50 protein-coding genes (1 of these 50 only partly in view) are annotated in these 57276 nt (G+C 71.7%); 19 read left to right on the top strand and 31 right to left on the bottom strand.

The genetic code is table 11. The features are described from left to right. From KUF83_RS30920 to KUF83_RS30910, 3 genes are all read right to left on the bottom strand, one after another. On the bottom strand, positions 1–279 hold the beginning of the coding sequence (locus tag KUF83_RS30920; protein ID WP_217458310.1) for an acyltransferase. 909 nt of this gene lie to the left of the window's left edge; only the first 279 of its 1188 coding nucleotides appear in the window; it begins with the start codon at positions 277–279; the stop codon falls past the left edge of the window. A 4-nt stretch (positions 280–283) separates the two neighbouring features. Continuing rightward, complete coding sequence (locus KUF83_RS30915) at positions 284–1237, bottom strand: alpha/beta hydrolase (protein ID WP_217458297.1); 954 nt, start codon at positions 1235–1237, stop codon at positions 284–286. Between the two features lie 492 nt (positions 1238–1729). Then, on the bottom strand, positions 1730–2596 hold the full coding sequence (locus KUF83_RS30910) for an alpha/beta hydrolase (RefSeq protein WP_217458296.1): 867 nt from the start codon (positions 2594–2596) through the stop codon (positions 1730–1732). A gap of 340 nt (positions 2597–2936) precedes the next feature. On the opposite strand from KUF83_RS30910, the gene KUF83_RS30905 reads away from it, so the two are divergent. Further along, entirely contained in the window at positions 2937–3563 is a 627-nt protein-coding gene (locus tag KUF83_RS30905; protein ID WP_217458295.1) for a TetR/AcrR family transcriptional regulator, read from the top strand. A 172-nt stretch (positions 3564–3735) separates the two neighbouring features. Here KUF83_RS30905 and kynU read toward each other — a convergent pair whose 3' ends face one another. From kynU to KUF83_RS30855, 10 genes are all read right to left on the bottom strand, one after another. Continuing rightward, positions 3736–5031 (bottom strand): kynureninase, encoded by a 1296-nt coding sequence (gene kynU / locus KUF83_RS30900; RefSeq protein ID WP_217458294.1) that lies wholly within the window; start codon positions 5029–5031, stop codon positions 3736–3738. Continuing rightward, positions 5024–5869 (bottom strand): tryptophan 2,3-dioxygenase family protein, encoded by an 846-nt coding sequence (locus tag KUF83_RS30895; protein WP_217458293.1) that lies wholly within the window; start codon positions 5867–5869, stop codon positions 5024–5026. The genes kynU and KUF83_RS30895 overlap by 8 nt, the downstream gene beginning before the upstream one ends. A gap of 199 nt (positions 5870–6068) precedes the next feature. Further along, positions 6069–6482 carry a DUF3151 domain-containing protein gene (locus KUF83_RS30890; RefSeq protein ID WP_189773089.1) on the bottom strand — a complete coding sequence of 138 codons (414 nt, stop codon included), beginning with the start codon at positions 6480–6482 and terminating at the stop codon, positions 6069–6071. Between the two features lie 75 nt (positions 6483–6557). Continuing rightward, a complete protein-coding gene (locus KUF83_RS30885) occupies positions 6558–8051 on the bottom strand; it encodes an MFS transporter (RefSeq protein WP_217458292.1) in 1494 nt (497 codons plus the stop codon). 291 nt (positions 8052–8342) lie between these two features. After that, a complete protein-coding gene (gene fbaA / locus KUF83_RS30880; protein WP_217458291.1) occupies positions 8343–9365 on the bottom strand; it encodes a class II fructose-bisphosphate aldolase in 1023 nt (340 codons plus the stop codon). Between the two features lie 225 nt (positions 9366–9590). Then, positions 9591–10163: an orotate phosphoribosyltransferase gene (gene pyrE, locus KUF83_RS30875; protein WP_217458290.1), complete on the bottom strand. Its 573-nt coding sequence runs from the start codon at positions 10161–10163 to the stop codon at positions 9591–9593. A 20-nt stretch (positions 10164–10183) separates the two neighbouring features. Further along, complete coding sequence (locus tag KUF83_RS30870) at positions 10184–10981, bottom strand: aldose 1-epimerase (RefSeq protein ID WP_217458289.1); 798 nt, start codon at positions 10979–10981, stop codon at positions 10184–10186. A 480-nt stretch (positions 10982–11461) separates the two neighbouring features. Further along, on the bottom strand, positions 11462–12493 hold the full coding sequence (locus KUF83_RS30865; RefSeq protein ID WP_217458288.1) for an SRPBCC family protein: 1032 nt from the start codon (positions 12491–12493) through the stop codon (positions 11462–11464). A gap of 78 nt (positions 12494–12571) precedes the next feature. Beyond that, positions 12572–14185: a polyamine aminopropyltransferase gene (locus KUF83_RS30860; protein WP_217458287.1), complete on the bottom strand. Its 1614-nt coding sequence runs from the start codon at positions 14183–14185 to the stop codon at positions 12572–12574. 314 nt (positions 14186–14499) lie between these two features. Continuing rightward, positions 14500–15018, bottom strand: a complete 519-nt coding sequence (locus KUF83_RS30855; protein WP_217458286.1) for a DUF2617 family protein — start codon at positions 15016–15018, stop codon at positions 14500–14502. 876 nt (positions 15019–15894) lie between these two features. On the opposite strand from KUF83_RS30855, the gene KUF83_RS30850 reads away from it, so the two are divergent. Next, positions 15895–17112 carry a pyridoxal phosphate-dependent aminotransferase gene (locus tag KUF83_RS30850; RefSeq protein WP_217458285.1) on the top strand — a complete coding sequence of 406 codons (1218 nt, stop codon included), beginning with the start codon at positions 15895–15897 and terminating at the stop codon, positions 17110–17112. A 147-nt stretch (positions 17113–17259) separates the two neighbouring features. Then, positions 17260–18453, top strand: coding sequence for a hypothetical protein (locus tag KUF83_RS30845; protein WP_374106206.1), 1194 nt, complete (start codon positions 17260–17262; stop codon positions 18451–18453). A gap of 3 nt (positions 18454–18456) precedes the next feature. Here KUF83_RS30845 and KUF83_RS30840 read toward each other — a convergent pair whose 3' ends face one another. Together KUF83_RS30840 and clpB are read right to left on the bottom strand one after the other, a co-directional pair. Beyond that, entirely contained in the window at positions 18457–18984 is a 528-nt protein-coding gene (locus KUF83_RS30840) for a YbjN domain-containing protein (RefSeq protein ID WP_217458284.1), read from the bottom strand. Positions 18985–19074: 90 nt separating this feature from the next. Further along, complete coding sequence (clpB, locus tag KUF83_RS30835; RefSeq protein ID WP_217458283.1) at positions 19075–21720, bottom strand: ATP-dependent chaperone ClpB; 2646 nt, start codon at positions 21718–21720, stop codon at positions 19075–19077. A gap of 195 nt (positions 21721–21915) precedes the next feature. Between clpB and KUF83_RS30830 the strand changes: the two genes are divergently transcribed. Beyond that, complete coding sequence (locus tag KUF83_RS30830) at positions 21916–22329, top strand: pyridoxamine 5'-phosphate oxidase family protein (RefSeq protein WP_217458282.1); 414 nt, start codon at positions 21916–21918, stop codon at positions 22327–22329. A gap of 190 nt (positions 22330–22519) precedes the next feature. On the opposite strand, the gene KUF83_RS30825 is transcribed toward KUF83_RS30830, so the two are convergent. Further along, positions 22520–22855 carry a hypothetical protein gene (locus tag KUF83_RS30825; RefSeq protein ID WP_217458281.1) on the bottom strand — a complete coding sequence of 112 codons (336 nt, stop codon included), beginning with the start codon at positions 22853–22855 and terminating at the stop codon, positions 22520–22522. A 1-nt stretch (position 22856) separates the two neighbouring features. After that, positions 22857–23168 carry a hypothetical protein gene (locus KUF83_RS30820; protein ID WP_308403210.1) on the bottom strand — a complete coding sequence of 104 codons (312 nt, stop codon included), beginning with the start codon at positions 23166–23168 and terminating at the stop codon, positions 22857–22859. Between the two features lie 113 nt (positions 23169–23281). Between KUF83_RS30820 and KUF83_RS30815 the strand changes: the two genes are divergently transcribed. After that, positions 23282–24271, top strand: coding sequence for a helix-turn-helix transcriptional regulator (locus tag KUF83_RS30815; protein ID WP_217458280.1), 990 nt, complete (start codon positions 23282–23284; stop codon positions 24269–24271). After that, entirely contained in the window at positions 24268–25254 is a 987-nt protein-coding gene (locus tag KUF83_RS30810; protein ID WP_217458279.1) for a LuxR C-terminal-related transcriptional regulator, read from the top strand. The genes KUF83_RS30815 and KUF83_RS30810 overlap by 4 nt, the downstream gene beginning before the upstream one ends. On the opposite strand, the gene KUF83_RS30805 is transcribed toward KUF83_RS30810, so the two are convergent. Both KUF83_RS30805 and KUF83_RS30800 read right to left on the bottom strand, forming a co-directional pair. Next, entirely contained in the window at positions 25217–26251 is a 1035-nt protein-coding gene (locus KUF83_RS30805) for a LuxR C-terminal-related transcriptional regulator (protein WP_217458278.1), read from the bottom strand. The two genes, KUF83_RS30810 and KUF83_RS30805, sit on opposite strands and share 38 nt — an antisense overlap. Positions 26252–26931: 680 nt before the next feature. Then, complete coding sequence (locus KUF83_RS30800; protein WP_217458277.1) at positions 26932–27987, bottom strand: sugar ABC transporter substrate-binding protein; 1056 nt, start codon at positions 27985–27987, stop codon at positions 26932–26934. A gap of 348 nt (positions 27988–28335) precedes the next feature. Between KUF83_RS30800 and KUF83_RS30795 the strand changes: the two genes are divergently transcribed. Then, positions 28336–28875 carry a hypothetical protein gene (locus KUF83_RS30795; protein ID WP_217458276.1) on the top strand — a complete coding sequence of 180 codons (540 nt, stop codon included), beginning with the start codon at positions 28336–28338 and terminating at the stop codon, positions 28873–28875. Positions 28876–28926: 51 nt separating this feature from the next. Here the strand turns inward: KUF83_RS30795 and KUF83_RS30790 are convergent, their stop codons facing one another. Together KUF83_RS30790 and KUF83_RS30785 are read right to left on the bottom strand one after the other, a co-directional pair. Further along, a complete protein-coding gene (locus KUF83_RS30790) occupies positions 28927–29235 on the bottom strand; it encodes a hypothetical protein (RefSeq protein WP_217458275.1) in 309 nt (102 codons plus the stop codon). Positions 29236–29258: 23 nt separating this feature from the next. After that, positions 29259–29708 carry a helix-turn-helix transcriptional regulator gene (locus tag KUF83_RS30785; RefSeq protein WP_217458274.1) on the bottom strand — a complete coding sequence of 150 codons (450 nt, stop codon included), beginning with the start codon at positions 29706–29708 and terminating at the stop codon, positions 29259–29261. Between the two features lie 259 nt (positions 29709–29967). On the opposite strand from KUF83_RS30785, the gene KUF83_RS30780 reads away from it, so the two are divergent. Continuing rightward, positions 29968–30222: a hypothetical protein gene (locus KUF83_RS30780; RefSeq protein ID WP_217458273.1), complete on the top strand. Its 255-nt coding sequence runs from the start codon at positions 29968–29970 to the stop codon at positions 30220–30222. Between the two features lie 114 nt (positions 30223–30336). Here the strand turns inward: KUF83_RS30780 and KUF83_RS30775 are convergent, their stop codons facing one another. After that, positions 30337–30951: an ABATE domain-containing protein gene (locus KUF83_RS30775; protein ID WP_217458272.1), complete on the bottom strand. Its 615-nt coding sequence runs from the start codon at positions 30949–30951 to the stop codon at positions 30337–30339. Between the two features lie 114 nt (positions 30952–31065). Between KUF83_RS30775 and KUF83_RS30770 the strand changes: the two genes are divergently transcribed. Together KUF83_RS30770 and KUF83_RS30765 are read left to right on the top strand one after the other, a co-directional pair. Next, a complete protein-coding gene (locus tag KUF83_RS30770; RefSeq protein WP_217458271.1) occupies positions 31066–31845 on the top strand; it encodes an MBL fold metallo-hydrolase in 780 nt (259 codons plus the stop codon). Between the two features lie 84 nt (positions 31846–31929). Further along, complete coding sequence (locus KUF83_RS30765; protein WP_217458270.1) at positions 31930–33348, top strand: PA14 domain-containing protein; 1419 nt, start codon at positions 31930–31932, stop codon at positions 33346–33348. 115 nt (positions 33349–33463) lie between these two features. On the opposite strand, the gene KUF83_RS30760 is transcribed toward KUF83_RS30765, so the two are convergent. The 4 genes from KUF83_RS30760 to dnaK form a co-directional block, all read right to left on the bottom strand. After that, entirely contained in the window at positions 33464–33937 is a 474-nt protein-coding gene (locus KUF83_RS30760; RefSeq protein WP_254644625.1) for a heat shock protein transcriptional repressor HspR, read from the bottom strand. Positions 33938–33944: 7 nt separating this feature from the next. Then, positions 33945–35135, bottom strand: a complete 1191-nt coding sequence (gene dnaJ / locus KUF83_RS30755) for a molecular chaperone DnaJ (RefSeq protein WP_217458269.1) — start codon at positions 35133–35135, stop codon at positions 33945–33947. An 87-nt stretch (positions 35136–35222) separates the two neighbouring features. Next, entirely contained in the window at positions 35223–35906 is a 684-nt protein-coding gene (gene grpE, locus KUF83_RS30750) for a nucleotide exchange factor GrpE (protein ID WP_217458268.1), read from the bottom strand. Then, positions 35903–37771 carry a molecular chaperone DnaK gene (gene dnaK, locus KUF83_RS30745; protein ID WP_217458267.1) on the bottom strand — a complete coding sequence of 623 codons (1869 nt, stop codon included), beginning with the start codon at positions 37769–37771 and terminating at the stop codon, positions 35903–35905. Before dnaK ends, grpE begins: the two co-directional genes overlap by 4 nt. Positions 37772–38118: 347 nt before the next feature. Between dnaK and KUF83_RS30740 the strand changes: the two genes are divergently transcribed. Continuing rightward, positions 38119–40410 carry a (Fe-S)-binding protein gene (locus KUF83_RS30740; RefSeq protein ID WP_217458266.1) on the top strand — a complete coding sequence of 764 codons (2292 nt, stop codon included), beginning with the start codon at positions 38119–38121 and terminating at the stop codon, positions 40408–40410. A gap of 91 nt (positions 40411–40501) precedes the next feature. Here KUF83_RS30740 and KUF83_RS30735 read toward each other — a convergent pair whose 3' ends face one another. After that, on the bottom strand, positions 40502–40792 hold the full coding sequence (locus KUF83_RS30735) for a hypothetical protein (RefSeq protein WP_217458265.1): 291 nt from the start codon (positions 40790–40792) through the stop codon (positions 40502–40504). Continuing rightward, positions 40792–41100 (bottom strand): hypothetical protein, encoded by a 309-nt coding sequence (locus KUF83_RS30730; protein WP_217458264.1) that lies wholly within the window; start codon positions 41098–41100, stop codon positions 40792–40794. The genes KUF83_RS30735 and KUF83_RS30730 overlap by 1 nt, the downstream gene beginning before the upstream one ends. 161 nt (positions 41101–41261) lie before the next feature. Between KUF83_RS30730 and KUF83_RS30725 the strand changes: the two genes are divergently transcribed. From KUF83_RS30725 to KUF83_RS30705, 5 genes are all read left to right on the top strand, one after another. Continuing rightward, the gene (locus tag KUF83_RS30725; RefSeq protein ID WP_217458263.1) at positions 41262–41519 is read left to right on the top strand and encodes a GntR family transcriptional regulator; all 258 of its coding nucleotides are present in this window, start codon (positions 41262–41264) and stop codon (positions 41517–41519) included. Positions 41520–41697: 178 nt separating this feature from the next. After that, the gene (locus KUF83_RS30720; RefSeq protein ID WP_217458262.1) at positions 41698–42111 is read left to right on the top strand and encodes a GntR family transcriptional regulator; all 414 of its coding nucleotides are present in this window, start codon (positions 41698–41700) and stop codon (positions 42109–42111) included. Next, positions 42111–43052: an ABC transporter ATP-binding protein gene (locus tag KUF83_RS30715; RefSeq protein ID WP_374106207.1), complete on the top strand. Its 942-nt coding sequence runs from the start codon at positions 42111–42113 to the stop codon at positions 43050–43052. The genes KUF83_RS30720 and KUF83_RS30715 overlap by 1 nt, the downstream gene beginning before the upstream one ends. Beyond that, positions 43049–44074, top strand: a complete 1026-nt coding sequence (locus KUF83_RS30710) for an ABC transporter (protein ID WP_217458260.1) — start codon at positions 43049–43051, stop codon at positions 44072–44074. Before KUF83_RS30715 ends, KUF83_RS30710 begins: the two co-directional genes overlap by 4 nt. A 210-nt stretch (positions 44075–44284) precedes the next feature. Then, positions 44285–47614, top strand: coding sequence for a S8 family peptidase (locus tag KUF83_RS30705; RefSeq protein ID WP_217458259.1), 3330 nt, complete (start codon positions 44285–44287; stop codon positions 47612–47614). Between the two features lie 63 nt (positions 47615–47677). On the opposite strand, the gene KUF83_RS30700 is transcribed toward KUF83_RS30705, so the two are convergent. Both KUF83_RS30700 and KUF83_RS30695 read right to left on the bottom strand, forming a co-directional pair. Further along, positions 47678–48193, bottom strand: coding sequence for a GNAT family N-acetyltransferase (locus KUF83_RS30700; protein WP_217458258.1), 516 nt, complete (start codon positions 48191–48193; stop codon positions 47678–47680). A gap of 114 nt (positions 48194–48307) precedes the next feature. Continuing rightward, positions 48308–51523: an AAA family ATPase gene (locus KUF83_RS30695; protein WP_217458257.1), complete on the bottom strand. Its 3216-nt coding sequence runs from the start codon at positions 51521–51523 to the stop codon at positions 48308–48310. A gap of 230 nt (positions 51524–51753) precedes the next feature. On the opposite strand from KUF83_RS30695, the gene KUF83_RS30690 reads away from it, so the two are divergent. The 3 genes from KUF83_RS30690 (at position 51754) to KUF83_RS30680 (ending at position 55480) form a co-directional block, all read left to right on the top strand. After that, the gene (locus KUF83_RS30690) at positions 51754–52422 is read left to right on the top strand and encodes a response regulator transcription factor (RefSeq protein ID WP_217458256.1); all 669 of its coding nucleotides are present in this window, start codon (positions 51754–51756) and stop codon (positions 52420–52422) included. A gap of 224 nt (positions 52423–52646) precedes the next feature. Next, a complete protein-coding gene (locus KUF83_RS30685) occupies positions 52647–53366 on the top strand; it encodes a DUF4255 domain-containing protein (protein WP_217458255.1) in 720 nt (239 codons plus the stop codon). Further along, positions 53363–55480, top strand: coding sequence for an ATP-binding protein (locus KUF83_RS30680; RefSeq protein ID WP_217458254.1), 2118 nt, complete (start codon positions 53363–53365; stop codon positions 55478–55480). Before KUF83_RS30685 ends, KUF83_RS30680 begins: the two co-directional genes overlap by 4 nt. A gap of 410 nt (positions 55481–55890) precedes the next feature. Here the strand turns inward: KUF83_RS30680 and KUF83_RS30675 are convergent. Next, positions 55891–57276 (bottom strand): hydrolase (locus KUF83_RS30675; protein ID WP_254644624.1); only part of this gene is annotated, 1386 nt, incomplete at its 5' end.

The following is a 57276-nucleotide window of genomic DNA, read 5'->3' as shown; positions in this document are numbered from 1 at the left end:
GGCCCGTGCCGACTCGTATCCCTTGGTCGCGACGTGTCCGCCCACCAGGAAGAACACGGCCAGTGTCTGGAACACCCAGGAGGCGGGTGCCAGCCACGGCATGTGCGCCAGCGGGCTCGACGTGCGCAGGGTGCCGCCGTCGGCGACCAGGGCGGTGACGAGCCAGTGGCCCAGCACGACGCCGAGTATCGCGAAGGCGCGCAGGGCGTCGACGCTGCGGTCCCGGTCCGCGGGTGTCGCCGCGTCGATCCGCTTCGCCGCGGCGCCCAGGCGCCGCATCACCTCACGCACGGGTCACCGCCGATGTCTCGCCGAGGACGATCCGGGCGAGGTTGTCCAGGGAGACCGATCCCGGCCTGAGGTAGTCGCTGTGGCCGCCGCCGCCCGCCGCGAACACCCGGGCGCCGAAGGCCGGGGACACGGGGTCGGTGCCGAAGCCGATCGTCGTGCCGAAGAGGTCGGCCTCGGTGTGCGGGACGTCGGCGATCCAGTCGTCGGCGCCGCGGCCCGCCCAGACCCGGGCCTTCGTGCGGAGGCCGGCCGCGGAGTCTTCGCCGGTGCCGGGGCTGCCGAAGAACACGAGGTCGGAGATGCCGGGGCCGCTCGCCGCACGGGCGCACACGACCGTCCCGTACGAGTGGCAGAGCAGGGAGATCCCGGCGCGGCCGTTCACCGTCCTCAACTCGTCCGTGAACTCGCGCAGTTCGGGTGCCGCCTGCTCGGCCCGGCCCGGGGTGAGCACCGCGGGGCTGATCGTGCCGGGCGTCTCGTAGCCGAGCCAGGCGACCACCGCGGCATGTGCCCCGAGTCTCCGGTGCAGGGCGAGGGCGCCTTCACGGAAGCGGTCGTACGTGTCCAGGGTCGTGTCGGAGCCGGGCACGAGGACCGCCACGTGGTCGGCCTCCGCAAGGTCGCCGAAGACCTCTGTGGCGCGGCCGGAACCGCGGGCGTCGAAGGACAGGAAGTACCGGGACGGGCTCGCCATGGCGCGGACCGCGGCCGCCCGGCCCCGGTCTCCGTGGTCCGCGGCCATCCGGGAGGCCTCGTCGGCGTTCGCCCGGTTCGCCGCGTACGCCCTGTCCAGGGTCGACGCGGTGACCGGGCCGACGCGGGCCGGGGCGGGAGCCGGTATCTCCGGATGCGCCGCCGCGGCGGAGACCGGGGCGACCACGGCGGCCGTGATCAGCGCGGCGAGCAGTCCGCGCCGCAGCCTGCCCCAGCCGGCCGGCCGCCGCATCCGCCTCACCGGCGGCTCCGACGTCAGCTCCGGCCACGGCTCCGGTGACAAGTCCAGTGCCGGCTCCGGTGACGAATTCGATGCCGACTCCGGTGACGGTGACGATTCCGGTGCCGGCTCCGTTGCCGTTGCCGGTTCCGGTGACGAATCCAGTGCTGGCGGGCCCGGTGCCGTCCGAGTCGCGTCCGCGGGCGCCCGCGTCGCGGTCTCCCCCGCTCTCCCCCACAGCCCCATGACCCGCCCCCGTCCAGTCCGCCCGCCCATCGGGCCTCACTGGAAAGGAAGTTACGAATTCGGGCTCGTGGTCGGCGTCCCGCCAGGGAGCTCACCTGGGAGGTAGCTCTCAGGTACTACGGGTATCACCGTGACCGGCGAAGGGGCGGCAGGCGAAGCCGCCGTGAGGGAGGTGAAGCCGCATAAAGGGGGCGGTGAAGCCGCACGAAGGCGGCAGGTGAAGCCGCAAGGCCCGCGGGACCCGCGCGCCCCGCCCTCCTACCAGGCCAGCTGGGCGATCTCCTCCGCCACCACCGCGCACGCGTCCGCCGCCGGGTCGATCAGCGGGAAGTGGCCCACGTCCTCCAGGAGCGTCAGCCCCACCACCTCGCCGGCCTTCGCCGCTGCGTCCGCGTACGCCTCGGCGACCGCCTGCGGCACGACCGTGTCCGTCCTGCCCTGCACCAGCGTCGTGGCGATGCCCGTCGGGAGGAGCAGGGCCGGATCGGCGTACGGCTGCCGCTCCTCGAACTTCGCCTCGCCGCCCAGGAGTTGGAGAGAGGCTCCGGAACACACGTCCAGTTTCTCCGCGACCGCGAAGTCGGCGATCGGGGCGAGTGCCACCACACCGCGCAGCGGGGCGGGCCGGCCCAGGTACCAGGGCGCGTCGGCCGGCAGCAGGTGGCGGGCGGCGGCCCAGAGGGCCAGCTGGCCGCCCGCCGAGTGACCGGTGACCACCGTGCGGCGCGCGTCGGCCCCCGGCAGGGCCTCCCGCACGAGCCCCGGCATCGCGTCGAGTGCCGCCGCGACGTCGTCGAAGGTGTCGGGCCAGCGCCCCGCGACGGGACCCGTTCCGCCCTGCGCCGGGATCGTGTTGCCGCGCCGGTACTCGACGTTGGCGACGGCGAAGCCCCGCCTGGCCAGGAAGTCCGCGAACGGGGTGATGTGCCGCCGGTCGTACGGGGCCCGCCAGGCGCCGCCGTGCAGGACGACGACGAGCGGGGCCGACTCCTCGCCGCCGCGCGGGGCGTAGAAGTCGACGACCTGGTCGGGGTGGTCGCCGTACGCGGCGGTGGCGTCGGGGTCGACGGGCGGGTGCGAGAAGGCCGACTCCTCCTCCGCGGCGTCGCGGGCGTCGTCCGGCATGCTCGAACCTCTCAGCGGTGCGGTGTGCGTTCCCCGGGCACGTGAGCTCCGGGAGCTCCCGATCAACACATGCCGGGGCGCGGGTCGTTGGCGGGACGGTATCAGGCCGGTGACGTGCGTCAACACGAGGCCGTAACGCTCGGTGAAGGGCAAACGGTCCTGCTGTTCCGTTACGCTGGTCGAGTACCGCGCAACCCGCCACGAAACGCCGCGCCCCACCCACGGGCCATCGTCTACCGCCCACGGACCACCGTTCTACCGCCCACGGGACACCGTTCCCCGTCCATGAGACGCCGTCCCGGCCCGCGCAACACCCTCGACGCCCGCGCAAGGAGCCCGCATGACCGGACCGGCCGACCCCGAGCCCGAGCCCGGCACCGTCCGTCCCGGTGGCCGTACCGCCCGGGTCCGTACGGCCGTGCTGCGGGCCGCCGGGGACGTACTGGCCGAGCAGGGGTTCGCCCATCTCGACCTGGCCGACGTGGCCCGGCGCGCCGAGGTGGGCAAGACGACCGTGTACCGGCGCTGGGGTTCGGTCACCGGCCTCGTCGCCGACCTGCTCGGCGACATGGCCGAGCAGTCGCTGCCCCGGACCGACACGGGCACCGTGCTCGGCGATCTGCGCGCCAACGCCGCGCTGGTGCGTCGTACGCTCGCCGATCCCCGCCAGGGGGCGCTGTTCCGGGCGGTGATCGCCGCCGCGACGTGCGACCGGCGCACCGCGGACGCTCTGCGGCACTTCTACGACGTACGGGTCGCGGAGTGGGCTCCGTGCGTCGAACAGGCCGTCACCCGAGGCGAGTTGCCCCCGGGGACGGACCCGTCCGCGGTCGTGCGGGCGGTGTCCGCACCGCTGTACTACGCGCTGCTCACCACCGGGGTGGCGCCGGGGACGGCCGACGCCGAGCGCGCCGCGGAGGCGGCGGTCGCCGCGGCGGCGGCCGGGGTGTTCGTCGCCGGACCTTGAACGGGCGAGGGCGCCCGGCAAGTCCTCGCCGTCCCCGGCACCCTCACCTTTCCCACCTGACCCGCCCGTCCTGAACGCCCCGCCCCGAACGGCCTGTCCCGAACGGCCCGTCCCGAACGGCTCCGTCGTGAACGGCCCGTCCCGAACGGCTCCGTCGTGAACTGCCCTTTCCTCAGCCGCCGGACGGGCTGAGGTGCTCGGGCCGGAAGATCTCCCCCAGCACCCGTGCCGCCCGCTCCACGTCCCCGAATCCCACGTACAGCGGTGTGAACCCGAAGCGCAGGATGTCCGGTTCGCGGAAGTCACCAACCACTCCGCGCCCGATCAGGCGGCGCATCACCTCGCCCGCGTCGGCGCAGCGCAGCGCGACCTGGCTGCCCCGCTCGGCGTGGGCGGAGGGGGTCACCGGCTCCACGGCCCCCTCGGGCACGTACGCCGCGACGCACTCCAGGAAGAAGTCCGTCAGGGCGAGGGACTTGGCGCGGACCGCCTCGATCGAGACGTCGTCCCAGACCTCCAGGGCCGCCTCCAGGGCGAGCATGGAGAGGATGTCCGGGGTGCCGACGCGGCCGCGGACGGCACCGGGGGCCGGGGTGTAGTCCGGGGCCATGCCGAACGGCTCGGCGTGCGAGTTCCAGCCCGGCAGCGGTGAGTCGAAGCGTGCCTGGTGGTCCCGGCGGACGTAGAGGTACGCCGGTGAACCGGGGCCGCCGTTCAGGTACTTGTAGGTGCAGCCGACCGCCAGGTCCACGCCGTGTTCGTCGAGACCGACCGGCAGGGCACCGGCGCTGTGGCAGAGGTCCCAGACGGCGACGGCTCCCACGGCGTGGATCGCCGCCGTCAGGGACGGCAGGTCGTGCAGCCGGCCCGTGCGGTAGTCGACGTGGTTCAGCAGCACCGCCGCCGTACGGTCGCTCAGGGCGCCCCGCACCTCGCCGGGCGCCACCGGGCGCAGCGTGCAGCCCGTGAGCCGCGCGGCCGACGCGGCGATGTAGCCGTCGGTGGGGAACGTCGTCGCGTCGACCAGGACCTCGTCGCGAGGACCCGGGCCGTGCCCGCCGTCCTCCTGCCCGGCCGCGAGCCGGACCGCGCCCACAACCGCCTTGAACACGTTGACACTTGTCGAGTCGCCGACGACGATCTGCCCTGCCGCCGCGCCCACCAGCGGCGCGATCCGGTCGCCGATCCGCTCCGGCGCGGTCCACCAGCCGCTCTCGTCCCACGACCGGATCCGCAGCGAACCCCACTGCCGGCGCACGACGTCCTCGACGCGCCCGGGCACCGAGCGCGGCAGCGCGCCGAGCGAGTTCCCGTCCAGGTACACCGTGTCGTCCAGCACGAACTGCGCGCGCAGCTTGCCCAGTTCGTCCACGGCGTCCAGCGCGGCCGCCCTCGCGGCGTACGACCCGTCCGACCCCGGCGATCCCTGGGACCCGTGCGCCCCCTGCGACCCGTACGGCTCAGACATGGGACCGTGCCGTCCACAGCTCGGGGAACACGTTCTTGCGGGCCCGCTTCTCCAGCCAGGCCACACCGGCCGAGCCGCCCGTGCCCGTCTTCGAGCCCATCGCCCGCCGGGTGGCGACGAGATGGTCGTTGCGCCAGCGCCACACGAGCTCGGCGACGTCGGTCAACGCCTCGCCGAGCCGGGCGAGTTCGGCGCTCTCGTCCCCGGCGTACAGGTCCGTCCACACGGCCTCGACCTCGGGCGACGGCTCGTAGCGCTGGGACACGTCACGTTCGACGACCGAGCCGGGGATCGCGTGCCCGCGCCGCGCGAGCAGCCGCAGCACCTCGTCGTACAGGCTCGGCTCGTGCAGGGCCTTCTCCAGCTCGGCGTGGACGCGGGGCGCGCCCCGGTGCGGCACCAGCATGGACGCCGACTTGTCGCCGAGCAGGAACTCCATCCGCCGGTACATCGCGGACTGGAAACCGGAGCCCTCACCGAGAGCGCTGCGGTACGAGTTGAACTGGGCCGGAGTGAGCTGGCCGAGCGGCTTCCAGGAGGCGGTCAGCGCCTCCAGCTCCCGTACCGAGCGCTTCAGAGCCGCCACCGCGACCGGCACCCGGTCCTCGCGCAGCGCCTTCGCCGCGGTCTCCCACTCGTGGACGATGACGGTGAACCACAGCTCCATGACCTGGGTCGTCACCAGGAAGACCATCTCTCCGGGGTCGTCGGAGAGGGTGTGCTGGAGGTGGGTGAGGACGTCAGCCTGGACGTAGTCCTCGTACGGGGTCGTGCCCTGGAAGTCGAGATGCGGGGTCTCGGGCTCCGAAGCCTCTTGCGGCTGAGCCTGTTGGGACATCGCTGTCTCCTGCTGTACTCCGGGTAGCGGTCCGCCCCTGCCGAATTCCGACACGGGGGCCCCGGTCCCCAACGGCATACTCCACAATCCTGCCCCGAAACCGCAAGGTCCGCCTGGTCACACCAGGCGGACCTGCACAGACACGGCCCTTCGGCGGCAGGCGGGGCCGGACCCGCCCGCTCCTCGGTGGCCCGTGGGGCTAGCCCAGGGTCTGGGCCGCCGCCGGGGAGGAGTCCTTCAGGAACTGCGAGCAGCGCTCGTACTCCTCCTGCTCGCCGATCGCCTGGGCGGCGCGGGCGAGGCCGTGGAGGGCGCGCAGGAAGCCGCGGTTCGGCTCGTGCTCCCACGGCACCGGGCCGTGGCCCTTCCAGCCACCCCGGCGCAGGGAGTCGAGGCCGCGGTGGTAGCCGGTACGGGCGTACGCGTACGACTCGACGACACTGCCGCGCTCGTACGCCTCGTCGGCCAGCTGGGCCCAGGCGAGCGAGGAGGTCGGGTACTTCGCGGCGACGTCGGCCGGTGCGGTGCCGTTCGCCAGGAGCTCGCGCGGCTCCGGGTCGTCGGGCAGGTGGGTCGGGGGCGGTCCCCCGAGGAGGTTCTCGTGAATGGACATGGGTTCCAGTCTGCCTGGCCCGGACCCCGGCGCGCGCCGCGCGGGCCGCATTACTCGAACCGCGAACGGGAACGGCTACTCCAGACGCCCGCGCGACCGGTTCGGCTCCAGCGGTGGGGCCGTCACCCCGCCGTGCGTGAGGCATTCCGGACGCAGGCAGCCCGGCGGCGGCTTCCGTACCGTCGCGAAGGCGATCACCGCGCCCACGAGCAGGAGCCCCGCGCACAGGGGCATGGCCCGGCGGAAGGCCTCGTCGAAGGCGTCCGCCGAGCGGTACGCCTCCTCGCCCATGCCGACCAGCAGCGGCAGCGCGGCCACCGCGACCAGACCCGCGGCACGGGCCGCCGCGTTGTTGACCCCGCTGGCCAGGCCCGCCCGGCCCATGTCCACGGAGGCGAGCACGGTCGCGGTGAGGGGCGCGACCAGGGTCACCATGCCGAGGCCGAGCACCAGGACGGCGGGCAGCACGTCACGCACGTACGACGCGTCCTCGCCCACCCGCAGCATCAGCAGCATCCCGGCCGCGCACAGCAGCGGGCCCACGGTGAGCGGGATGCGGGGGCCCACGCGCTGGGCGAGCTCGCCGGAGCGGGCCGACAGGAACAGCATCAGGACCGTCGTCGGCAGCAGGGCCGTACCGGCGCCGAGGGCCGTGTATCCGGCCACGACCTGCAACTGGAGCACGGACAGGAAGAAGAACCCGCCGAAGGCCGCGTACACGCACAGCGTGACGAGGTTGACCGCCGTGAACTGGCGGGACGCGAAGATGTCGAGCGGCATCATCGGGTCGGGCCGCCGTCGCTCCACGGCCACGAAGGCGACGCCCGCCGCGACACCGGCGGCCGCCGTCACCGCCACGACGGGCACCGAGCCGCCCGGCGCCTCGATGAGGGCGTACGTCACCAGGGCCAGCGCCAGCGCACCAAGGGCGGCGCCGAGGACGTCGAAGCCACGCCCGTGGACCCGGTCGTCCTTCGACTCCGGTACGTGACGCAGGGCGATCGGCACGCACAGCAGCGCGAGCGGGACGTTGAGGAGGAACACCCAGCGCCAGCCGGGGCCGTCCACCAGCCAGCCGCCCAGGAAGGGGCCGACCGCCGCGCCGATGCCGCCGAACCCCGACCACAGGCCGACGGCCCTCGCCCGGTCGTCCGGGTGGAACGAGGCCTGGATCAGCGCGAGCGAACCGGGCGTGAGCAGCGCGCCGCCGATGCCCTGCAAGGCGCGGGCCGCGATGAGCACGCCCTCGTCGGGCGCGAGCCCGCACAGCAGCGAGGCCACCGCGAACCAGACCACGCCGACGACGAACACCTTCCGCCGTCCGAAGCGGTCCCCGAGGGCCCCGCCCAGGAGGATCAGGCCCGCGAGGGTCAGCATGTAGGCGTTGGCGGTCCACTGGAGACCGGCCAGGTCCGCGTCGAGGTCGCGGCCGATCGTGGGCAGCGCGACGTTCACCACGGTCGAGTCCAGCAGCGCCATGCTCGACCCGAGCACCGTGGTCAGCAGGATCCACTTCCCGGCGGGACTGGACATCCTGACGGCCGGATTCGCCTGCGGAGGGGCAGCCATGCCCCGGATCATACGGACACCGGAGCAATCGGACACCGGGGCGGACGGACACGGGGGCGGACGGACACGGGGGCGGACGCAGACCGCAGTGGCCGGAGACGGGAGCGACCGCAGACGGGAGCGGACGGAGACCGGAGCGGACGGAGACCGGAGCGGACGTCCGCCGGAACAAGAGGCGCCGGAACGAGAGGCGCCGGAGCACGAAGGCGTACGGACGCACGGCGGGGCCCGGCTCCCCGAAGGGAACCGGGCCCCGCCGCCGGAGCCCGGGCGCGTACCCGGGCCGGATGCCTACTTGATCTTCGTGCCGGTGGAGCGGAGGTTGCCGCAGGCCTCGGTGACCCGCGCGGCCATCGAGGCCTCGGCGAGCTTGCCCCAGGTGCGGGGGTCGTACGTCTTCTTGTTGCCGACCTCGCCGTCGACCTTCAGGACGCCGTCGTAGTTGCGGAACATGTGGTCCGCGACCGGGCGCGTGAACGCGTACTGCGTGTCGGTGTCCAGGTTCATCTTCACCACGCCGTTCTCCAGCGCGGTGGCGATCTCCTCGGCCGTGGAGCCGGAGCCGCCGTGGAAGACGAAGTCGAACGGGGACGGCTTGCCGTACTTGGCGCCGACGCCCTCGTTCAGCTCCTTGAGGAGCTCGGGACGGAGCACCACGTTGCCCGGCTTGTAGACGCCGTGCACGTTGCCGAAGGACGCGGCCAGGAGGTAGCGGCCCTTCTCGCCGAGACCGAGGGCCTCCGCGGTACGGATCGCGTCGTCGACCGTCGTGTAGAGGGAGTCGTTGATCTCGTGCGAGACACCGTCCTCCTCGCCACCGGTCGGGGTGATCTCGACCTCGAGGATGATCTTCGCGGCGACGGCGCGGGCCAGCAGCTCCTGGCCGATGGCGAGGTTGTCCGCGAGGGTCTCCGCCGAGCCGTCCCACATGTGGGACTGGAACAGCGGGTTCTCGCCGCGGGCCACGCGCTCCTCGGAGACCGCGATCAGCGGACGCACGTACCCGTCGAGCTTGTCCTTCGGGCAGTGGTCCGTGTGCAGGGCGACCGTGATGTCGTACTTCTTGGCGACGATGTGCGCGAACTCGGCCAGGGCGACCGAGCCGGTCACCATGTCCTTGTTGTGCTGGCCGCCCAGGAACTCCGCACCGCCGGTGGAGATCTGGATGATGCCGTCGCTCTCGGCCTCCGCGAACCCGCGCAGCGCAGCGTGCAGGGTCTGGGACGAGGTCACGTTGATGGCCGGGTAGGCGAACTTGCCTGCCTTCGCCCGGTCGAGCATCTCGTTGTAGACCTCGGGGGTTGCGATCGGCATCTGTCCGCTCCTTGTGTATGTGCGGGTGGCGTTCTGCTGCTTACGGCCCTGACCTAGGGAGTGACGTCATCGTCGTCCCCATCTTTCCAGACTTGACCGGATGCTCCGGCCTCGGTGTTCGACCCTGTGGACAACTGATCATCTGTGGACAGCCACCCGGGGCCGGGGCCCGGCCGCTCGGGGCCGGGCCGGTTCAGCCGGGGGCCGGTTCAACCGGGGGCCGGTTCAGTCGAGGCCCAGCTCGTCCTTGGAGTACGCGAAGAGGTACGGGACGCCGGCGCCTTCCTGGATCTTCTCCGCGGCGCCGGTGGCGCGGTCGACGATGGTCGCCACGCCGACGACCTCCGCACCGGCCTCCCGCACGGCCTCAACGGCGGTGAGCGGGGAGCCACCGGTGGTCGAGGTGTCCTCGACCACCAGGACGCGGCGGCCGCGGATCTCGGGGCCCTCCACGCGCCGCTGCAGGCCGTGCGCCTTCGCCGCCTTGCGGACCACGAAGGCGTCGAGGCGCCGGCCGCGCGTCGCGGCGGCGTGCAGCATGGACGCGGCCACCGGGTCGGCGCCCATGGTGAGGCCGCCGACCGCGTCGAAGTCCAGGTCCGCCGTCAGGTCGAGCAGCACCTGGCCGACCAGCGGCGCGGCCTCGCCGTCCAGCGTGATCCGCCGCAGGTCGACGTAGTAGTCGGCCTCCAGACCCGAGGAGAGGGTCACCCGGCCGTGCACCACGGCCTTGTCCTTGATCTGCCGCAGCAGCTCGCCGCGGGTGCCTGCCGGTCCTACTTCGTTGACGTCGCTCATGCGTGTCAGCTTAGAGGCGCTCAGAGGTGCCGCCAGGTCCAGGTGGTGGCGGCTTCGAGGGGCTCGATCGGGGTGACCAGACGGGGCAGGGTGTTGAGCCCGTTGGGCGGGCCGGTCTGCGGTTCCACGCAGACCGCGGCCTCCTGCTCGTCGTACACGACGACCCACTGCTCGCGGCTGGTCACGTTCAGCTCCAGCTGTCCGGGCCAGGTGAGCGTGACGTCGACGCCGTCGGGCATCCCGAAGCAGTCGTCCCACGGGCTCGGCCGCGGGTCGATACGGCGGCCGGTCGGCAGGTGGTCGTCGCCCCGCTCCTCCTGCCAGGCGGCGGTGAAGTCGACGCGCGCGTCCTGGGCGCCCTCGCCGCCGAGGTTGCGGTTGAACCAGGGGTGCCAGCCGATCTGCGCCGGGAAGGAGTCGCCGTACGTCTCCACCGACATGGTCAGCGTCAGGGCGTCCTCGGTCAGCGCGACGACCTGGGTGACGCGGCCGGTGTACGGCCACGGTTCGACGAGGTCGTACGTGATGACGGCCTCGCTCCCGCTCCTGCGGGCCGTGCGCCAGGAACCGTCGCGGGCGGTGCCGTGGATGGCGTGCGGTGGGGAGTTGAGGGGGAGTTGGTGGGGGACGGCGCCGTTCAGGAAGTGGCCGTCCCTGGTGCGGCCGCACCACGGGACCATGGGGAAGCAGCCGAACTTCGCGCCCTGGCGCAGCAGTTCGACGCCGCCGATCCTCAGTCCGCCGATCCGTCCGCCGTTGCCCGGCTGCACGGTCGCCTCCGCGTTGCCGGCGGTCAGCGTGATGTCTTCGTTACTCACGCGCAAGACCCTACGGGGTTGCGGGTGAGGTGGGGGCCGGAGGGGCCGATCCTGCGATGCCGGTTCGGGGTGGGTGACTTGGGGCGTGCCCCCAGCCCGGGGCGGGCGGCTTGGCGGCTTGGGACGTGCCTCGGCCGCGGGTGCGCGTGGGCTGGTCGCGCAGTTCCCCGCGCCCCTAGGGGGGAGGGGTTGCGCTCACCTGTGCCGTGCGGGTGAGCCGTGGTTGAGCGCGCCGTTCCCCGCGCCCCTGGGGGGGAGGGGTTGCGCTCACCTGTGCCGTGCGGGTGAGCCGTGGTTGAGCGCGCCGTTCCCCGCGCCCCTAGGGGGAGGGGTTGCGCTCATCCGTCCTGTGCGGGTGGGCGGGGGCGCAGCCCCGTTTTTCAGGGGCGCGGGGAACTGCGCGGCCCGCCCCCACCGGCCCGCAGCCGAGGCACCTTCCCTTCCCTCCCCACTCCACCCCGCCCCACCAAAGCGGAGCGTCTAGCGGCGCTTGCGGAGGACTCTGCCCACGACGATGGCCGAGGCCACGACGAAGGCCGCCGCGGGGGCCGCCCAGCGAAGGGCCACCCCGGTTCCCGAGGACTCGGGCGCCGGCACCGGGGCGTACCGGCCACGCGGAGGCGCGTGGTCGACCTCCTCCGCGCTGCGGCCGATCATCGTGCGCCGCGCATGCGCCGCTTCGGCCGGGGCACCGGGCGGCAGAGTGGCGTCGTCGTCCTCGAAACCGCCCTCGAAGTCGCCCTCCGCGAACGGCACGGGTGCCGAGGGCGGCAACTCGGTCTCGTCCCCGGGCTCGGCCGCCGACTTGCGCTCGTCCCCGGACACCGGCTCGTCCGCAGACACGGGCTCCTCCCCGGACTCCGGCTCCGCCGGGGCCGAGGCTGCCGAACCCGACGCCGAGGGCTCCCCCGCACCAGGCGCCTCTTCCGGAGCATGTGACTTCTCCGCCGCCGCAGGCTCTTCCGAGTCGTGAACCTTGCCCTCCGCCGGAGGCCTCTTCGAAGGTGAGGGCGTCTCGGGCTGCCGGGGCTTCGTGTCGGCGGGCCCGGACCCCGGCGCCGTCTTGCCCGGTGTCGACGCTGACGTCGACGTCGGAGTCGTAGCCAGGTGTTCCGCGAAACGGGTCAGCAGGCGGGTCGCCGCCGAGGTGACTTCGTCCGTCGGGAGTTCGGTGACGCGGCCGTCCGCCGAGACCGTACCGGTGAAGGTGAGGGTCGAGCCGCCCTCCGCCGGGCGGAGGGCCAGCGTGAGGGCGAGCTTCACCGAACCGGAGCCGCGGGCCTCCGTGGCGTCGGCCTCGACGGCGTACGAACCGTCGTCGCGCGGAGAGACGCCGAGCGTCCCGCGGTACGTGATGCTGTGGCTGCCGATGCGCACCTTCAGACGGCCCGAGACGGGCGTCGTCCCCGCGTCCTGGTGGAGACCGGGCAGCGCCCGCGCCACCCGCGCGGGATCGGCGAGAGCCTCGCGCAGACGCTCGACGGAAACCGGAACGAACACCTCATGCTCCATGTCGGCCGAGCCTACCCAGCCCCACCCGTACCGCACCCGGACATGAAGGGATTCCCCCGGATCCGCGCGCAGACGGACTCAGTCGGCGTACCGCGGATGTACGAGCGTGGAGGGCGGGAGGCCCGTGAGCCGGGTGCGCTCCACCGCCCGGACGCCCGCCTGGAGGGACGGCACGCCCGGCGCGCCCTGCGCCGTCCGCAGGTGCGGCCGCGTGCGCGACGCGAGCACGTACCCCCAGTCGTGCGGAATGCGCGACCCGCCCGCCGTGCCGGTGTCACGGCCGCCGACGGAGTACGGCACGGTCCGCAGCCCGGCCGCCCGCACCGTCGTGTCGACGGTCCAGAAGGCCCGCGGCCGTGCCGCCACGGGACCGGCGTGCACGACGAGCCGCCCGCCGTCCGCGAGGACCCCGCGGGCCAGCCCGTAGAACTCCTGCGAGTACAGCTTCGTGCTGGACGTGTTGCCGGGGTCCGGCAGGTCGGAGACCACCACGTCGTACGCGTCCCGCGGGGCCTGCCGCAGCCAGCCGAAGGCGTCCTCGGTGACGACGCGCACCCGCGGGTCCCGGTACGCGTGCCCGTTCAGCGCGGACAGCGCGGGATCGGTGCGGGCCAGCCTCACGAACTCCGCGTCGAGTTCCACGACGTCGACGTGCCGTACGCCCCGGTGCCGCAGCACCTCGCGCAGGGCGAGTCCGTCGCCGCCGCCGAGGACGAGCACGCGCGCGTGCTGGCCGTTCATCGCGGGGCGGACGAGGGCTTCGTGGTAGCGGCGCTCGTCGCCGCCGCTGACCCGGAGGTGTCCGTCGAGGAAGAGGTCGAGCCGGCGGCCGTGCTCGTCGCCGGTGAGGACGACCTCCTGGACGTCGGTGTGCGTCGCCACGCGTACGTCCCTGCCGTAGACCGCGTGCCGCGCGGCCCGCTCGAAGTCGTCGACGAGGACGGCGGCCGACGCGAGCACCGCGAGCACGAGGAGGTTGGCGACGATCAGCAGGCGGCGGTCGCGCCGCGTCAGGTCCTGCCGGAACAGGCCGAGGACGAGTGCGCCGCCCGCGATCGCGTTGACCATGCCGGTGATCAGCGTCGCGGTCAACTGCCCGAGCAGGGGCAGCAGAAGGAAGGGGAACGCGAGTCCGCCGGCCAGGGCGCCCACGTAGTCCGCGGCGAACAGGTCGGCCACCGCGCCACCCGCGTCCTGTCTGCGGACGCGCTGGATCAGCTCCATCAGCAGGGGGACTTCGGCGCCGATGAGCAGGCCGATGGCGAGGGAGAAGGCGACGAGGACGTAACTGGAGCCGCCCGCCCAGGCGCCGCCCCAGTCCCCGGTCCAGGCGAAAACCGCGTACAGAGCCATCGCGCTGCAGCCGCCGACCAGGGCGAGCAGTGCCTCGACGGCGCCGAAACCGGCCGCGGCGCGACAGCGCAGGCGTTTGGCGAGGAGCGAGCCGATGCCCATCGCGAAGACCATGACGGACAGGACGACGGAGGCCTGGGTGACGGAGTCGCCGATCAAGTACGAGGCGAGGGCGACCAGTTCGAGTTCGTAGACGAGTCCGCAGGCCGCGCAGACGAAGACGCCGGCGAGGACGAGGAACCGGCCGGTGGCCGGCCTGACCGGCAGGCGCGCCGGGCCCGGACCACCCCGGGGCGGCGGGGCCGTGTCGGGCGGGGCGGGGGCGTGCGGCTCGATCACCCAGGGAACGCTACGTCACCGCTCCGCTGCGTCCTGTCACCCACACGTGTGGAAAGTGCGGCCGCTACGCATACTTTGGCCAGGCCCCGCACGCGCCGTGAGCGGCGCTTCGGGGCGCCCCCGGGGCGGAGGGGGCCGGCCCCGACTCCCGTGTCCGTGCGGGTACGTGAGGGTTGAGCGCGCAGTTCCCCGCGCCCCTTCAGGGCGCAGAGGCCGGCCCCAACTCCCTTGCCCGTGCGGGTACGTGGGGGCTGAGCGCGCAGTTCCCCGCGCCCCTTCAGGGCGCTGGTGTGGGGCTGGGCCGGGTCGTTGGGTCAGAGGGGGGCCGGGATTCGTACTCCCACTCTTGTGCGGGTGGCGACCAGTTGGCCGTCCTGGGGGTAGGCGTGCCAGGTGCGCCAGTGCACCTGGCCCTCGTGCTGTTGCGCGAGCATCGCGGTGAAGGCGTGGGGGCTGCCGGGGAAAACCCCCGCCAGGCCGTTCGGATGGTCGGAGACCAGGGCGAGCAACTCCTGGGCCCGGCCCGCGAAGGAGCCGCGCGACAGCGTCTCCACGCGGGCCGCGAACTCGTACTCCCAGTCGCCCACCCGCTTGGCGACACCGAGCGGCAGCGCCGTGCTGCTTCCGGCGATGCAGGCGACGGTCTCCGAGCAGATGCCCCTCTCCTCCTCCAGGAGCACCTGGTGGGACGCTCCGAGCAGGCGCAACTGGAGCTTCGTGTCCGCGAGTTCGAGGTCGAGTGTGGCGAGCGCGGGCAGCGGTTCGCGTCCGAGGGCCCAGGCGAGGTCGGCCGCGCGCGTGTCGGTGTAGGCGGTGTTGAGGGTCGTGAGCATGGGTCGGCTCCGCTGCACGCAAGGGTGGGGGTCGATCCGTCGCACCCCGGTCGGCGCCGGGCGGGGGCTTGGCCCGGTCGGCCAGGTCAGAGTGATGTTCCGGGGTCTGCGTCGGCGATAACGAGGGAATCATGAACGGCGCGTCCGCCACAGCGTTTTTACCCAACTTCGGAGGGTTTCCATCCCCCCGAGGGCTCCACAGCTCAACTGTTCAACCAGAAGGTGCGCCCTTAGCTCACACGTGCGCCTTCACGCCCCCGTCACCGCCGACGCCCATCGCCCCCGCACGCCTGCGCACGCCCCCCGGACCGCGCGCAGGGCTCGCCGAAACCCTTCACCGAAGCCCTCCAACGGACCCGCCGCACCCACCGGGCCCACCCACGGCGAAGCGCCCGCCGGGGTCAGCCCCGGCGGGCGCTCGTGGTGCCGGACGGTCCGGACACGGTTCCTCCGTCCGGAGCTCAGCTGCCCCGTGTCAGCTGCCTCCGCCGCATCCGCCCCCACCGCCCCCGCAGGACGACCCGCCGCCGCACGAGGAGGAGCTCCCCGACGAACAGCCGACGCCGCCGCCCCCGCCCGAGCCACCTGCCCACCAGCTGTGCGCGGGCCGCCGCGAGCGCCTCCTGCTGCCACTCCTGCCGGCGGACACGAGGCCCACGACGACCACCACAACGAACACCGCCAGGATGATGCCTACGATCATGGCGCCACCCTCCTTCCGTTCCCCCGAAGCGGCCCCCCGTGGGCTCTGCTTCTCGCCTGTTTTCTCCTGTGTTTCCTGCCGTACTCCCGTGTGTACTTCCTGCGTGACAGGGGGATGCCCCGGCGGCTCACCGGCCAAAGCAGAGTTGAGCAACTCCAGAGGTTGAGCGCAGGATGGCCGTCATGACCTCCAGCGCACGCCGCCCTCTCCTGAACCGCCACCTCGCCGAGTTCGGCACGACGATCTTCGCCGAGATGTCGGCACTCGCCCTGAGCACCGGCTCCATCAACCTCGGTCAGGGCTTCCCCGACACCGACGGCCCCGAGGAGATCCGGGAGGCCGCCGTACGGGCGCTGCGCGACGGCCGTGGCAACCAGTACCCGCCCGGCCCCGGCGTCCCCGAGCTGCGTACGGCGATCGCCGCGCACCAGGAGCGCCGGTACGGCCTGACGTACGACCCCGGCACGGAGGTCCTGGTCACGGCGGGCGCGACCGAGGCCATCGCGGCCACCCTGCTCGCCCTGGTCGAGCCCGGCGACGAGGTGATCGCCCTGGAGCCGTACTACGACTCGTACGCGGCCTGCATCGCGATGGCGGGCGGCACCCGCGTGCCGGTCACCCTGCGGCCGCACGAGGAGACCCGCGACGGGGCCGTGCGCCGGAGCTTCCGCCTGGACCTGGACGAGCTGCGCGACGCGGTCACGGACAACACCCGGCTGCTGCTGATCAACACCCCGCACAATCCGACCGGCACGGTCCTGACCCGCGAGGAGCTCGCGGCGATCGCCGAGCTGGCCGTCGAGCGGGACCTGCTGGTGGTCACCGACGAGGTCTACGAGCACCTGGTCTTCGACACGGCCGAGCACATCCCGCTCGCGACACTGCCCGGCATGCGCGGCCGTACGGTCACCATCGGGAGCGCGGGCAAGACCTTCTCGTTCACCGGCTGGAAGGTCGGCTGGGTGACGGCCGCGCCGGACCTGGTGACGGCGGTGCGCTCGGCGAAGCAGTACCTGACGTACGTGGCCTCCGGGCCCTTCCAGTACGCGGTCGCCGAGGCGCTGGCGCTGCCCGACACGTACTTCGAGGCGTTCCGCGCGGACATGCACGCCAAGCGGAACCTGCTGAGCACGGGCCTCGCCGAGGCGGGCTTCGCGGTGTTCGAGCCGGCCGGGACCTACTTCGTCACCACCGACGTCCGGCCGCTCGGCGAGAGCGACGGCTTCGCGTTCTGCCGGGCCCTGCCGGAGCGCGCCGGGGTCGTCGCGATCCCGAACGCGGTCTTCTACGACCACCGGGAGGCCGGCGCCCCCTTCGTCCGCTTCGCCTTCTGCAAGCAGACAGGCGTGCTGGAGGAGGCCGTATCCCGGCTCAAGACACTCGCCGGGTGAGGTGAGCCCCGGTGGGCCGGCCGGGGAAGCCTGTGGGGCGTGCCGCTGTCACGGCGACGCGCCGCGGCGGCGGAGAACCGGTGGAATCCGGACCCAGTCGGCCGCGCGTTACTCGCAAATGGCACACATTGCCCGCAATCTTCGGGTGTGACCCTCGCACGTACCCTCACAGCCCCCACCGTCACGCAGCCCGCCTCCGGGGGCCGCGCCCGTCCTCGCCCGCCGCTGGCCGCGACGATGGGCACGGCCCTCGGGCTCTTCATGGCCGCCCGGCTGCTGGGCGTCACGGCCGTGGCCATGACCGCCTGGGCGACCGGCGGGCATCCGGTCCTCCTGCTCGGGCGCTCCTGGGACTCCATCTGGTACCTGCGGATCGCCGGCGACGGTTACGGGCGCACCTTCCACTACCACCCCACCGTCGTCCACAGCGACCTGGCGTTCTTCCCGCTCTACCCGGGGCTGCTCCGGTCCGTCACCGAACTGACCCCGCTCAGCGGCCCCGGCGCGGGCCTGCTGGTCTCCTGGACGGCCGCGGGGGTCGCCGCCTGCGGGATCTACGCGATCGGGGCCCGGCTGCACGACCGGGCCGTCGCCACCGCCCTGGTGCTCCTGTGGGGCCTGATGCCGCACTCCGTCGTGCTGTCGATGGCGTACACGGAACCGGTGCTGACCGCCTTCGCCGCCTGGTCCCTGTACGCCGTGCTCACCGGCCGCTGGGTATGGGCGGGCGCCCTCGCGGCGGCCGCGGGACTGGCCCGGCCGAACGGGTTCGCGGTGGCGGCCGCGGTGCTCGTGGCAGCGGCGTACGAGCTGTTCCGGCGGCGCGGAAAAGTTACCCACAGGCTGTGGACGGGCGCGGCGCTCGCACCGCTCGGCTGGACGGCGTACGTGCTGTGGGTGGGGCGGCGCCAGGGCGACCTGCTCGGCGGGTACTTCGAGGTGCAGCGGCTGTGGGGCTCACGCTTCGACTTCGGCCTGGGCGCGCTGCGCTTCGTCAAGCACCTGCTCCTCGACGGCGACCGGCTCGTCTTCCCCATGTCGATGGTGGTCGTGGCAGCGGCGCTGCTGCTGTACGGGCTGCTGATCGCGGACCGCCCGCCGCTGCCGCTGCTGGTCTACGCGGGTGTGCTGCTGCTCGTCGCGGTCGGCGGCGCCGGGTTCTTCGAGTGCAAGCCGCGGTTCCTGCTGCCGGCGTTCCCGCTGCTGCTGCCCCTGGCGTGCGCGCTGGTACGGACGGCGAGAGCCCGGCCGTGGCACGCGACCCTGGTGGTCGGCGCCCTGGCCGGGCTCTCGTTCGCGTACGGGGCGTATCTGGTCGTACTCGCCCACAAGCCGCTGTGAGGACTACTCGTCCTCTTCGGGCTTCTCGGCCTCGTCGATCTCCTGCTCCAGGCCGAGCTGCTCGACGAGCCACTTGTCGAACTCGATGGCGGCCCGCACCCAGCTGACCGTCGACGACACGAAGTGCTCCAGGCTGACGCCCGTGCCGATCAGCATCTGCGCCTCGCCGATCAGGCGGACCGTGCCGTCGTCGTGCGTGTGGCTGTAGACCTTGGGCCACAGCGTGCGGCGGTTCCAGTCGTCGATCGACTCGAGAAGCTGGGGCTTCTCCTCGATCTGGTGCGGCCGGTCGTAGAACGTCCGCACCGAGAAGACCTGCTGGTCGTCCTCGCCGCGGAACATGAAGTACGTACGGAACTGCTCCCACGGCGCCGCGAGGTCGCCCTCGTCGTCGAGGACGTACTTCAGCTCCATCTGGTCCAGGAGCTGCTTCACAAGGTCCTGATCCGGGACGACGGGGCCCGCCGGTCCGCCGGGGTTCGGCTCTGGCTGGCCCCCGAAGTTCGGAATCGAGGACGGGTCGATGCTCACCGTGATTTTCCCTTCGTACGGATTACGCCATCCTCTCCCATCCGGGGCGGGGGCTCGCAACCCCCGCCGCGGTCGGTGACGCAATTCCGCTCAGAGCGTTTTGCCCAGCGCCGGACCTGTCGCCGGACCCTCCGGCCGCTCTGCCTCGGGGCCCGTCGCCGGCCCCACGATCAGTCCCTCGCCGAAGGCGTCCACTCGGACCGTGTCGCCGTCCTTGACCTCGCCCGCGAGGATCTCCTTGGCGAGGCGGTCGCCGATGGCGGTCTGGATGAGGCGGCGCAGGGGCCGGGCTCCGTACGCCGGGTCGTTGCCCTCGTCCGCGAGCCAGGCCAGCGCCTCGTCCGTGACCTCCAGGGTGAGCCGGCGCTCGGCGAGCCGCTTCGCGAGCCGGCCGATCTGGAGCTTGGCGATGCGCTCCAGCTCCTGCTTGTTCAGCGCCGAGAAGACCACCAGGTCGTCGAGCCGGTTGAGGAACTCCGGCTTGAACGAGGCCCTCACCACCTCCAGAACCTGTTCTTTCTTCTCGTGCTCGCTCGTCAGCGGCTCCACCAGGAACTGGCTGCCCAGGTTCGAGGTGAGGACCAGGATGGTGTTGCGGAAGTCGACCGTGCGGCCCTGACCGTCCGTCAGGCGGCCGTCGTCCAGGACCTGGAGGAGGACGTCGAAGACCTCCGGGTGCGCCTTCTCCACCTCGTCGAGAAGCACGACGCTGTACGGGCGGCGGCGGACCGCCTCCGTCAGCTGGCCGCCCTCCTCGTAGCCGATGTAGCCGGGAGGCGCGCCCACCAGCCGGGCCACGCTGTGCTTCTCGCCGTACTCCGACATGTCGATGCGGATCATGGCCCGCTCGTCGTCGAAGAGGAAGTCCGCGAGGGCCTTGGCCAGTTCGGTCTTGCCGACGCCGGTCGGGCCGAGGAAGAGGAACGAGCCGGTCGGTCGGTCGGGGTCGGCGATGCCCGCGCGGGTGCGGCGCACGGCGTCCGACACGGCCTGTACGGCTTCGTGCTGGCCGATCAGGCGGCGGCCCAACTCCTCCTCCATGCGCAGGAGTTTCTGTGTCTCGCCCTCCAGGAGGCGGCCGGCGGGGATGCCGGTCCAGGCGGCGACCACGTCGGCGATGTCGTCGGGCCCGACCTCCTCCTTGACCATCGTGCCCTTGGCGGCCTCCACCTCGGCCTCGGAGGCTGCCTCCAAGTCCCTTTCCAGGGTGGGGATCTCGCCGTAGAGGAGCTTGGAGGCGGTGTCGAAGTCGCCGTCGCGCTGGGCCCGTTCGGCCTGTCCGCGCAGTTCGTCGACCTTCTCCTTCAGTTCACCGACGCGGTTGAGGGACTGCTTCTCCTTCTCCCAGCGGGCGGTGAGGCCGCGCAGTTCCTCCTCCTTGTCGGCGAGGTCGCGGCGCAGCTTCTCCAGCCGCTGCTTGGAGGCGGGGTCGGTCTCCTTGTCGAGGGCCAGCTCCTCCATGCGCAGCCGGTCGACGACCCGCTGGAGCTCGTCGATCTCGACGGGGGACGAGTCGATCTCCATCCGCAGCCGGGACGCGGACTCGTCGACGAGGTCGATGGCCTTGTCGGGCAGGAAGCGGGAGGTGATGTAGCGGTCGGAGAGGGTCGCGGCGGCGACGAGGGCGCTGTCCGCGATGACGACCTTGTGGTGCGCCTCGTAGCGTCCCTTGAGTCCGCGCAGGATGGCGATGGTGTCCTCGACGGTCGGCTCGGCGACGAGCACCTGCTGGAAGCGGCGCTCCAGCGCGGGGTCCTTCTCGATGCGCTCGCGGTACTCGTCGAGGGTGGTGGCGCCGACCATGCGCAGTTCGCCGCGGGCGAGCATGGGCTTCAGCATGTTGCCGGCGTCCATGGAGGAGTCGCCGCCGGCGCCCGCGCCCACGACGGTGTGCAGCTCGTCGATGAAGGTGATGATCTGCCCGTCGGAGTCCTTGATCTCCGCGAGGACGGTCTTGAGGCGTTCCTCGAACTCGCCGCGGTACTTGGCGCCCGCGACCATCGCGCCGAGGTCGAGGGAGACGAGCCGCTTGTTCTTGAGGGACTCGGGCACGTCGCCCTTGACGATGCGCTGGGCGAGCCCTTCCACCACGGCGGTCTTGCCGACGCCCGGCTCCCCGATGAGGACGGGGTTGTTCTTGGTGCGCCGGGACAGGACCTGGACGACGCGGCGGATCTCCTGGTCGCGGCCGATGACGGGGTCGAGCTTGCCCTCCCGTGCCGCGGCGGTGAAGTCGGTACCGAACTTTTCGAGAGCCTTGTACTGGCCCTCGGGATCCGGGGTGGTCACCCGGCGCCCTCCCCTGCTCTTCTGGAACGCGTCCAGCAGCTTCTTCGCACTGGCCCCCTGCTGGGAGAGTACGTCTCCGGCGGCGCCCCCCTTGGCTGCGATGCCGATGAGCATGTGCTCGGTGGACAGGTACTCGTCCCCGAGCTCCTTGGCCCGCTCGGCCGCGTCGGCGATGACCGCGAGCAGCTCGCGGTTGGGCTGCGGCGGGGCGACGGTGGATCCGGCCACGCTGGGCAGCGCGCCGAGGACGCGCTCGGCGCCGGTCCGTACGGCGGCCTGGTCGGCGTCGACCGCGGCCAGCAGGTCGGTGATGTTCTCGTTCTCCTGCCCGGCCAGCAGCGCGAGCAGCAGGTGCGCGGGGGTCAGGTCCGGGTGGCCCTCGGACACGGCCGTGTTGCTGGCCGCGTTGATCGCGTCCCGGCTCCTGTTGGTCAGCTCGGCGTCCACGTTCGCGTTCTCCTCCTCGTGCGTGCTCGTACTCGTGCTGGTGTTCCGGCGCGCTTCGGGCTCCGGTGTTGGCTGACCCAACCAACGTACACAAAGTTGAGTCTATTCCACTCAAGGGGCTCGGCGGGAGACGTACGGCCGAGTACCGGAGGGGCGGGGACGCCGGCCACCGAGGCGGGGGCTAGGTTCCCGACCATGCCCTCGTACCCCGTAAACCCGCGCGATCCCGGCGACCCGTATCTCGGCTTCTGGCGGGAACGTCATCTGTGCACCCTGACCACCCTCCGCCCCGACGGCACCCCGCATGTCGTGCCGGTCGGGGTTACATACGATCCGGAGGCCGGTCTGGCTCGGGTGATCACCAACAAGTCCAGCACGAAGGTACGGAACGTGCTGGCCGCCGGGCCCGACGGGATGCGGGTCGCCGTCTGCCAGGTGGACGGGCGGCGGTGGGCGACCCTGGAGGGGCGGGCCACGGTGTCCACGGATCCCGTGCGGGTCGAGGAGGCGGTGCGCCGCTACGCCGAGCGGTACAGCAGGATGCCCTCGCCGAACCCGTCCCGGGTGGTCATCGAGATCGAACTGACGTCGGCGATGGGGCACGGCTGACACCGGCGGCGGGCGGGGCCGCGCGAGATCCCCGCGGGGGCCCGGCACGAGACTGATTTCAGCCCTTGTGAGAACCGGCGGATAGCCTGAAATATCCCCGAAAACTGCAGCGGCGTCACCGTGTTCAGGTCACGGTGACGCCGCTGCGGGGGGAAGCGCCTGAGCGATTTACAACGACGGGGGAATCGCGTCAGGCACTGCGGGGGGTGGCTGCGATGGTTCGTACGTCCGGGGCTTCCGGCTCGTCCAGCCGATGGTCGCGCTGGTCGAGGTTCACAAAGATCATTCCGTACCTGATGGCGCACCGGACCGGCTGCGGCGCCCCCCGAGGCCGCCGCAGACACCGATACGCACGTACGTCGTCGTCATCGTCCCGGGTCACCACGACCGGCTCCCCGAAGACGGTCACCATCAACGAGTCACCGCTGTGGGGGATGGCGGTGGCCAGGTCGATGAAGTGCCAGCCCGAGCGGTAGGCCGTGGCCATCTCTCGGCGGAAGGAGCGGTCGTCGGGAGGAGTCGTCATGTCAGGCCCAAACGCTGTCGTCCGGACCGGCCGGCGCCACCGGCCAGTAGCTGTCGCCCGGAGCCGCAACGGTCGCCACCCTCGGCCAGAAGCTGTCGGCAGGAGCCGCGACCGACGCGGTGGTCACCTTCGGCCAAAAGCTGTCACCCGGAGCCTCGGCAGCCACCGGCACGGCCGGCCAGTAGCTGTCCGCCTGTGCGTCACCCTTCACGTCGGAGACACCGCTCAGCGCTCCGAATGCCACAACGGCGGAGAAGGCGGCGACAAGCACCGAGCGAAGCATTTTGTTACGCATAATCGGCTTCGTCCTCACTTGAAGGTCCCCTCTTCCCCCGTCGACTACGACGATGGCTCATTCGGGCACGTCATGGCCACATAATCGATGCATCATGTTCCTGCACGTTCAGGACCCTGGGGGGTGGAGATTTGGCAACGAATCAGACTAAAGCGGCACATCCCCATTCGGTGACCGAACTGTGTGCCGAGGGTGGACGCCTCTACGCGAACGCTCTGCGCACGGGACGTATCGCCCGAGAGGACGTGAAGCCCGCACCCTGTCTGATGGAGTTCGCCCTCCTTCACCCCGATCCGGACGACCCCGACTGGCTGCGCCCCGTACCACCTTCGGTGGCCCTCGCGCAGCGTCTCAACCCCCTCGAACGTGAGATCGCCGAGCGCAGGCGGCTCACGATCGAGATGGCGGACACCTTCGAGCCCTTCATGACCCTGAGTGCCCAGAGCACGACGAGCACCCACTCCATCACGGTGCTGGAGGGCAGCGACCGGATAAACGCCGCGCTCGACCTGGCCACGGCCCAGTGCCGGACCCAGATGCTCACGGTCCAGCCGAGCGGGCGGCGCCCCGAGCAGCGGATCATCCAGGGGCTGGAGCGCGACCGGCCACTGCTCGAACGTGGTGTGAGCATCCGGACGCTGTATCAACACACGGCCCGCTACAGCCCGGAGAAGCTGGCGTACGTGGACCAGGTGGCCGGCAAGGTCGAGATACGCACCATCGACGAGCTGGTGGAACGTCTCATCATCTGCGACGAGACCGTCGCCTTCATCCCCACCCGCGACGACCAGAAGGTCGCCCTGGAGCTGCGCCACCCGGGCCTCGTCCGCTACCTGGCCAAGGTCTTCGAGTTCATGTGGGGCCGCGCGGTTCCGCTGAGCACCAGCGCCCCCTACGAGACCGCTTCGGGCGGCATCACCGACATCCAGCACTCCATCGCCAAGCTCCTCGTGGAAGGCCACGTCGACGAGGCCATAGCGCGCCGGCTCGGCATGAACGTACGGACGTGCCGCGCCCACATAGCGAAGCTGGCCACCGCCCTGGGCAGCGGCAGCCGGGCACAGCTCGGCTTTCTGATCGCCGAGTCGGGGATCCTGAAACAGGACGAGACCCCGGAGTGAAGGTTCCACACGCGGCGCACGACGTGGAGGACCTGTGCGCGGCCGGAGTCGCGCTGTACGAGCGGGCCCTGCGCGAGGGGCGCGTCCCCACGGACGACGCCGGGGAGGCTCCCTGCCTCGTCGACTCCGGGCTGCTGAACCCGGCCGTCGAGGACCTGAGCGTGCTGGAACCGGTCGCCCCGGTGGTGGCCCTCCACCGGCTGCTGCAGCTCTCCGGGAAGCGCATCGCCGACGAACGGCGACGCGAGGTCCGGCTGACCACGGTGTTCGAACCCCTGATGCGGGTCGCCGGCCGGCGGACTGCGGCGACGGACATGCCTGCGATCACCGTCCTCAGCGGTACCGGACGGATCAACCAGGCCATCACCGAGGCCATGAGCGACGCGACGCGCGAGATCCTCTCCATCCAGACCAGCGCCGGACGCGGGGGCGGTCGCCAGGAGGCGTCGGATGTCGTCGCTCTCCCCCGCGACCAGGCCTTCCTGGACCGCGGCGGCCGCATCCGCGCCCTCTACCAGCACACACTGCGCCACTCGCCCAGCGTCCTGTCACGCTACGAACAACTGCGGGGCGACGTCGAGGCCCGCTCCCTCGACGAGCTCACCGACCGTCTCATCGCCATCGACGGCGAGGTCGCCTTCCTCCCCGCCAACAAGGACGGCACCCTCGCCCTGGAGGCCCGCCACCCGGCGCTGGTCGGCTACTTCGTCACGACCTTCGACCGATTCTGGCGGCTCGCCACGCCCATGTACCCGCAAGCCGTCCGACGCCCGTCCCTGAACGGCGTCACTCCCCGCCAGAAAGCCATCGCGAGCCTCCTCGTCGAAGGCCACACCGACGCGGTCATCGCCGAGCGCCTCGGTCTGAACGTCCGCACCGCCCGCGTCCACATAGCCAAGCTCGCCGCGACCCTCGGCAGCGAGAGCCGGGCCCAGCTCGGCTATCTCATCGGTCGGTCGGGGATTCTGGAGCAGGAACGCTGAGCGGCTGGAGCTGCGGGGAGCGCGGCGGGCCGTCCAGGCCGGCCTGGGCGATCCGTACCCCCAGCTGCGTACGGCTGGCGGCGCCCAGCGTCTCCGACAGGCGGGCTATGTGGGCGCGACAGGTACGCACGCTGATGCCGAGCCGCTCGGCGACCACCGCGTCCTGGTGACCCTCGGCGAGCAGTGCCGCGATGGAGCGTTCGCGGTGGGTGATGCCCTCGATGCCGGTGTCCGGGAGCGGGGCGGTGAGCGGGATCGCCAGGCGCCAGAGCCGTTCGAACACGGTGACCAGGTAGTCCACGAGTGCCGGGTGCCGCAGCTCCAGCGCGATCGTGCGGTCGGGGCTCGCGGGGATGAACGCGACCGTGCGGTCGAAGACGATGAGCCGCTCGGTGACCTCGTCGAGGGTCCGGGCCTCCGCCGAGTCGCCCATCAGTTCCATGTAGTTCAGCAGGCCCTGCCCGTGCCGGGCCACGTGCGTGTACAGGTCGCGCATGCGCACCCCGCGGCGGCGCAGCGCGAGCGCCCTGGGCAGACCCTCGGAGAGTTCGTCCTCGCGGCGGATGCCGCCGGGCTGGACGGCCAGCACCTCGGACGTGCACGCCTCGGTCGCCTCGTCCATGGCGGCCCGGATGCGGGGCAGCCCGTCGAGCACCCGGATCGCCACACCCTCGGAGGGTGAGCGCGCGTCGCCGCCGAGGGCCGCGTACCACTCGAAGGCGGACACCGCCTTGCCCATGCGGGACTGGGTCGCGACGACGTGGTCGTGCATCTCCCGCAGCAGGCGTGTCATGACCTCCTGGGGCGAGGTCGGCACCAGCCAGCCCATGTCGTCGGGGTCGGGGTGCAGCAGCGCCAACTCGACCAGGCAGGGCACCGACTCGGCGTCCTCGCGGGACACCCGGCCGCGTCGTACCGCCCGGGAGTAGACCCGGTCCCCGGCATCGCACAGGCGGTCAGCACCGTGTGGATGCGCTTCCGTCCTGTGCCCGGCCATCTCCCCAACCCCCGGTTCCAGCCTCTTCGGAGCGCAACTATGCGCGGCCGACCCCGCGTCCGCAACACGGCTCCCCCGCAACCACGCCCCTTATCGCACCACTTGATCCGTGTTTGCGCATACCTCCGTATGACTCGTTGCAGCAAGCTGACGGTGGTGGCGGCGCGCGTCCGTGGCGGAGGGCCCACAGCCCGTGTGAGCTGCCCGAAGGCGTGGGGCGGGCGTCGTGCCGCGTGCCGCGTCCGGCGTCGGTCCGTGACGGGCGAACGTGACGGATACATGTCGACCGACGCGTGGCACGGGATGTCCGAGCGGCCTGGTGGGGCCCGGGTTGCCGATGAGCCGGCGCCGGCGGCTCCCCGACGGACGGAACCGGCCGAACTTCGGCCCGGCGCACGGCGGTCGCATGCGCGAACGGCGATGGCAAATCCGTGGTGGACGGCGGGTTGCCGCCCGGCCGGAGAGAGCGGGGCGGTCGGCAACGCCCAGCGACCGGCGCCACCGGCCTGAACTGCCCGGACCTCACTGTGGTGCGGAGGCGGAGCTCGCAGGTGGGGCCGACGGGTGGCGGCCACGGTCGGGCCGCGCACGGACAGGGGGAACAGGGGGTCGCATACGCGAAGAGACGGCCCTCGGGCTTCTGGACGGATCCCGCACCATGGCCCGACCGCGGAATGCGGCTACTTGATACCGAGCGACTCGCACGCCGCCTTGTACTTGGCCGTGCAGATCTCCTGGGCGGAGTAGATGCCGTCGCGGATGACCGTCGACTCGATGGTGCTCTGGGTGAGGGACGAGACCTGGACGAGGTGGGCCGGGATGTTCTTGTCGGTGGGGCTGGAGACCTTGTCGGGGGTGAGCGAGTCGAACTCGATGCCGTAGCCCCGGACGCGGGCCACGGCCATCTCGGCGGCGGTCTCGGCCTCGTCGGGGTACGGCTTGTAGACGCTCATGAACTGGTCGCCGGCGACGATGCGCTGCACCGCGTCCAGCTCCGCGTCCTGGCCGGTGACCGGCGGCAGGTTGGTGACGCCCGCGGCCTTCAGCGCGGAGATGATGCCGCCCGCCATGCCGTCGTTGGCGGAGTACACCCCGGCGATGTTGTCGGCGCCGATGGAGGAGATGGCCGCCATCATGTTGGCCCGGGCGTTCGCCGGCTTCCAGTCCTTGGTGTCGTACGACTTGGCGATGGTCACCTTGCCGGTGAGCTCGCCGAGGGCGCCCGTCTTGAACTGGGCGGCGTTCGGGTCCGTCACCGCGCCGTTCATCATGACGATCTTCTGGGACTTGCCGCCGTCCAGCTGGTCGGCGAGGGCCCGGCCCTGCACCTGTCCGACCGCCTCGTTGTCGAACGAGATGTACGCGTCGATCGGCCCCTCGGCCAGCCTGTCGTACGCGATGACCGGAATGCCCGCGGCCTTGGCCTTCTCCACTCCGGTGGCGATGGCGTGCGAGTCCACGGCGTCCACCAGCAGCACGTCGACCTTGTCGTCGATCATCTGCGCGAGCTGTCGGTTCTGCTCGGCGGCGTCCTGCTCGGCGTTGGCGTAGACGACCTCGCCCTTGCCGTTCGTGAGGGAGGCGACCTTCTTCTTGATGATGGGGTAGTCGAACTTCTCGTAGCGGGAGTTCGCCTTCTCCGGCAGCAGCAGACCCACCGTGATGTCGTCGCCCTTGGTCGGGCTGGCTTCAGCGCCGTCGTCACCGGTGCCGCACGCGGCCAGAGTCAGGGTCATGGAGGAAGCGGTGATGGCTAGAACGGTACGACGTATGGCGCGGTTCACTTCGGGTGCCTTCCGGACGAGGGCGACATTGCGAGCCCAGTGACAAAAAGCCAACGCGGGGGCTCCCGGGACGTCAAGGAGTAGCTGCTAACGAGATCGCAACGGAAACGTGTGGAGAGACGGGGGTGAAGTCGGGCGGATCCCCCGGAGAGCGGTGGGACACAGGGGACGGAACACCACGTCCGGGTCAGTGCGGGCACCTGATCGGCCGCGTACGGATTGCGGCGGCGGGGCTCCCGGAAGTTGCTGGAACCAGACAACCCGTCCCGCCTCTTGCCACCACTGACTCCGGAGTTCCGCATGCGCACTTTCTCCCGATGCCTCATAACCGCCCTCGCGGCAGGCTGCCTGGCCGTGACGGCCGGCACGACCGCCGCAACCGCCACGGCCGTCACCGGGCCCGTCGTGCCCCTGCCGTGGCCCCAGGCGGCACCCGGGCCCCAGGGCGTGCCCGGAGCGCAGGCCGCGCCCGATCCGGTCCCGGGCGCCTGTGACGTCGACTGGCCCAAGCTCGCCGGGCTCACCGGCCCCGGCACTCTCCACGACGCGGTCGTCGCCTGTACCCATGGCTACACGGGGCGCGACCTCGAAAGCTGGCTCCAGGCCCCGCCGAAGCCGCCCAAGGACCCGAAGGACCCCAAGGATCCGAAGCAACCGGTGGACCTGACGGGCCCGGTGGAGCAGTCGGGACAGACGGGACAGACCGGTCAGGCCGGGCAGAAGGAGCAGGACTGGACCGGGGCCGATGCCGGGGCCGATGCCGGGGACTGGGACGACGACCTGGGCTGCGACCTGGCGGAGATCTTCGACGAGCCCACGGGATGCCGCGCCGCTCCGTGAGAACCCGCCCGCCGCCTCGCCTTCCCTCCGCTCCTCCGCCCCTCCGTGCCTTCAGCCCTCGTCGTCCGGCGGGTGTTCGCGCAGGCGCTCGGGGAAGGGGAGGAGGCGGGCCGGCGGGCGGTCCTGAGCCACCGGGCCGACCGGGCGCTCCTCGCGCTCCTGGCCGGACGCGCGGGCGTGTTCCTCCCAGCCCGCGCGGAACCAGCTCAGCTGGTGCCGCTGCAACTCCTCCTCGGTGAGCACGCGGACGGACTCCGGGCCTGCGACACGGACCTTCGCGGCGAGCGTGTCGAAGAGCTCGCCCACGAGTTCGGCGACGCGTTCCGCCTCGGTGCCACGGCCGCCTCCTGGATCACCCATGCCGTGCCCCGGTCCCTTCGCCGTCAAGCGCCCTCCGGCAGGAACTGCCGTGCCACCTTGGCGAACAGGTCCCGCAGTTCGGCCGGGACGCCCATCCTGCGAGCGGCCTCCTCGGGGCTGATCCGCAGGTGCTCGTCGCCTTCCGCGGGACGGCCGCCGTCGGTGAGCGGCAGGTCGTCCTCGGTGAGCCGGCCGGAGCGGATGAGCATCTCCCGCAGGGGCACGCCGAGCACGGCCGCGATCCTGCGCATCGTCTCCAGGTCGGGCATGGACTGCCGTTGCAGCAGCCGGCTCACGGCGGCGCGGTGCACCCCGGCGTCGTCCGCGAGCTTCGAACGGCCGCCGCCGCGCGGGCTGTCGATGTCATAGCCGCGGACCCGCAGCAGGCTTTCGATCCAGCCCGCGAACTCCTCGAGACCCTCGGCCCGGTACGCCTGGTCCGTACGGGCTCCGGCCCGTGCGCTGGAACCCATGTGACCGCTCCCCTGTCGTCGCGGGGAGAGCGTACCGACCGGGCTCGCACTCATGTGTGTGCGCGCTCGCACGTAACCGTGGAGATTCGGCAACGGCCGCTCCACCAAGGGTTCTTCGGCCACATTCCGTAGCGCCTGCGTCACATCGGCCTCTCCGGATCCATAGTTACTTGCGCACGCGCTCGCACCATGCAACCCTGTTCGCTCCCTCGCAACGTTCGAACACATGTTCCCACACATGAGAAGGGGTTGCAGCTGTATGACCACCACCGACACCGAGGAGGTCGTCCTGGAGCTGGAACGCCTGCGCCGCTCGGTCGACGTCGGCTTCGCCACCACCCGGGGCGACCTCGCCCTGCTCCTCCAGCGCGCGGACCAGACCGACAAGGCCCTCGACGAGCACGAGGCCCGCATCGAGGCCCTGGAACGGACCCGCTGGCCCCTGCCGTCCCTCGCGGCGGCCACCTCGTGCCTGGCCCTCGCGCTCACGCTCTGGCAGAGCCTGGGCCGCTAGCCACCTCCCACGACCCAGCGCGCCTCGGATCCCAAGTCCCAGACCCCAAGTCCCAGGCCCCAGGCCCCAGGCCTCAGGCCTCAGGCCTCAGGCCTCAGCAGGCCCCAGTAGGCCTCAGTCCGTTCCGGCGCCGCCCCCGGCCCGGCGGGCGTAGGCGCGGGCCGCGCGGGCGCGGTCGCCGCAGCGGGTCGAGCACCAGTGGCGGCGGCCGTGCCGCAGCAGGTAGCGGTTGCAGGGGGGCGAGCCGCAGGCGGTGAGGCGTTCGGCGTCGGGGCCGGTGAGCAGGTCGGCGGCGTTCGCGGCGAGGGTCGCGAGGGCGTGGTCGACGATCTCGGTGGTCGGGTGGGGGGCCGCGCGACAGGGGCCGTTCTTCTCGTCCCACTGCAGCAGGGCGGCCGTCGGAACCCTGGTCAGCGCGTCGTTGACGGCGGACAGGGCGGCGGGCAGCGCCGGCAGTCCCGCGACCCGGGAGGCGAGCAGCGACCTGATCTGTTCGCGCAGCGACCGCAGCTGCGCCGCGCACATCTCCCGCATCCCGGCATCCACCGGGGCGAGGCCGTGTTCGAACAGCCATCGGTTGGCCGTGGCCGGAGTGCCGAGGAAGTCGAGGAACTGGCCGCCGGGCAGGGCGACGGCACTGTTGGCGAAGTCGAGTGCGGGGTACAGCTCCGCGCCCGGCGCGGGTGGCGGGGTGGGTTCCGCGGTCACGTTCTCGTTCACGTTTCTCATGGTACGACTTGCGCCCATCCGTGAGAAACGCCTACCTTCATCTCACGGATGAACCACCACCCATCCGTGAGAACGGTCCTGAGAAGCCATGACGTCCGTGAGGTGCTCCCTGCCATGACCGCTGCCCGCACACCCGCCGAACAGGTCTCCGTCCGCGTCCTCGGCGGACCGACCGCCCTCATCGAGTACGGCGCGCTGACGTTCCTCACCGATCCCACCTTCGACGCGCCCGGCGAGTACCCGGTGCCCGGCGGCTCCCTGACCAAGACCGCCCCGTCCGCCGCCCGGCCCGCAGATCTCGGCCCCGTCGACGCGGTCCTGCTCTCCCACGACGAGCACCCCGACAACCTCGACCACTCGGGCCGGGCCCTCCTCGCCGAAGTGCCCGTCACCTTCACCACCCCCGGTGGTGCCGGCCGGCTCGGCGGCACCGCTCAGGGGCTCGCGCCCTGGGAGTCCGCCGAGCTGAAGCGCCCCGACGGCGCCACCGTGACCGTGACGGGAGTTCCCGCGCTGCACGGCCCCGAGGGGGTGGACGGGGTCGAGGCGGTCACCGGCGAGGTCGTCGGCTTCGTGCTGACCTCCACCGACCTGCCCACGGTCTACGTCAGCGGCGACAACGCCTCGCTGACCCTGGTCGAGCGGATCGCCGAGCGGTTCGGCCCGGTGGACACCGCTGTCCTCTTCGCCGGAGCACCCCGGGTCCCCGGCGTCTTCGACGGCGCGCTGCTCGTCCTCGACAGTGCGCAGGCCGCCGAGGCCGCCCGGATCCTCGGCGCCCGCCGGGTGGTCCCCGTCCACTGCGACAGCTGGTCCCACTTCACCGAGGACCGTGACGCCGTGGTGGCGGCCTTCACCGCCGCCGGCCTGGCGGAACACCTGCAACTGGACTGAACGAATCCGTACAACCAACCCGAACCTCCGCGGGTCTTGGTCGTCGGCGGCTGCCCTGCCGCCGACGACGACACCGAGGAACGCATGAACCCAGCGAGAAGCAGGACGGCCGCTGTCGCCGCCGTCGTGCTCGCCACCACAGGCGGCCTGCTCAGCGCCGCCTCCTCGTCCGCGTCCGCCGCGACGAGTTGCAACTCACCCGTCTACACAAGGCAGTTCTTCGCGAACACCTCCTTCTCCGGCAAGCCGAAGAAGACCGACTGCGACTCGAAGATCGACCAGAACTGGGGCACCCGCGCCCCCGCCTCCGGCCTGCCGTCCAACAGCTTCGGCGTCCGCTGGACCGTCACCCGCGACTTCGGTTCGGGCGGCCCCTTCGCCCTGCCCGTCGAGTCGCGTGACGGCATCCGCGTGTACCTGGACGGCGTCCGCAAGGTCGACCTCTGGAAGAACGTCTCCACCACCCAGAAGAAGACCGTCAACATCACCGTCCCGTCCGGGACGCACACGCTGCGCGTCGACTTCGTCAACTGGACCGGGTCCGCGAACGTCAAGTTCGCCTACACGCCCCGCACTTCGGCCACCGTCGACAAGGTCAAGCCGCTCGTGCCGACCGGGGCGAAGGCGACGTACGACACGGCGAACGGCAAGGCCAAACTCTCCTGGACGAAGAACAAGGAGATGGACCTCGCCGGGTACCGCGTCTACCGGCGGGCCGAGGGCGCCTCGTTCGGCACCAAGCCGCTCGCGACGACCACCTCCACGTCGTACACGGACGCCACGCTCCCGGCGACCGGCGAGACCTACCACTACGAGGCCCGCGCCTACGACAAGGCGGGCAACGAGTCGGCCGGCACCGCCGACCAGAGCGTGACCACCGCCGACCGGACGGCACCAGCCGCGCCCACCATGATGAGCGCCGTCACGGAGACGGACGGCCTGCGGATCTGGTGGCACCCCGAGGGCGGCGTGCAGCCGACGTACCGGATCTACCGGGCGGCGAGCGAGGGCGGCCCGTTCACCAGGATCGGCAGCCCGGATCCGGGGAGGCTCCACTACCTCGACGCCTCGGCCGTCGTGGACGTCAAGCACTTCTACCGGGTGACGGCGGTCGACGCGGCGGGCAACGAGTCCGCCCCGTCCGTCGTCTTCAGCGGCACCCGGCGGGACTACACCCCGCCGCCCAACGTCACCGGGCTGGCGGCCACCCCGACCGAGTACGGCTTCGCGCTGAACTGGGACAGGAACCCGGCCGCCGACCTCGCGAAGTACGGCGTCTTCAAGGGCGAGCCGATGCAGGGCAACGAGTCGTTCTGCATCGCCCGCCTCGTGGAGTACGTGCCGGCCGGCACCACCTCGTACGAGCACAGCACCCTCCCCGACGGTGAGCGCGTCTGCTTCGTCGTCCGGGCGTACGACACCCACGGGAACTGGGCCACCAGCGGGGACAAGTCGGTGATCGCGACCGAGCTCGGCACCGCGCCGGGTACACCGGCCGAGTGAGCCGAGGGAACTGAGAGACACCGGCGACGCGAAAGGGGCCCGGAGGTTCAGCTGAACCTCCGGGCCCCTTTCATCTGTCCCTGTCCCTTGTCGGACCGGCCGCCCTCGCGGGCGGTCAGTCCGACTGCTGGCGCTTGGGGCGCCACACCACCAGCGCGCTCGTCTGCTGGACCTCCTGGTACGGGACCAGGTCGCGGCGGTACGAGGCGTGCACGGCGGCCTCGCGCTGCTGCATGGCCGACGCCGCGCCGTCCAGGGCCGCCTCCATCTCCGCGACGCGGGACTGGAGCGCGGCGACCTGGTTCTCCAGCTCGATGATGCGCTTGATGCCCGCGAGGTTGATGCCCTCGTCCTGCGACAACTGCTGGACGGTGCGCAGCAGTTCGATGTCGCGGGCCGAGTAGCGACGACCGCGCCCCGCCGTGCGGTCCGGGGAGACCAGGCCGAGGCGGTCGTACTGACGCAACGTCTGCGGGTGCAGACCCGAGAGCTGGGCGGCCACCGAGATGACGTACACCGGTGTCTCTTCCGTCAGCTCATAGGCCCTGCCGGTGAATGAGTTCTGCCGACGACGTCCGGTCGCGTCCATGGTGTCCTCATGCTCCCTTCGCGGCCTGGAACAGCTCCGCCCGCGGATCCTCGTCCGCGGTGGCCTCGCGATACGCCTCGAGCGCGTCACGAGCCTTCCCCGTCACGTCCGTGGGGACACTCACCTCGACGGTGACCAGCAGGTCCCCGCGGGTGCCGTCCTTACGGACCGCGCCCTTGCCACGGGCACGCATCGTACGGCCGTTGGGCGTGCCCGGGGGCAGCTTCAGGGTGACCGGAGGCCCCCCGAGCGTGGGCACACGGACCTCGCCGCCGAGCGCCGCCTCCGTGAAGGTGACGGGCACGGTGACGGTGAGGTTGTCGCCCTTGCGGCCGAAGACCGGGTGGGCGCCCACGTGCACGGTGACGTACAGGTCGCCCGAGGGGCCGCCCCGCTCGCCGGGTGCGCCCTTGCCCCGCAGGCGGATCCGCTGCCCGTCCGACACTCCGGACGGGATACGGACCTGCATGGTCCGGGACGACTTGGCGCGCCCCGAGCCGCTGCAGACCAGGCACGCGTGCTCCGCGATCAGACCGCGGCCCTTGCAGTCGGGGCACGGGTCGGTCAGCGAGAAGCCGCCGCCCGAGCCCCGGGCGACCTGGCCGGTGCCGACGCAGGTCGGGCACACCCTCGGTGTGCCGTTCTTGTCGCCGGTGCCCGAGCAGGCCTTGCAGGGGGACTGCGAGGTCATGCGCAGGGGGACGGTCGCGCCGTCCACCGCCTCGGTGAAGCTGAGGGTGACCTCGGTGTCGATGTCCTGGCCGCGCCGCGGCTGCGTGCGGGTGCCGGTGGTCGTGCCGCCGCGGTTGAAGAGGCCGCCGAAGACGTCACCGATGCCGCCGCCGAAGCCGCCGGCCCCGCCGGCGCCGCCCGCTCCGCCCTGGGGGCCGCCTCCGAAGAGGTCCCCCAGGTCGAAGTTGAAGTTGCCGCCGGCGCCGGGACCGGGCCTGAACCCGCCGTTGCCGAAGAGGGTGCGGGCTTCGTCGTACTCCTTGCGCTTCTTGGGGTCCCCGAGGATGTCGTTCGCCTCGGAGATCTCCTTGAAGCGGTCCTCCGCCTTCGCGTTCCCCTTGTTGGCGTCCGGGTGGAACTCGCGGGCGAGCTTCCGGTACGCCTTCTTGATCTCGGCCTCGGTGGCGTCCTTGGGGACGCCGAGGACCTTGTAGTAGTCCTTCTCGATGAAGTCCTTGGTGCTCATCCTCGACGCCCCTCCTTCCGTACGTCACTGTCACGTACGCGCTCGACGCTGCCCGTGTGTACGGGCGCGCGTACGCCCTGTTTCACGTCAGCCCTCGTCCGGGCCACCGCTCTCCTTGTCGTCGGCCGCCGTGCTCGTGGCGTCCGTCTCGTCCTTGCCCGCCTGAGCGCCCGGCTGCGGCTCGGCCACCGCCACCCGCGCGGGGCGGATGGTGCGCTCGCCGAAGCGATACCCCGGCTGCAGAATCGCCACGCACGTGGTCTCCGTGACGTCGGGCGCGTACGAGTGCATCAGGGCCTCGTGGATCATCGGGTCGAAGGGCTCGCCCTCCTTGCCGAACTGCTGCAGGCCCATCTTCGCCGCGACGGTCTCCAGCGACTCGGCGACCGACTTGAAGCCGCCGACCAGTTCGCCGTGTTCCCGCGCGCGGCCGATGTCGTCGAGCACGGGCAGGAGCTCGGTCAGGAGGTTCGCGATGGCGACCTCCTTGACCGCGATCCGGTCGCGCTCGACCCGGCGGCGGTAGTTCTGGTACTCGGCCTGGAGCCGCTGGACGTCCGCCGTGCGCTCGTTGAGCGCCGTGCGCACCTGGTCCAGCTGAGCGGTGAGGCCCGCGATCTGCGCTGCTGCTGCCGCGTCCCCTGCCCGGGCCGCCCCGTCCTCCGCGGAGGAGGGGGCAGCCTTGGGCTCGGCGTCTTCAGGGGTGGCGCCGGAGGGGACGTCGGGCTGCTGCGACTGCTGCTCGTCGAAGCCCGGGGTCTCCTCCGTCACGCGGCACCGTCCTTGCGGTCACGGTCCTCGTCCACGATCTCGGCGTCGACCACGTCGTCGTCGGCGGCCTTGGCACCCGCGTCGGCACCGGCGTCACCCGGGGCCTCGGCGCCTGCCGCACCCTGAGCGGCCTGGGCGTCGGCGTACATCGCCTGGCCCAGCTTCTGGGAGACGGCGGCGACCTTCTCGGTGGCCGTACGGATCTCGGCGGTGTCCTCGCCCTTGAGCGCGGCCTTGAGCTCCTCGACGCTCGACTCGACCTCGGTCTTGACGTCGCCCGGGACCTTGTCCTCGTTGTCCTTGAGGAACTTCTCGGTCTGGTAGACGAGCTGCTCGCCCTGGTTGCGGGCCTCGGCGGCCTCGCGGCGACGGTGGTCCTCGTCCGCGTACTGCTCGGCCTCCTGGCGCATGCGGTCGACCTCGTCCTTCGGCAGCGAGGAGCCGCCGGTGACGGTCATCTTCTGCTCCTTGCCCGTGCCCAGGTCCTTCGCGGTCACGTGCATGATGCCGTTGGCGTCGATGTCGAAGGCGACCTCGATCTGCGGGACCCCGCGCGGGGCCGGCGGCAGACCGGTCAGCTCGAACATCCCGAGCTTCTTGTTGTACGCCGCGATCTCGCGCTCGCCCTGGTAGACCTGGATCTGCACGGACGGCTGGTTGTCCTCGGCCGTCGTGAAGATCTCGGACCGCTTGGTCGGGATCGTGGTGTTGCGCTCGATGAGCTTGGTCATGATCCCTCCCTTGGTCTCGATACCGAGGGACAGCGGGGTCACGTCGAGGAGCAGGACGTCCTTGACCTCACCCTTGAGGACACCGGCCTGGAGGGCGGCGCCGATGGCGACGACCTCGTCCGGGTTCACACCCTTGTTGGCGTCCTGGCCGCCGGTCAGCTCCTTGACGAGCTCGGCCACGGCGGGCATACGGGTGGAGCCACCGACGAGAACGACGTGGTCGATCTCGCTCAGCTGGATGCCGGCGTCCTTGATGACGTTGTGGAACGGCGTCTTGCAGCGCTCCAGCAGGTCGGCCGTCAGCTGCTGGAACTGAGCCCGGGTGAGCTTCTCGTCCAGGTGCAGCGGGCCCTCGGCGGACGCCGTGATGTAGGGGAGGTTGATCGTGGTCTCGGTGGACGAGGACAGCTCGATCTTGGCCTTCTCGGCGGCCTCGCGAAGGCGCTGGAGCGCCATCTTGTCCTTGCCGAGGTCCACGCCGTGGCCGCTGTTGAACTGCTTGACCAGGTAGTCCATGACCCGCTGGTCCCAGTCGTCACCACCGAGGTGGTTGTCGCCGTTCGTGGCCTTCACCTCGACGACGCCGTCGCCGATCTCCAGGAGCGACACGTCGAACGTGCCGCCACCGAGGTCGAAGACGAGGATCGTCTGGTCGTCCTTGTCGAGGCCGTACGCGAGGGCGGCCGCGGTGGGCTCGTTCACGATGCGCAGGACGTTCAGGCCCGCGATCTCGCCGGCCTCCTTCGTCGCCTGGCGCTCGGAGTCGTTGAAGTACGCCGGGACGGTGATGACCGCGTCGGCCACCTTCTCGCCCAGGTACGCCTCGGCGTCGCGCTTCAGCTTCTGCAGGATGAAGGCGCTCATCTGCTGCGGGTTGAAGTGCTTCCCGTCGAGCTCGATCTTCCAGTCCGTGCCCATGTGACGCTTCACGGAACGAATCGTCCGGTCCACGTTCGTGACCGCCTGGCGCTTCGCGACCTCGCCGACGAGCACCTCGCCGTTCTTGGCGAAGGCGACGACGGACGGCGTGGTCCTGGCGCCCTCGGCGTTGGTGATGACGGTGGGCTCACCGCCCTCCAGAACGCTGACGACGGAGTTAGTCGTGCCCAGGTCGATGCCGACCGCACGTGCCATTTCAATTCCTCCAGCAATGACTTGAGTGGAACGGACTCAAGTGTGCATGACGCTCGCCGCGTGGTCAACAGAGGTGAGTCGTGGAGGCTCAACTCTTATCTGTTCCTTACGCGCATCTTGGGGTGTGACCTGCGGGTCGTCGTGTTTTCTGCGGGCCGGTGAGGGCTGGTCGCGCAGTTCCCCGCGCCCCTGACGGGGCGCCGCCCCGCCACGCGTACCCAGGCAAGCCTCAGCGACGCAGATCACCGTGCCCCTGACTACAGTGCGGACAGAGGAGTGGGTAGTCTCAGAGGACTGCATAAGTTACCGCTTAGTAATGCACCCTCGCAGGCCCGAGGAGCCCCTGAATGCAACTCGCCGCGATCATCGTGTCGCTGGTTCTGACCGTGGTCGGCATCGCGCTGATCGCACGCGCCATCGGCCAGTTCGTCCGGTACTTCAAGCTGGGCCAGCCCGTGCCCGCCGGGAGCCGCGCCGACAACCCCTACCAGCGCAGCGTGACGCTGGTGAAGGAGTTCCTCGGTCACACCCGGATGAACCGGTGGGGCATCGTCGGTTTCGCCCACTGGTTCGTGGCCGTCGGTTTCCTGACGCTGCCGCCGACCCTCGTGCAGGCCTTCGGTCAGCTCTTCCAGGCCGACTGGGTACTGCCGTTCATCGGTGAGTTTTTGCCGTTCGAGCTCTACATCGAGTTCATCGGCGTCATGACGATCCTGGGCATCGCCGTGCTCATGGTGATCCGGCTGCTGAGCCTGCCCTCGCGGGCCGGCCGCAAGTCCCGCTTCGCGGGCTCCAAGTCCGGTCAGGCGTACTTCGTCGAGTACGTCATCCTCACCATCGGCCTCGCGATCTACGTGCTGCGCGGCCTGGAGGGCGCACTGCACCACGTGGAGCACTACGAGGCCGGGTACTTCGCCTCGTACCCGCTGGTCCTGGCCTTCAAGGGCCTGAGCGTCCCCGCGCTGCAGAACCTGGTCTACCTCGTCGCGACGATCAAGATCGGCACGTCGTTCGTGTGGATGATCGTCGTCTCGCTGAACACCAACATGGGTGTGGCCTGGCACCGCTTCCTCGCCTTCCCGAACATCTGGTTCAAGCGCAAGTCCGACGGCGGTACGGCCCTGGGCGGGCTGCAGCCCATGACCTCCGGCGGCAGGCCGATCGACTTCACCGACCCCGGCGACGACGACGTCTTCGGCGTCTCCCAGGTCGAGCAGTTCTCCTGGAAGGGCCTGCTGGACTTCTCCACCTGCACCGAGTGCGGGCGCTGTCAGTCGCAGTGCCCCGCCTGGAACACCGGCAAGCCGCTCTCCCCGAAGCTGCTGATCATGTCGTTGCGCGACCACGCGCACGCCAAGGCCCCCTACCTCCTCGCCGGCGGCGGCAAGGACATGGAGGGCAACGAGAAGGCCTCGGCCGAGCAGCTCAAGGACGTGCCCGCCGCGGCCCTCGCCGAGGCCGAGCGGCCCCTCATCGGGACCCTGGAGGAGAACGGCGTCATCGACCCGGACGTCCTGTGGTCCTGCACCACCTGCGGCGCCTGTGTCGAGCAGTGTCCGGTCGACATCGAGCACGTCGACCACATCGTCGACATGCGCCGCTACCAGGTGATGATCGAGAGCGCCTTCCCGTCCGAGGCCGGGACGATGCTCAAGAACCTGGAGAAGAAGGGCAACCCCTGGGGTCTTGCCAAGAAGCAGCGTCTGGAGTGGACCAAGGAGGTCGACTTCGAGATCCCGGTCGTCGGCCGGGACATCGAGGACCTCACCGAGGTCGAGTACCTGTACTGGGTCGGCTGTGCGGGCGCGCTCGAAGACCGCGCCAAGAAGACCACCAAGGCCTTCGCGGAGCTGCTGCACATCGCGGGCGTCAAGTTCGCGATCATGGGCGGCGACGAGAAGTGCACCGGTGACTCCGCCCGGCGCCTCGGCAACGAGCCCCTGTTCCAGGAGCTCGGCATGGAGAACGTCTCCGCACTGAACATGGCGTTCGGCGAGGAGATGGACGACGAGGGCAACTTCCCCGCGGAGTCCAGGAAGCCGAAGTCCGCGAAGAAGATCGTCGCGACCTGCCCGCACTGCCTCAACACCCTCGGCAACGAGTACCCGCAGCTCGGCGGCGACTACGAGGTCATCCACCACACCCAGCTGCTCCAGCACCTCATCGACGAGGGCAAGCTGATCCCGGTGACCCCGGTCGAGGGCCTCATCACCTACCACGACCCCTGCTACCTGGGCCGCCACAACAAGATCTACACGCCCCCGCGCGAGATCATGTCGGCCGTCCCGGGCCTGCGTCAGCAGGAGATGCACCGCCACAAGGAGCGCGGCTTCTGCTGCGGCGCGGGTGGCGCGCGGATGTGGATGGAGGAGCGGATCGGCAAGCGCATCAACAACGAGCGCGTCGACGAGGCCCTCTCCCTCAACCCGGACATCGTCTCCACCGCCTGCCCGTTCTGCCTGGTCATGCTGACCGACTCGGTCAACGGCAAGAAGAACGACGGCAAGGCCAAGGAGTCCATCACGGTCGTCGACGTGGCCCAGCTGCTGCTCGACTCCGTGAAGACCCCGCTCGACGACGAGCCCCCGGCGGGTACGTCCGAGTCGGAGAGTGAGCCGGAGCCGCAGCCGGTGAAGTAGTCCACCGCGTCAGCACCGCCGACACCCCATGTCCCGCCCGGACATGGGGTGTCGGCGTCTCCGGTGCCGGTACCCGTGCCGGTGCCGGGGCTCAGTTCAGCCGGCTGAGGCGTCGGCCCCTGCTCTCGGCCACCCGCAGGGCCGCCTGCAGGGCCTCGCTCAACCGCTCGGCGAGGAAACGGAGTTCGCCCCGCGGGCTGTCCGGCAGCATCTCGTGGGCGTGCGCGAGGAGTTCCGTGCCCATGCCGAGCTGGATGGATTCCGTGGCGTCGGCGAGGCGGGAGAGAGGCCCGCCCTGGTCGTCGCTGATGAGATAGCAGGGCTTGCCCTCGGGCCCCGACCAGGGCAACAGGCGCGGCTGCTCCAGCGGTTGCGGTTCCATCAGGCGACCTCCACCCCGTGGATCCAGTACGGGCCCGGTGTGTCCAGCCCCAGGGTGGCCAGGGCCAGTTCGCGGCGCCGCCACCACTGTTCGTGGGCGGTCACATAAGGGCGTACGGCTCTGGTGGCGGTGGCGTCGAGCGGGCCGTCGAGCCCGTACGGGCTGCGATGGGCAGGGAGGGGCAGTACATCGGCTCGCGGCGGCAGATGGACGGCGGGTGCCGGACGGCCCGGCGGGCTGCGGTGCGCTCCGCGCGGGATGAGCAGGAGGCTCACCCAGACGGCAAGGCGATGGATAAGGTCGGTCATGTCATCAGCTCCGGTTCAGGACTGCTGGTGGCCGTGCCCCGGGGCGGCTCCACTCCGTCGCCGGGGTCTCTTGGGCATCCACCCTACTGCGGTGTACTGCTGTCTGCACTGTTAACTGTGAATCGCACAGATTACGGTCGTCTGCGCATGGTGGTGCGGTGATGGAATTTGCTGCCGACATCCCCCGCTGGCGCCAAGTGGCCGAGGTGATCCGCCGCCGCATCGAGGACGGCACCTACCCGCCGCGTACGCGCATCCCCTCTGTCGTGGAGATCACGGGCGAGTTCGGGATCGCCGCGGTCACCGCACAGAAGGTGCACAAGGGCCTGCGCGCAGAGGGGCTCATCTACACCGAACCCGGTCTGGGCTCCTTCGTCGCCGAGCGGCCGACCAAGGCCTCCGAGGAGACCAAGGAGTAGCCGGCACACCCCAGACCCCCAGAAGATCCAAGGCCCTTCCGTCGATCAACCGACGGGAGGGCCTTCGGCGTTCGGTCCCGACCCCCGCTGACCAGAGGTCTTTGACAGGTACGCGATCCGTGCTCCATCATCACTCCACTAGTCCACTAGTTCATTAGCTAAAGGGTGGTGATGGACGATGGAATTCCGGATCGACAGGCGCAGCGGGGTCGCCGCCTACCAGCAGATCGTTCAGCAGACCAAGCAGGCGCTGCGCCTCGGCGTACTCGTGCCCGGGGACCAGCTGCCGACGGCCAAGGAGGTCGCGGCGACCGCCGCGGTCAACCCGAACACCACGCTCAAGGCCTACCGCGAGCTGGACCGTGAGGGCCTGGTGGAGCTGCGGCCGGGTCTGGGCACCTTCGTCCGTCTGTCGCTGGCCAGCCCCCAGACGGGGGCGGACTCACCGCTGCGGGGCGAGCTGGAGGCGTGGATGGACCGGGCCCACGAGGCGGGTCTGGAGCAGGAGGACGTGACGGCGCTCGTCACGTCGGTGATGGAGGAGCGGTACGCCGAGACCGGGGCGACCGCCGAGAACGGGGGGCACGGATGATGAACCACGAGGCGGGCCACGGCTATTCGGCCGAGGAGTCCGCGATAGAGGCCCGCGGGGTCGGCAGGAGGTACCGCCGGGGCTGGGCGCTGCGGGACTGTTCCTTCCGGCTGCCCGCCGGGCGGATCTGCGGCCTGGTGGGCCCCAACGGCGCAGGCAAGACCACGCTGATGGCCATCGCCGCCAACCTGCTGGAGCCGACCACCGGTTCCCTGCGGGTGTTCGGGGCGGCCCCGGAGTCCGCGGAGGCCGGCCGGCGTACCGCCTTCCTCGCCCAGGAGAAGCCGCTGTTCAGGCGCTTCACCGTCGCCGAGACCCTGCGTCTGGGCCGCGAACTGAACCCCGGCTGGGACCAGCGGGCCGCCGAGAACATCGTCCGCGCGGGCAACGTGCCGTTCGAGGCGAAGATCGGCACCCTCTCCGGCGGCCAGCGCACCCGGGTGGCGTTCGCCGTCGCGTTCGGCAAGCGTCCCGACCTGCTGCTCCTCGACGAGCCGATGTCCGACCTCGACCCGCTGGTGCGCCACGAGCTGATGAGCACCCTGCTGGCCGAGGCCGCCGAGCGCGGCACCACCGTGCTGATGTCCACCCACATGCTCGCCGAGCTGGAGAACACCTGCGACTACCTGCTGGTCATCGCGGGCGGCGGGCTGCGCCTGGCCGGTGAGGTCGACGAACTCCGCACCTCCCACGCCCTGCTCACCGGCGCCCACACCGACGGGCACACGCCCCCGGAGCTCGCGTACCACACCGTGGTCGAAACCCGCCTCAGCGGACGGCAGTTCACCTCGCTGATCCGCCCCGACGGGCCGGTCGCCGGTCCCTGGCAGGCGAGCACCCCGAACCTGGAGGAACTCCTGCTCGCCTACCTGCGCACCCCCGAGGCACCACCCCTGATCAGCCCCAGCTCGTACATCGCACCGCAGGCGGTGGCCGCATGAGCACCATGACCCGCACCGGCAGCACCGGCGGCCCGGCACCCACCGGGACCGCTCCCGCCGAAGCAGGCCGAGGCCGCGGCCCGCGGCTCAGCGGCATGAACTGGCTCGTCTGGCGTCAGCACCGGGCCGCCTACTGGACCCTGCTGGCGGCCACCGCGGTCACCGTCGCCGTGATGATTTACCAACGCCAGCAGATGATGGCGTACCTCGACGGATACGGCTCCATCACCGGTCTGAAGGCCGGCTGGGAGGAGAAGTTCGGCCACCAGAAGCCGCTCAGCGCGGCCTCTCAGCTGATCGGGTTCGCGCCCGTCCTGATCGGGGTCTTCGTGGGGGCGCCCCTGCTCGCCGCGGACCTGGAGAACGGCACCGCCAAGCTCGTCACCACACAGTCCGCCAGCCGCGTCCGCTGGCTCGGCACCAAGCTCGGGACGACCCTGCTGCTGGTCGCGGTGTGCACCGCGGCGGTCTCCGCCGCGTTCACCTGGTGGTGGTCACCGGTCAAGTCGTCGTCGTACGTCCTGGACTGGTCCGGGGCCGCCTTCGACAGCAGCGGACCCGTGCCGGTGGCCCTCACCCTGTTCACCGTCGTCGGCGGCATCGCGATCGGCATGCTGCTGCGCCGGACCCTGCTGTCGATGGTCGTCACCCTGGGCTTCGCGGTCGTCGTGCAGGTGGTCTGGGCGTACTCCCGGATGTCCCTCGGGAACGTCATGACCCTCACCACCGACAAGGGCGTCGGGGAAGGCTCCTCCCCGGACGTGCCCGCCGGCGCCTACGCCATGGACGAGTTCTACCGCACCGCCTCCGGCGACCTCATCGGCTGGGGCAGTTGCGCCGAGGCGACGGAGAAGGCCAGAGACGCGTGCCTGGACAAGGCCCAGGTCGTCGGCTGGTCGGTCGACTACATCCCGATCTCGCAGATGTCCTCCATGCAGTGGCTCGGCGCCTCGATCCTGCTGGCCCTGACCGCCGGCATCGCGGCGTTCGTCATCCTCTGGGGCCGCAAGCGCCTCGTCTGACCCCTAGCGCCGCTGACCGAGCGCCGTTGTCCGAGCGCCGCTGACCGGCCGGGCTCGTCGTCCGGCCCGATCCCCTCGCGGTTCTCCTCCCGGTTCTCCTCGCAGTCCCTTTCCCAGTACGCGGCCGAGCGGCCAGGTGTCGCTCCGCCGCGCCCTGGTGCTGCCCCGAGCCGGCGGGCACATCGCCACGAACCATGTGAAAGGCACGAGTTGAAGTCGCACAAGCACAGGAAACGAGCGGTCGTCACGGTCCCGTCGGCTGCCGCTCTCGCGGCGGCGCTCGGCGCCGGACTGCTGGTGAGCACGTCCGGCGGCGCCCAGGCCGCCCCCGCCGAAGCCCCGCTCCCCGCCTCCGCCAGGACGGTCACGCTCGTGACCGGCGACAAGGTGGCCCTGGACGCCAAGGGCAAGGTCACCGGCGTGGTGGCCGCCGAGGGCCGAAAGGGGATCGGCTTCCGCATCCAGCAGGCAGCCGGTCACGCGTATGTCGTGCCGCGCGACGCCGAAGCCCTGATCGCGAACGGCACGGTCGACCGACGGCTGTTCGACGTGAAGCGGCTGGTCGGCGGGCACTACGACGACGCCCGCCGCTCCGACGTGCCGCTGATCGTCACCTACGACAAGGGCACGTCCGTGTCGGAGGGCACGTTCCGGAGTTCGGGCGCCACGGTCCGCCGGGATCTGCCGAGCATCAACGGCGACGCCGTACGCGCCCGTAAGTCCGAGGGCTCCGCGCTGTGGGAGACGCTCACCAGTGACACCGGCTCCGCGAAGGTCAGGAGGATCTGGCTGGACGGCAAGGTCAAGGCGAGCCTGGACCGGAGCGTGCCGCAGATCGGCGCACCCGCGGCCCACTCGGCGGGGTACGACGGCAAGGGCGTCAAGGTCGCCGTGCTCGACACCGGCGTCGACGCGACACATCCGGACCTGAAGGACCGTATCGACGCGGAGAAGAACTTCTCCGCCGCCGCGGACACCGTCGACCGCGCGGGCCACGGCACGCACGTGGCCTCGACGATCGTGGGCTCCGGGGCCGCGTCTCCCGCGGGCACCACGTACGCGGGGGTCGCGCCCGGCGCCCGGCTCCTGGTCGGCAAGGTGCTCGACGACGAGGGCTCGGGCGACGACTCCGGTGTCATCGCCGGTATGCAGTGGGCCGTCGCGCAGGGCGCCGAGGTCGTCAACATGAGCCTGGGCGGCGAGGACCGCCCCGGCATCGACCCCGTGGAACAGGCCGTCAACGACCTGTCGGCCAGTTCCGGCGCCCTGTTCGTGATAGCCGCCGGCAACGACGGTCCCAAGGAAGGCACGGTCGGCACGCCCGGCAGCGCCGCCGCCGCGCTCACCGTCGGCGCGGTCGACCGGCAGGACGCCCTCGCCGACTTCTCCAGCCGCGGTCCCACGGCCGACGGCTCCCTCAAGCCCGACCTCACCGCGCCTGGCGTCGACATCGTCGCCGCCAAGGCCGCCGAGGGTTTCATGGGCGAACCCGCCGCCGACGGCTACGTCTCCATGAGCGGTACGTCGATGGCGACCCCGCATGTGGCGGGCGCCGCCGCCATCCTCGCCCAGCAGCACCCCGACTGGACCGGCGAGCGGATCAAGGCCGCCCTCACCGCCTCCGCGAAGCCGGCCGCCGCCACCTCCGCGTACACGCAGGGCACCGGCCGGGTGGACGTCGACGCCGCTGTCGCCCAGCAGCTCACCAGCAGCCCGACCTCGCTGGGCTTCGGGACACAGGAGTTCCCCCACACCGACGACCAGCCAGTCACCAAGGACGTCACGTACCGCAACGCGGGTACCGGACCGGTCACCCTCGACCTGGCCACCGAGGCCTACGGCGACGACGGAAAGCCCACGGCCGAGGGCCTGTTCACCGTCTCACCGCGGCAACTCACCGTCCCGGCGGGCGGGGAGGCGACCGCCACCGTGACCGCCGACACGCGTGCGGGAACGACCGACGGCAGCTTCGGCGGCTCGGTGACCGCCACCACCGCCGACGGCACCACCACCGCGCGCACCTCCCTCGGCGTCGTCCGCGAGGTCGAGTCGTACGACCTGACCATCAAGCACCTCGACCTCGAGGGCAAGGTCCCCGACGACGCCGAGACGGGTATCTACGGCCTGGACAACGACATCTGGACGGAGGTCGCCGACAAGAGGGACGGCAAGGTCACCATCCGTCTTCCGAAGGGCCGTTACGCCCTGGAAGGAAGGTTCTTCACCGGCAGTTCCGGCCGGTCCGTGCTGCTGCACCCGAAGTTCGCGCTGACCAAGGACACGACCCTGGTCATGGACGCCCGGAAGACGAAGCCCGTCAAGGTCACCGTGCCGGACGGCGCGGCCAGGCCCGCGGGCGCGATGTTCTTCTTCCACGTCGACGTCAACAACAAGCCGTACACGTCCCTGTACGACGCCCCCTCTCTCGGCAGCCTGCGCGTCGGACAGCTCGGCGCCCCGGTGCCGGCCGCCGAGGCGTCCGCGATGTACCACGGCATCTGGACCCACAAGGCCGTCAACTACCGGCTGGCATGGAACCGTACGGGCGACCTGTCCGGCTTCACCAAGAACGTCGGGCGCTCGCAGCTCACCAAGGTCAAGGTCGTCGTCGGGACGCCGGTCAAGGGCAGGACGGCGACCGTCTGGGCCGCGCCGCTGATGCCCGGCGGCTACTTCAACCTCTTCCAGACGCCGGGCCGTCTGCCGCTGACCGGCACCGACTACGTACTGCCCAACGGCATCAAGTGGTTCTACCAGGTCAGCCAGCTCGGCGCCCCCGACGAAGAGGGCGACCCGACGTGGGAGAACACCCTGGTGGGCGCCCCCAGGGCGTACACGGCGGGCAGGGACCACACCCAGCGCTTCAACGTCGGCGTCTTCGGCCCGTCCCTCCCCTCGGGTCCGCTCGCGCACGGCGTCGACCGGCCGGGCGCGCTCCGCTCCGGCGACACCTTCTCGGCGTACCTGCCGCTGTTCTCCGACGCCGACGGCAACCTGGGCACCTCCGCCTACACGAAGGCCGGCAGCTCGCTCCACGCCGACGGCGAGAAGATCTTCGCCGTGGACGAACCGCTGAACGGCGAGTCACACACCGTCCCCGCCGGCCGGCGCACCTACAAGCTCGACGTGGACGTCTCCCGCGCCCCGGCGCAGTTCGCGGTCGGCACCCGGGTCGCCGCGACCTGGACCTTCGCCTCGGCCCATGTCGCCGGTGACACGTCCGAGCGGCTGCCGCTGACGGTCGTCCGCTTCGCTCCGAAGCTGTCGTTGGCCAGTACCGCCAAGGCCAGGACGACCCTCACCGTGCCCTTCACCCTCGAGGGCGCGGCCACCGAGGTCGCCTCGCTGCGCAAGCTCGCCTTCGCCGTCTCCTACGACAACGGCCGGACCTGGAAGAAGGCCAGTGCCGTGGACGGCAAGTTCCTCAAGCTGCGCAGCCCGGCCAAGCCCGGCACCGTCTCGCTGCGCGCCACCCTCACCGACGCAGACGGCAACACCCTGAAACAGACCCTTCACGGGGCCTACCGCACCACCAAGTAGGGGCGCGCACCCCACAAACCCCTGTATCCGGCCCGGGCCCCACAGGCCCGGGCCGGTCGCGTCTCAGAGGTCGCCGAACGGCTCCGCGTAAGTGAAGGTGCCGCGCACGGCCGGGTCGTACGCGGTCAGGGTGCGGACCTGGAAGTACTCGCCCCAGGCGGGGTCGGGCGCGTGGATGCCCAGCTCGGTGCTCGTCCGGAAGCCGTGGCGGCCGTAGTACGCGGGGCTGCCGAGCAGGGCGACCAGCGGCTCGCCGAGGGCGTCGGCGGCGCCGAGCACCGCGTGCATCAGGGCGCGGCCGACGCCGCGCCGCTGCAGGTCGGGGCGCACACCGATCGGGCCGAGCCCGACGGCCGGCACCCCGTCGACGTGGCCGCGCGTACAGACGACGTGGCCGACGACCTCGTCCTTCTCGTCGACCGCCACGTACGACAGCTCCGGCAGCCAGCCGTCACAGGTCCGCAGCGCGTCGAGCAGGGTGGCCTCCACGGGGTCCGGGGTGTCCGGCTTCGCGAAGGCGGCCGCGATCACGGCACGCACGGCGGATACGTCCGCGGGGGTCTCACGTCGGGTCAGCACGGGGCCAGTGTCGGCGGCGGCAACCGGCGCCGCAAAGCAATATCCCGGCGGGGCGAGGCGGCCGGGCGGGGACTGAGCAGACGTGGCCGGGGCCGCAGGGAGGGCGTGCGTGCGTCAGGTGTCCCGCTCCCGGCCCAGCGCGGCCGTCAGACCGCCCCGCCGCCGGATGCCCAACTTCCGGTACGTGCTGGTCAGATGGGTCTCCACGGTGCGGCGCGCCAGGTGCAGCAGCTCCGCGATCTCCGTGTTCGTGCGGCCGTCGGCGGCCAGTTCGGCGATGCGGCGCTCGCTTCCGGTGAGCGCGCCCGAGCCGGTGAGCGCCGTCGCGGTGCGGCGCGCGCCACCCTCACGCAGGGCCTCCTCGGCGGTGGCCCGCAGCCGCACGGCGCCCAGCCGTTCGGCACGCTCGGCCGCCTCCCGCAGGCAGTCACGGGCACGGGCCCGGTCCCCCGCCGCGGTGAGCTGGCGTCCCTGGGCGACCAGCGCGGGAATCAGCTCCGTGTCCACACCGGCGTCCCTCAGCGCCCGTACGGACCGGTCGGCGAGCTCCAGACCGCGCCGCCCGCCGGTCGCCGTGCCGAGCACCCGCAGGGCGCGCCCCACCAGGCGCGGGGTGTCCCACACCTGGGCCAGCCGCAGTTCCTCCTCGGCCAGTTCGAGTGCCTCCCGGGGCCGGCCGAGTGCCAGACGGCATTCCGCCGCGGCCGTCCGCCAGGGGGTGACGACCGGGCTCACCACGTCACGGGCCGACTGGCGGCGCCCGCATTCGAGGAAGTCGCCGAGCGCTCCCGCCGGATCCCCGGCCGCGGCCCGCAGCACACCGCGCGCGTACAGGAACCGGTTCAGCTCCCAGGAGTCCTGCGCCTCCCTCAGGTCGAAGCCGCCTGCGAGCCGGCGGGCCTGCGCCACCCTGCCGGTCTCGACCAGCGCGACCAGCGCGTGGGCCTGGCCGTTGGCAGGGCCGGAGCGGGCCCCCGCCGGCCGCGGGGCCTCGGGCCCGGTGAGCAGGCGCGCGTAGTCGCCGCGGGCCGCCGCGATGTCGGCCCCGACGTTCAGCAGGGCCCGGTGCATGGGGTGCAGCAGGGACGGCCGCTGCCGGGCGAGCCCGCGCTCGACGAGCCGCTCCGCCTCGTCGAGTTCGTCGGCCCACTGCGCGACGGCGGCGGCCGTGCCCAGCAGGAACGGCTCCGCGAGCGGGTCGGCGGGTTCCGCGAGCAGGGCGCGCACCCGTTCCATGGCGGCGTCCGCCGAGATCAGGCCCGCTGTCGCCTCGTACCGTACGAGCAGTGCCTGACCGGCGGTGCCGACCAGGCCCGGTGAGCGCCCGGCGGTCTCCCGCAGCCAGCGGTACACCTCCTGCCGGATCTCCTGGTCGTGGTCGGAGAGCAGTGCCGAGGCGATGTGGACCGTGCGGGACAGGTCGGGGTGGCCCGTCAGCTGGGGGTCGAGGGAGCGCAGCACGTCGACGGCGGCGCGGGCCTCGCCCCGCCCGGCCAGCGCCGTGCCCAGGGCCACCGCGGCACGGACCCGGTCCTGCGGCACGCCCGGCAGCCGCACCGCCTCGGCGAGGCGCGGGATTCCGGCGGAAGAGCGCACGGTGGCGTACTCCAGGGAGCCCAGTTCCGTGAGGAGGCGCTGGCGGTGGTCGTCGGGCAGCGGCTCGTCCAGGGCCCTGCGCAGACAGGGCAGGGCGTCGGCGGTACGGCCCTCGCGGACGGCGATGGCGGCGGCGTCCAGGAGGACCCCGGTGGCCCACTCCTCGCCCACCGTGCCGGAGCGCAGCAGCTGGCCGGCGACGGCCTCGGCGCGGTCGCCGCGGCGCAGCATCACCTCGGCGGCCGCCCGGTGTGCGGCCTGCCGCCGCGGACCGGGCCAGCCGCTCAGCACCGCGTCCCGCAGCAGGGGATGGGCGAATCGGGGCCGCCCGTCGGCGCCGGGGCGCAGGATCCCCAGCCGTGTCATGGCGGTGAGCCAACCCGCCACCCGTGCCGGGTCGGCACCGGCCACCGCGCCGACGAGCTCGGCGAGTCCGGTGAGCCCGTCACCGACCGGGAACAGGCCGCCGACGAAGGCATGGTCGTCCTCCGGAGGCCGGGTCCGGGCGGCCGCGATACGGATCGGGTGGCCATGGGCGGGGTTGGAGGCGGGGTCGGAGACTGAACCGGAGACAGGGCCGGAGACAGGGCCGGAATCAGCCCTGTCCGAGTGGCCGTGGGCCGGGTAGGTCGCTGCCCAGTCCAGGTGGCCGTGATCCGGATCGGCCGGTGTCCAGTCCGGGTGGCCATGGGTCGGGTGCCCATGGGTCGGGTGGGTCGGAGGCCGGTCCAAGGGACCGTGATCCGGATCGGCCGGTGTCCAGTCCGGGTGGCCATGGGTCGGGTGCCCATGGGCCGGGTGGGTCGGAGGTCGGTCCAAGGGACCGTGATCCGGGTCGGCCGGTGTCCACGCCGGGCGGCCGTCGTACGGGTCGGCCGGGGGCCGGCCGGTGACGGGGCCGTACGCGGCATCGGCCGCGGGGCGGTCCTCCTGCAGTGCCGCCAGCGCCCGCGCCACCTCCGCCGTCGCGGGGCCCGCGCTGTCCAGCCACCACGACACCGCGGCCTGGTAGGTCCCCGGATACAGCGCGGCGCAGGTCTTCGGCACGGTGGCCGGCAGGGTTCCGCGCAGGTCGTCCAGCAGGGCACGCAGCAGCAACGGGCTGCCCGCTCCCGCCCGTACGCAGTCCTCCACCCACGTCCCGGGCACCCCGCCGAAGTCCGAACGGACCAGGCTCGTCGTGGAGTCGACGCCCAGCGGAGGGAGCGTCAGGGTGCGGACGAGCGCGGGCGAGAGCGTGTGGGCGAGACCGGCCGCCGGAGCGTCGATGTCGTACTGGCTGCGCTCGGTCACCACCAGCAGAACGGGTAATCGGTCCACCCTTCGCGCGGCGTCGGCGAGCCAGCGCCGCGAGGAGTCGTCCGCGAGATGGACGTCGTCCACGGTGACGAGGAGCGGCGGCCCGGCCGCGTACGAACGCAGCAGCCGCCACAGCCAGGCGGCCCGGGCACGTTCGTCCGGCATCCGGCCCGCGTCCGCGAACTCCTCGTTCGGACCGACAAGTTGACGAACCACGGCGAAGGGAACGGTGGTGTCGTCGGGCGAGCAGCGGGCCCGCAGCACCCGCATCCCGGCCGCCTCCGCCTGCTCGGCGGCGGCCTCCAGGAGCGCGGAACGGCCCGTGCCGGTGGCGCCCCGCAGCAGGACCAGCCGACCCGATCCGGCGCGGGCGCGCACGGCCTCGGCGGCGACCAGCTCCAGGGCCTCCCCGCGTTCAAGCAGCGGTGCGTCCATTCCTGCCTCCCTCACAGCCGTGATGCGGTCCCCTGTGTGGGACGGGGGAACACACGGCCCGCGTTGCGTGACATGACCCACGGTCAGAAACGCGCCACGGTCCCCGATCTCGTGGTGTGTCTCGTGGTGCTCCACGATTGCGCCCGGCGCGCGGGGCACAGAAATGTGGTTCTCGCACGCCTGTCACAGACGCAACAGAGTTGACGGGCCAGTGAACATAGGGGAGTCGGTTGCGCAGCTCATTCGGGACCACGACTCCGGGCACGGCCGAGCCGGAGTCCCGCATACCCGTGGCGGTGCACGCGTCGGACCCGATCTCCCGGGAGGGCGCGCTCAGCCAGCTGCGGCAGCACCCGGTGATCGACCTCCGCGAGGAGACCGAGACCGGCCCGGACACCGTCGCCCTGCTGATCAGCGAGACACTGGACGAGGCGGCCCTGTCCCGGCTGCGCCGCCTGGTGCGCAGCGAGGGAGCCCGTGCCGTCCTCGTGGTGAGCGTGATCCGCGAGACCGAGCTCCTCGACGTCATCGAGTGCGGCGTCGGAGCCATCGTGTGGCGCCACGAGGCCACCGCGCACCGGCTGGTGCAGGCGGTCGTCGCGGCCTCCCGCGGCGACGGCGACCTGCCCGCCGATCTGCTCGGGCGGCTGATCAGCCAGGTGGGATCGCTGCACCGCACCGCGAGCAGCCATCCCGGTGCCCCCTCCTCGGGACTCGCACCCCGTGAGGTGGACGTACTGAGGCTGGTCGCCGAAGGGCTCGACACCGGGGAGATCGCCAGCAAGCTGTCCTACTCCGAACGGACCGTCAAGAACGTGATGCACGGGCTCACCACCCGACTGCATCTGCGCAACCGGGCGCATGCCGTGGCCCATGCCCTCCGCGAAGGCTACATCTGACCGAACGGGCAATCGAAACGGAAGCGTGGGCAGCACGGTCTGCCCGGCGGTCGTCCCCGGCGTGCCTGCGGAGGCGAAGGCTCCGCAGGGCACGATCGACAGCGACAGCAACAGCAACAGCGGCGCCGGCAACAGCGATGCCGGTGCCGGTGGGGCTCGGCGGCCTCCCGGCACGGTACGGCGGGGCACGGCAGGGCACAGCACGGCAGGGCGGGAGCACGACGGTGATCCACGAGGTGGACGAGGTCCTCAAGCGGCTGCTCGGGGGTGGCGCCCTGGCCGGTTCCGGCATCGAGATCGCCTTCGAGGCCCCGACCCGCGACTGGGCGGCCCGGCGCAACGCCCCGGCCGTCAACGCCTACTTGTACGACATCCGCGAGGACGTCAACCGGCGCCAGCGCGGCCAGGTCACCGTCCGCGACGAGCGCGACATCGTCGTACGCCGCCGCCAGCCGCCCCGCTGGTTCAGGCTGTCGTACCTGGTCACCGCCTGGACCAAACAGCCCCAGGACGAACACCGTCTGCTCTCGGCGGTGTTGGCGACCATGCTGCCCCGCGAACTGCTCGCCCCGGAGGAACTGCCGGGCGCCCTCGGCGCGATGGGCCTGTCGGTACCGCTCACGGTGGCCGGGCTGCACACCGAGTCCCGTTCCATGGCCGAGATCTGGTCGGCCCTGGGCGGCGAACTCAAGCCGTCGCTCGACCTCGTGGTCACCGCACCCTTCCCGTCCTTCCCCGAGTACGACGTCGGTCCCCCGGTCACGGAGGGCGCGGTCCGGGTACGCGGCATGGACGGCACCCTGGAGGGCTCGCAGGAGCGCAGCCACCGGCCCCGGCGGCCGGAATCCGCGCCGGACACCGCGCCGGACACCGCGCCGGACACCGCGCCGGACACCGGCGAACGACGGCCCGGAGAACAGCACCCCGGAGAACAGCAGCAGTGACCACTCACGCCTCCCGAACGGCCGACACGATCCTCACCCGCCTCGCCCGACTGCGCGCCCGCGTCGCCGAGTTGGTGGCGGAGCGCAGCGCCGGCGACCCCACCGCGGACGATCCGCTGCGCGGGCTGTACCTCTCCGAGGAGGCCGTACGGTCTCTTCTGGGGCCCACGACGACATCGTGGACCTCCGTGTTCGAGGACACGGCCGAACCCGGGGGCGTGGCAGCGGGCGGCAACGCGGGAGACACGGAGGCCGGTCCGGGCGACCGGCTGGTGCGGCTCGCGGTACGCCTCGGGCTCACCGAACTGGACACCCGGATCCTGCTCATCACCCTCGCCCCCGAGCTGGACCGCTCCTTCGAGCCGCTGTACGGGTACCTCAACGACGACATCAGCAGACGGCTCGCCACCGCCGGGCTGGCGCTCGACCTGTGCGGGCTGCCCGCGCACCTCGCTGAGGCGCGGGCCCGGCTGCATCCCTCCGCGCCCCTGACCGCGCTCGGACTGCTGACCGTCGAGGAGCCCGAACGGCCCTTCCTCAGCCGGTCGTTGCGCGTGCCCGACCGGCTCGTCGCCCATCTGCTCGGCGACGACACACCGGACGCGGCGCTCGGCGGGTACGTCCATCCGCTCGACCTGCCCACCTTCGCGTCCTCCTCCGTGTCCACCTCCGTGTCCACCTCCGCGTCCGCATCGGCCTCCACGTCGGCGTCCTCGCCGGAGGGGGAGTTCACCGCCAAGCTGGCCGGCCGGCTGGCCTCGGCTCCCCTCACCGTCTATCTGCGCGAGCACCGTGAGGGCGACGGGCTCGTGTGCGCGACGGGCGCCCTGCGCGCGGCCGGTATCGAGGCCCTGCACTTCTCTCCCGTAGCGGTCGGCAAGACGCTCCCCGAACTGCTCGCCGACCTCCTCCCCCGCCTGCTGCGCGAAGCCCGGCTGCGCGACCGTGCGATCGTCGTGTCGCCGCTGCCGGAGAAGCCGGGCCCGCTCCTGCGGGCGCTGTCGGCGGCCGGCGTACCCGTGCTGGTCACCGGGCCCCGGCCGTACGACCCCCAGTGGTGCGACCACGACCCACTGGTCCTCGACGCACCCCGGGGGCGGGCGGGCGCCGTGGACACCTGGGCGGCCGCGCTCGGCACCGGAGCGGACGGTCCGGGTTTCGACCTGGCCGTCACCGTCGCCCCGTACCGGCTCGGCGGCGACCGGATCGAACGGGCCGCCCGCGCGGCCCTGGACCTCGCCGCGTTCGACGGCACGCCGGTGACCGCCACCCACCTCCGGCTGGCCGCCCGGCAGCAGTCCGCCTCCGGCCTGGAGCAGCACGCCCGCCGGATCCGGCCCGACGTCGGCTGGGACGACCTCGTCCTGCCGGACCGACCCCTCACCCAGCTGCACGAACTCGCCCTGCGCGCCCGCCACCGCGACCGGGTGCTCGGCGACTGGCGGCTCAGCGCCGGAGGCGGCCGGGGCCACGGCGTCCTCGGGCTCTTCGCGGGCGAGTCCGGTACCGGCAAGACCCTGTCGGCCGAGGTCGTCGCCGCCGAACTCGGCCTGGACCTCTACGTCGTGCAGCTCTCGTCGATCGTCGACAAGTACGTGGGCGAGACCGAGAAGAACCTCGAACGGATCTTCACCGAGGCCGACCGTACGGACGCCGTGCTGCTCTTCGACGAGGCCGACGCCGTCTTCGGCAAGCGTTCGGAGGTCAAGGACTCCCACGACAAACACGCCAACATGGAGAGCGCGTACCTGCTCCAGCGTCTGGAGTCCTTCGACGGCATCGCCCTGCTCACGACCAACCTGCGGGCCAACATCGACGAGGCGTTCACCCGGCGGCTGGACCTGGTGGTCGACTTCCCCTTCCCGGACGCCGAGCAGCGGCGGGCGCTGTGGCGGCACAGTCTTGCCCACGTTCCGTGTGCCGAGGGGATCGAACCGGAGGCGGCCGCGCGGGACTTCGAGCTGGCCGGGGGGTCCATTCGGAGTGCGGTCGTCACCGCCGCGTATGCCGCTGCCGGGCGTGGGGGGGCGGTCACGACCGGGGATCTGTTGGAGGGGGCTCGGCGGGAGTATCGGAAGGCGGGGCGGCTGGTACCGGGGGAAGGTGGCTGGTAGCCGCCTTCCCCTGTTCTGGGGTGCCGGGTGTTTCTTGGCTGCGGGCCGGTGGGGGCTGGTCGCGCAGTTCCCCGCGCCCCTAAAAGATTGCGCCGTTCCCCGCGCCCCTAAAAGACTGCGCCGTTCCCCGCGCCCCCTAAAGGACTGCGCAGTTCCCCGCGCCCCTAAATGCCCGCACCCCTCAACGAATGCGCCGTTCCCCGCGCCCCCTGAAGGACTGCGCAGTTCCCCGCGCCCCTAAATGTCCGCACCCCTCAGCGAATGCGCCGTTCCCCCGCGCCCCTAAATGCCCGCGCCCCTCAGCGAATGCGCCGTTCCCCCGCGCCCCTGAATGCGCGTCCCCAGAAGACCGTTCGGCCTCGCGCCCCTAAATGCACGCGCCTGGACGCGTCTTCCGCGGCCGGGGGTGGTCAGACCGTGAACTTGACTGCTTCCAGCCAGAGGTCGTTGGTGAGGGTGCCGCCGAAGATGAAGCCCTCGCCCTCGCCGGGCTTGTCGCAGCCCATGCCGTGCCAGCCCTCGTTGTGGACGTGGGTGGTCTGGCAGACCGGGCCGCCGCCCTCGTCGACGTTGATGGTGAAGCCCAGCATGTTCTGGGCGTCCTGCTTGGTGCTGCCGATGTAGTTGTCGATGCCGTCGGGCACGCCCGACCAGGGCACGTTGTTGTAGTAGCCCTTGCCGTTCGTCGACCCCGGGTTGTGGATGAAGGCGACACCGGCCGTGCCCTTGGTGCCGGACACCGCGATGTTGAGGGCCTTGATCGATTTGCTCTGGCCCACCGAGCCGGCCGTCTCGCCGTCGCACACCGCGTCCGTCCAGCCCTTGTCGGTGACGAAGGCCCGGTAGCAGATGTGCCGCCCGCCCGGGTCCTGCGCGGCCAGTTGCTGGACGGCGGTCGCCGCGGTCCGCTCCGGGGTCTTCTTCTCCTTCTCCGAGCCACCACCACCGCCCGAGCCGCCGCCGCCCGCCGGCGGCGCCTCCGCGGCGGGCGTGGGTGTCGTGGCGGGGACGGTGGGCGTGGGCGGGGCGGGCGGCGACACCGAAGGGCTGGCAGGCGGCAACGTACTGATGCCGGCTTCCTGGAGCTGCTCCTTGGCCTGGCTGCGGACCTGGGGCTTGTAGGCGATCCACAGCATCACGAACGTGATCGCGAGCGCCATGAAGACGCCCAGGAAGGTGGCCAGCCAGCGCGGCAGGAAGCCCCGCTGCACGTACGTGCCCTCGACATCCAGCGGGGTGACCCCCGACCGCTGCACGGCCAGCGTGTACGGCCGCTCCTCCTTCGACCCGAACCAGATGATCTGCCGCGGCTTCAGCGTCGCCTTCACGAACGCCGCACGACCCGGCTCGATCTGCACATTGCTCGGATGGATGTCATACGAGAGCTGATCGCCGTTGTCACTCCCGCCGACCGACGCCGTGACCTTCGTGTTGCCGAGGTTGTCCACCGCCAGCTTCGGCCGGCCCCGGAACCTGCCCTTCACCGTCGGCGGCACCAGCTCCGCCCGCACCTCCGTGAACGGCGTGATCGTCAAGTTCCCCTCCGGGACCGTGACCGCCTCCGGATGCTCCGTCGGCGTGATCCGCACCGCATACGGATTCGGACCCGCCGTCGCATCCGGCGTACGCGGCGGCGCGAACGACAACTCCACCGACCCCGTCGTCCCCGGATACAACCGCAACGACTGCGGCTCCACACTCGTCCAGGGCGCCAGATCACCAACCGCCTCGAAGCGGTACTCATCGACCACGTCACCGGTATTGCGCACACGCAACCGCACAGTCGTACTACCACC

Source organism: Streptomyces sp. BV286 (assembly GCF_019090165.1).
Classification (GTDB): Bacteria; Actinomycetota; Actinomycetes; order Streptomycetales; family Streptomycetaceae; genus Streptomyces.
This window is presented reverse-complemented; position numbering and strand designations above follow the sequence as displayed.

Excerpts from the sequence above, each read along its gene's own strand:
- KUF83_RS30785 (WP_217458274.1), bottom strand. The coding sequence starts at position 29,708 with ATGGGTTCCAGCGCACGGGCCGGAGCCCGTACGGACCAGGCGTACCGG.
- KUF83_RS30760 (WP_254644625.1), bottom strand. The coding sequence starts at position 33,937 with ATGGACGCGACCGGACGTCGTCGGCAGAACTCATTCACCGGCAGGGCC.
- kynU (WP_217458294.1), bottom strand. The coding sequence starts at position 5,031 with ATGTCTGAGCCGTACGGGTCGCAGGGGGCGCACGGGTCCCAGGGATCG.
- KUF83_RS30730 (WP_217458264.1), bottom strand. The coding sequence starts at position 41,100 with ATGACCGACCTTATCCATCGCCTTGCCGTCTGGGTGAGCCTCCTGCTC.
- KUF83_RS30695 (WP_217458257.1), bottom strand. The coding sequence starts at position 51,523 with ATGGACGCACCGCTGCTTGAACGCGGGGAGGCCCTGGAGCTGGTCGCC.
- KUF83_RS30715 (WP_374106207.1), top strand. The coding sequence starts at position 42,111 with ATGAACCACGAGGCGGGCCACGGCTATTCGGCCGAGGAGTCCGCGATA.
- KUF83_RS30735 (WP_217458265.1), bottom strand. The coding sequence starts at position 40,792 with ATGGAACCGCAACCGCTGGAGCAGCCGCGCCTGTTGCCCTGGTCGGGG.
- KUF83_RS30850 (WP_217458285.1), top strand. The coding sequence starts at position 15,895 with ATGGCCGTCATGACCTCCAGCGCACGCCGCCCTCTCCTGAACCGCCAC.
- KUF83_RS30895 (WP_217458293.1), bottom strand. The coding sequence starts at position 5,869 with ATGTCCCAACAGGCTCAGCCGCAAGAGGCTTCGGAGCCCGAGACCCCG.
- dnaJ (WP_217458269.1), bottom strand. The coding sequence starts at position 35,135 with ATGAGCACCAAGGACTTCATCGAGAAGGACTACTACAAGGTCCTCGGC.
- pyrE (WP_217458290.1), bottom strand. The coding sequence starts at position 10,163 with ATGAGCGACGTCAACGAAGTAGGACCGGCAGGCACCCGCGGCGAGCTG.
- KUF83_RS30915 (WP_217458297.1), bottom strand. The coding sequence starts at position 1,237 with ATGCGGCGGCCGGCCGGCTGGGGCAGGCTGCGGCGCGGACTGCTCGCC.
- KUF83_RS30805 (WP_217458278.1), bottom strand. The coding sequence starts at position 26,251 with ATGGCCGGGCACAGGACGGAAGCGCATCCACACGGTGCTGACCGCCTG.
- KUF83_RS30795 (WP_217458276.1), top strand. The coding sequence starts at position 28,336 with ATGCGCACTTTCTCCCGATGCCTCATAACCGCCCTCGCGGCAGGCTGC.
- KUF83_RS30710 (WP_217458260.1), top strand. The coding sequence starts at position 43,049 with ATGAGCACCATGACCCGCACCGGCAGCACCGGCGGCCCGGCACCCACC.
- KUF83_RS30720 (WP_217458262.1), top strand. The coding sequence starts at position 41,698 with ATGGAATTCCGGATCGACAGGCGCAGCGGGGTCGCCGCCTACCAGCAG.
- KUF83_RS30800 (WP_217458277.1), bottom strand. The coding sequence starts at position 27,987 with ATGACCCTGACTCTGGCCGCGTGCGGCACCGGTGACGACGGCGCTGAA.
- KUF83_RS30790 (WP_217458275.1), bottom strand. The coding sequence starts at position 29,235 with ATGGGTGATCCAGGAGGCGGCCGTGGCACCGAGGCGGAACGCGTCGCC.
- KUF83_RS30765 (WP_217458270.1), top strand. The coding sequence starts at position 31,930 with ATGAACCCAGCGAGAAGCAGGACGGCCGCTGTCGCCGCCGTCGTGCTC.
- KUF83_RS30905 (WP_217458295.1), top strand. The coding sequence starts at position 2,937 with ATGACCGGACCGGCCGACCCCGAGCCCGAGCCCGGCACCGTCCGTCCC.
- KUF83_RS30780 (WP_217458273.1), top strand. The coding sequence starts at position 29,968 with ATGACCACCACCGACACCGAGGAGGTCGTCCTGGAGCTGGAACGCCTG.
- dnaK (WP_217458267.1), bottom strand. The coding sequence starts at position 37,771 with ATGGCACGTGCGGTCGGCATCGACCTGGGCACGACTAACTCCGTCGTC.
- KUF83_RS30740 (WP_217458266.1), top strand. The coding sequence starts at position 38,119 with ATGCAACTCGCCGCGATCATCGTGTCGCTGGTTCTGACCGTGGTCGGC.
- KUF83_RS30770 (WP_217458271.1), top strand. The coding sequence starts at position 31,066 with ATGACCGCTGCCCGCACACCCGCCGAACAGGTCTCCGTCCGCGTCCTC.
- KUF83_RS30885 (WP_217458292.1), bottom strand. The coding sequence starts at position 8,051 with ATGGCTGCCCCTCCGCAGGCGAATCCGGCCGTCAGGATGTCCAGTCCC.
- fbaA (WP_217458291.1), bottom strand. The coding sequence starts at position 9,365 with ATGCCGATCGCAACCCCCGAGGTCTACAACGAGATGCTCGACCGGGCG.
- KUF83_RS30775 (WP_217458272.1), bottom strand. The coding sequence starts at position 30,951 with ATGAGAAACGTGAACGAGAACGTGACCGCGGAACCCACCCCGCCACCC.
- KUF83_RS30855 (WP_217458286.1), bottom strand. The coding sequence starts at position 15,018 with ATGCTCACGACCCTCAACACCGCCTACACCGACACGCGCGCGGCCGAC.
- KUF83_RS30725 (WP_217458263.1), top strand. The coding sequence starts at position 41,262 with ATGGAATTTGCTGCCGACATCCCCCGCTGGCGCCAAGTGGCCGAGGTG.
- KUF83_RS30910 (WP_217458296.1), bottom strand. The coding sequence starts at position 2,596 with ATGCCGGACGACGCCCGCGACGCCGCGGAGGAGGAGTCGGCCTTCTCG.
- KUF83_RS30830 (WP_217458282.1), top strand. The coding sequence starts at position 21,916 with ATGCCCTCGTACCCCGTAAACCCGCGCGATCCCGGCGACCCGTATCTC.
- KUF83_RS30865 (WP_217458288.1), bottom strand. The coding sequence starts at position 12,493 with ATGGAGCATGAGGTGTTCGTTCCGGTTTCCGTCGAGCGTCTGCGCGAG.
- KUF83_RS30825 (WP_217458281.1), bottom strand. The coding sequence starts at position 22,855 with ATGACGACTCCTCCCGACGACCGCTCCTTCCGCCGAGAGATGGCCACG.
- KUF83_RS30890 (WP_189773089.1), bottom strand. The coding sequence starts at position 6,482 with ATGTCCATTCACGAGAACCTCCTCGGGGGACCGCCCCCGACCCACCTG.